Origin of the sequence: Clostridioides sp. ES-S-0001-03 (assembly GCF_020676075.1) — a bacterium.
Lineage (GTDB): Bacteria > Bacillota > Clostridia > Peptostreptococcales > Peptostreptococcaceae > Clostridioides.
Window position 1 is genome coordinate 1 of sequence record NZ_JACVWJ010000002.1, and the last position, 57,671, is coordinate 57,671.

General features: G+C 27.6%; 46 protein-coding genes, 1 rRNA gene and 1 other RNA gene. 41 read left to right on the plus strand and 7 right to left on the minus strand.

The window, feature by feature from the left end; genetic code table 11:
- Position 1: 1 nt before the first annotated feature.
- The 14 genes from rrf to IC174_RS03235 all read left to right on the plus strand — a co-directional run bounded on the left by rrf (position 2) and on the right by IC174_RS03235 (position 27,576).
- Positions 2 to 118, plus strand: a 5S ribosomal RNA gene (gene rrf, locus IC174_RS03170).
- Positions 119 to 393: 275 nt separating this feature from the next.
- A complete protein-coding gene (locus IC174_RS03175; protein WP_227482150.1) occupies positions 394 to 2,415 on the plus strand; it encodes an N-acetylmuramoyl-L-alanine amidase in 2,022 nt (673 codons plus the stop codon).
- Between the two features lie 581 nt (positions 2,416 to 2,996).
- A complete protein-coding gene (locus IC174_RS03180; protein ID WP_227482151.1) occupies positions 2,997 to 5,012 on the plus strand; it encodes an N-acetylmuramoyl-L-alanine amidase in 2,016 nt (671 codons plus the stop codon).
- 246 nt (positions 5,013 to 5,258) lie between these two features.
- Positions 5,259 to 7,175 (plus strand): hypothetical protein, encoded by a 1,917-nt coding sequence (locus IC174_RS03185; protein ID WP_227482152.1) that lies wholly within the window; start codon positions 5,259 to 5,261, stop codon positions 7,173 to 7,175.
- On the plus strand, positions 7,168 to 9,387 hold the full coding sequence (locus IC174_RS03190; protein WP_227482153.1) for an ATP-dependent helicase: 2,220 nt from the start codon (positions 7,168 to 7,170) through the stop codon (positions 9,385 to 9,387). Before IC174_RS03185 ends, IC174_RS03190 begins: the two co-directional genes overlap by 8 nt.
- Positions 9,388 to 9,520: 133 nt before the next feature.
- Positions 9,521 to 10,351 carry a PD-(D/E)XK nuclease family protein gene (locus IC174_RS03195; RefSeq protein WP_227482154.1) on the plus strand — a complete coding sequence of 277 codons (831 nt, stop codon included), beginning with the start codon at positions 9,521 to 9,523 and terminating at the stop codon, positions 10,349 to 10,351.
- Complete coding sequence (gene addB, locus IC174_RS03200) at positions 10,341 to 13,811, plus strand: helicase-exonuclease AddAB subunit AddB (protein ID WP_227482155.1); 3,471 nt, start codon at positions 10,341 to 10,343, stop codon at positions 13,809 to 13,811. The genes IC174_RS03195 and addB overlap by 11 nt, the downstream gene beginning before the upstream one ends.
- The gene (addA, locus tag IC174_RS03205) at positions 13,811 to 17,638 is read left to right on the plus strand and encodes a helicase-exonuclease AddAB subunit AddA (RefSeq protein ID WP_227482156.1); all 3,828 of its coding nucleotides are present in this window, start codon (positions 13,811 to 13,813) and stop codon (positions 17,636 to 17,638) included. The genes addB and addA overlap by 1 nt, the downstream gene beginning before the upstream one ends.
- Before the next feature lie 46 nt (positions 17,639 to 17,684).
- Positions 17,685 to 18,896 (plus strand): exonuclease SbcCD subunit D, encoded by a 1,212-nt coding sequence (locus tag IC174_RS03210; protein ID WP_227434005.1) that lies wholly within the window; start codon positions 17,685 to 17,687, stop codon positions 18,894 to 18,896.
- Positions 18,883 to 22,410 carry an AAA family ATPase gene (locus tag IC174_RS03215; RefSeq protein ID WP_227482157.1) on the plus strand — a complete coding sequence of 1,176 codons (3,528 nt, stop codon included), beginning with the start codon at positions 18,883 to 18,885 and terminating at the stop codon, positions 22,408 to 22,410. The genes IC174_RS03210 and IC174_RS03215 overlap by 14 nt, the downstream gene beginning before the upstream one ends.
- A gap of 132 nt (positions 22,411 to 22,542) precedes the next feature.
- Complete coding sequence (locus IC174_RS03220; protein ID WP_227482158.1) at positions 22,543 to 23,796, plus strand: HlyC/CorC family transporter; 1,254 nt, start codon at positions 22,543 to 22,545, stop codon at positions 23,794 to 23,796.
- 150 nt (positions 23,797 to 23,946) lie between these two features.
- On the plus strand, positions 23,947 to 24,999 hold the full coding sequence (gene ytvI, locus IC174_RS03225; RefSeq protein WP_227434008.1) for a sporulation integral membrane protein YtvI: 1,053 nt from the start codon (positions 23,947 to 23,949) through the stop codon (positions 24,997 to 24,999).
- A gap of 88 nt (positions 25,000 to 25,087) precedes the next feature.
- A complete protein-coding gene (gene pepT / locus IC174_RS03230; RefSeq protein WP_227434009.1) occupies positions 25,088 to 26,314 on the plus strand; it encodes a peptidase T in 1,227 nt (408 codons plus the stop codon).
- 209 nt (positions 26,315 to 26,523) lie between these two features.
- On the plus strand, positions 26,524 to 27,576 hold the full coding sequence (locus IC174_RS03235; RefSeq protein ID WP_227482159.1) for a cell wall-binding repeat-containing protein: 1,053 nt from the start codon (positions 26,524 to 26,526) through the stop codon (positions 27,574 to 27,576).
- 372 nt (positions 27,577 to 27,948) lie between these two features.
- On the opposite strand, the gene yfcE is transcribed toward IC174_RS03235, so the two are convergent.
- Together yfcE and IC174_RS03245 are read right to left on the minus strand one after the other, a co-directional pair.
- Complete coding sequence (gene yfcE, locus IC174_RS03240; RefSeq protein ID WP_227434011.1) at positions 27,949 to 28,515, minus strand: phosphodiesterase; 567 nt, start codon at positions 28,513 to 28,515, stop codon at positions 27,949 to 27,951.
- A 23-nt stretch (positions 28,516 to 28,538) separates the two neighbouring features.
- A complete protein-coding gene (locus IC174_RS03245; protein ID WP_227434012.1) occupies positions 28,539 to 29,339 on the minus strand; it encodes an NAD(+)/NADH kinase in 801 nt (266 codons plus the stop codon).
- 136 nt (positions 29,340 to 29,475) lie between these two features.
- Here IC174_RS03245 and IC174_RS03250 point away from each other — a divergent pair, with 136 nt between their 5' ends.
- The 12 genes from IC174_RS03250 (at position 29,476) to IC174_RS03305 (ending at position 40,990) form a co-directional block, all read left to right on the plus strand.
- On the plus strand, positions 29,476 to 30,336 hold the full coding sequence (locus tag IC174_RS03250; RefSeq protein WP_227434013.1) for an ABC transporter ATP-binding protein: 861 nt from the start codon (positions 29,476 to 29,478) through the stop codon (positions 30,334 to 30,336).
- Entirely contained in the window at positions 30,336 to 31,031 is a 696-nt protein-coding gene (locus tag IC174_RS03255) for an ABC-2 transporter permease (RefSeq protein ID WP_227482160.1), read from the plus strand. The genes IC174_RS03250 and IC174_RS03255 overlap by 1 nt, the downstream gene beginning before the upstream one ends.
- A gap of 35 nt (positions 31,032 to 31,066) precedes the next feature.
- Positions 31,067 to 31,609 carry a hypothetical protein gene (locus tag IC174_RS03260; RefSeq protein ID WP_227434015.1) on the plus strand — a complete coding sequence of 181 codons (543 nt, stop codon included), beginning with the start codon at positions 31,067 to 31,069 and terminating at the stop codon, positions 31,607 to 31,609.
- Between the two features lie 85 nt (positions 31,610 to 31,694).
- Positions 31,695 to 32,162 carry a YbaK/EbsC family protein gene (locus IC174_RS03265; protein ID WP_227434016.1) on the plus strand — a complete coding sequence of 156 codons (468 nt, stop codon included), beginning with the start codon at positions 31,695 to 31,697 and terminating at the stop codon, positions 32,160 to 32,162.
- A 695-nt stretch (positions 32,163 to 32,857) separates the two neighbouring features.
- A complete protein-coding gene (locus IC174_RS03270; protein ID WP_227434017.1) occupies positions 32,858 to 33,994 on the plus strand; it encodes an acyl-CoA dehydrogenase in 1,137 nt (378 codons plus the stop codon).
- 56 nt (positions 33,995 to 34,050) lie between these two features.
- The gene (locus tag IC174_RS03275) at positions 34,051 to 34,833 is read left to right on the plus strand and encodes an electron transfer flavoprotein subunit beta/FixA family protein (RefSeq protein WP_227482161.1); all 783 of its coding nucleotides are present in this window, start codon (positions 34,051 to 34,053) and stop codon (positions 34,831 to 34,833) included.
- 17 nt (positions 34,834 to 34,850) lie between these two features.
- On the plus strand, positions 34,851 to 35,861 hold the full coding sequence (locus IC174_RS03280) for an electron transfer flavoprotein subunit alpha/FixB family protein (protein ID WP_227434019.1): 1,011 nt from the start codon (positions 34,851 to 34,853) through the stop codon (positions 35,859 to 35,861).
- Between the two features lie 18 nt (positions 35,862 to 35,879).
- Entirely contained in the window at positions 35,880 to 36,677 is a 798-nt protein-coding gene (locus IC174_RS03285; protein WP_227482162.1) for an enoyl-CoA hydratase-related protein, read from the plus strand.
- Between the two features lie 100 nt (positions 36,678 to 36,777).
- Positions 36,778 to 37,623: a 3-hydroxybutyryl-CoA dehydrogenase gene (locus tag IC174_RS03290; protein ID WP_227482163.1), complete on the plus strand. Its 846-nt coding sequence runs from the start codon at positions 36,778 to 36,780 to the stop codon at positions 37,621 to 37,623.
- 91 nt (positions 37,624 to 37,714) lie between these two features.
- A complete protein-coding gene (locus IC174_RS03295) occupies positions 37,715 to 38,890 on the plus strand; it encodes an acetyl-CoA C-acetyltransferase (protein WP_227434022.1) in 1,176 nt (391 codons plus the stop codon).
- A gap of 178 nt (positions 38,891 to 39,068) precedes the next feature.
- Complete coding sequence (locus tag IC174_RS03300) at positions 39,069 to 39,971, plus strand: RluA family pseudouridine synthase (RefSeq protein ID WP_227482164.1); 903 nt, start codon at positions 39,069 to 39,071, stop codon at positions 39,969 to 39,971.
- Positions 39,972 to 39,985: 14 nt separating this feature from the next.
- Positions 39,986 to 40,990 (plus strand): nucleoid-associated protein, encoded by a 1,005-nt coding sequence (locus IC174_RS03305; protein ID WP_227482165.1) that lies wholly within the window; start codon positions 39,986 to 39,988, stop codon positions 40,988 to 40,990.
- Positions 40,991 to 41,151: 161 nt separating this feature from the next.
- Here the strand turns inward: IC174_RS03305 and acpP are convergent, their stop codons facing one another.
- Entirely contained in the window at positions 41,152 to 41,379 is a 228-nt protein-coding gene (acpP, locus tag IC174_RS03310; RefSeq protein WP_227434025.1) for an acyl carrier protein, read from the minus strand.
- A 171-nt stretch (positions 41,380 to 41,550) separates the two neighbouring features.
- Between acpP and IC174_RS03315 the strand changes: the two genes are divergently transcribed.
- The 5 genes from IC174_RS03315 to ccpA all read left to right on the plus strand — a co-directional run bounded on the left by IC174_RS03315 (position 41,551) and on the right by ccpA (position 44,102).
- Positions 41,551 to 41,976 (plus strand): hypothetical protein, encoded by a 426-nt coding sequence (locus IC174_RS03315; RefSeq protein WP_227434026.1) that lies wholly within the window; start codon positions 41,551 to 41,553, stop codon positions 41,974 to 41,976.
- A 47-nt stretch (positions 41,977 to 42,023) separates the two neighbouring features.
- Positions 42,024 to 42,230 (plus strand): hypothetical protein, encoded by a 207-nt coding sequence (locus IC174_RS03320; protein ID WP_227434027.1) that lies wholly within the window; start codon positions 42,024 to 42,026, stop codon positions 42,228 to 42,230.
- A gap of 182 nt (positions 42,231 to 42,412) precedes the next feature.
- Positions 42,413 to 42,592 (plus strand): hypothetical protein, encoded by a 180-nt coding sequence (locus IC174_RS03325; protein WP_227434028.1) that lies wholly within the window; start codon positions 42,413 to 42,415, stop codon positions 42,590 to 42,592.
- A 33-nt stretch (positions 42,593 to 42,625) separates the two neighbouring features.
- Complete coding sequence (locus tag IC174_RS03330; RefSeq protein WP_227434029.1) at positions 42,626 to 42,832, plus strand: hypothetical protein; 207 nt, start codon at positions 42,626 to 42,628, stop codon at positions 42,830 to 42,832.
- A gap of 247 nt (positions 42,833 to 43,079) precedes the next feature.
- Positions 43,080 to 44,102 (plus strand): LacI family transcriptional regulator CcpA, encoded by a 1,023-nt coding sequence (gene ccpA, locus IC174_RS03335; RefSeq protein WP_413927175.1) that lies wholly within the window; start codon positions 43,080 to 43,082, stop codon positions 44,100 to 44,102.
- A 122-nt stretch (positions 44,103 to 44,224) separates the two neighbouring features.
- On the opposite strand, the gene IC174_RS03340 is transcribed toward ccpA, so the two are convergent.
- Positions 44,225 to 44,626 (minus strand): hypothetical protein, encoded by a 402-nt coding sequence (locus IC174_RS03340; protein WP_227434031.1) that lies wholly within the window; start codon positions 44,624 to 44,626, stop codon positions 44,225 to 44,227.
- 211 nt (positions 44,627 to 44,837) lie between these two features.
- On the opposite strand from IC174_RS03340, the gene IC174_RS03345 reads away from it, so the two are divergent.
- The 3 genes from IC174_RS03345 (at position 44,838) to IC174_RS03355 (ending at position 47,389) form a co-directional block, all read left to right on the plus strand.
- Positions 44,838 to 45,701: a hypothetical protein gene (locus tag IC174_RS03345; RefSeq protein WP_227482167.1), complete on the plus strand. Its 864-nt coding sequence runs from the start codon at positions 44,838 to 44,840 to the stop codon at positions 45,699 to 45,701.
- A 117-nt stretch (positions 45,702 to 45,818) separates the two neighbouring features.
- Positions 45,819 to 45,999: non-coding RNA, 6S RNA (gene ssrS / locus IC174_RS03350), on the plus strand.
- A 184-nt stretch (positions 46,000 to 46,183) separates the two neighbouring features.
- Positions 46,184 to 47,389 carry a hypothetical protein gene (locus IC174_RS03355; RefSeq protein WP_227482168.1) on the plus strand — a complete coding sequence of 402 codons (1,206 nt, stop codon included), beginning with the start codon at positions 46,184 to 46,186 and terminating at the stop codon, positions 47,387 to 47,389.
- A 101-nt stretch (positions 47,390 to 47,490) separates the two neighbouring features.
- On the opposite strand, the gene IC174_RS03360 is transcribed toward IC174_RS03355, so the two are convergent.
- Positions 47,491 to 48,813: a polysaccharide biosynthesis protein gene (locus IC174_RS03360; protein ID WP_227482169.1), complete on the minus strand. Its 1,323-nt coding sequence runs from the start codon at positions 48,811 to 48,813 to the stop codon at positions 47,491 to 47,493.
- Between the two features lie 51 nt (positions 48,814 to 48,864).
- Entirely contained in the window at positions 48,865 to 49,659 is a 795-nt protein-coding gene (locus IC174_RS03365) for a histidinol-phosphatase HisJ family protein (protein ID WP_227434035.1), read from the minus strand.
- A gap of 109 nt (positions 49,660 to 49,768) precedes the next feature.
- Here IC174_RS03365 and IC174_RS03370 point away from each other — a divergent pair, with 109 nt between their 5' ends.
- The 3 genes from IC174_RS03370 to IC174_RS03380 are packed head-to-tail and all read left to right on the plus strand — an operon-like array spanning position 49,769 to position 52,865.
- Positions 49,769 to 51,214 (plus strand): PLP-dependent aminotransferase family protein, encoded by a 1,446-nt coding sequence (locus tag IC174_RS03370; protein WP_227434036.1) that lies wholly within the window; start codon positions 49,769 to 49,771, stop codon positions 51,212 to 51,214.
- 27 nt (positions 51,215 to 51,241) lie between these two features.
- Positions 51,242 to 51,451 (plus strand): DUF896 domain-containing protein, encoded by a 210-nt coding sequence (locus IC174_RS03375; protein WP_227482170.1) that lies wholly within the window; start codon positions 51,242 to 51,244, stop codon positions 51,449 to 51,451.
- Positions 51,452 to 51,470: 19 nt separating this feature from the next.
- Positions 51,471 to 52,865, plus strand: a complete 1,395-nt coding sequence (locus IC174_RS03380) for an aminopeptidase (protein ID WP_227434037.1) — start codon at positions 51,471 to 51,473, stop codon at positions 52,863 to 52,865.
- Between the two features lie 192 nt (positions 52,866 to 53,057).
- Here IC174_RS03380 and IC174_RS03385 read toward each other — a convergent pair whose 3' ends face one another.
- A complete protein-coding gene (locus tag IC174_RS03385) occupies positions 53,058 to 53,963 on the minus strand; it encodes a selenium metabolism-associated LysR family transcriptional regulator (RefSeq protein WP_227482171.1) in 906 nt (301 codons plus the stop codon).
- A gap of 363 nt (positions 53,964 to 54,326) precedes the next feature.
- Here IC174_RS03385 and IC174_RS03390 point away from each other — a divergent pair, with 363 nt between their 5' ends.
- The 4 genes from IC174_RS03390 to IC174_RS03405 all read left to right on the plus strand — a co-directional run bounded on the left by IC174_RS03390 (position 54,327) and on the right by IC174_RS03405 (position 57,457).
- Entirely contained in the window at positions 54,327 to 55,061 is a 735-nt protein-coding gene (locus IC174_RS03390; protein WP_227434039.1) for a hypothetical protein, read from the plus strand.
- Positions 55,062 to 55,314: 253 nt separating this feature from the next.
- Positions 55,315 to 56,496: a molybdopterin molybdotransferase MoeA gene (locus tag IC174_RS03395; RefSeq protein ID WP_227434040.1), complete on the plus strand. Its 1,182-nt coding sequence runs from the start codon at positions 55,315 to 55,317 to the stop codon at positions 56,494 to 56,496.
- Between the two features lie 23 nt (positions 56,497 to 56,519).
- On the plus strand, positions 56,520 to 57,053 hold the full coding sequence (gene mobB, locus IC174_RS03400; protein WP_227434041.1) for a molybdopterin-guanine dinucleotide biosynthesis protein B: 534 nt from the start codon (positions 56,520 to 56,522) through the stop codon (positions 57,051 to 57,053).
- 128 nt (positions 57,054 to 57,181) lie between these two features.
- A complete protein-coding gene (locus tag IC174_RS03405; RefSeq protein WP_227434042.1) occupies positions 57,182 to 57,457 on the plus strand; it encodes a PTS sugar transporter subunit IIB in 276 nt (91 codons plus the stop codon).
- Positions 57,458 to 57,671: the final 214 nt, after the last annotated feature.

The window sequence follows — 57,671 nt, forward strand, 5'->3', positions numbered from 1 at the left end:
ATGTGGTTACAATAGCAGAGAGGATACACCTGTTCCCATTCCGAACACAGAAGTTAAGCTCTCTAGCGCTGATGGTACTTGGTGGGAAACTGCCTGGGAGAGTAGGACGTAGCCACGTAATTTTTTTTGCATAAAATTTTATAAAAATCTAATTATTATATGTTTTTATTTGTCTTTTATAGATTTTTTTGGCAATAAATGATATAGTGAATATAATTAAATATTTAAATATTTAAATATTTAATTTTTTTTGTTTTTTTGTAAGTTTATTTTTATAACTTTCTTTAAAATTTTTGGGAGATACACTTTGACATTTGTTTTAAAAGTAATTTTAACAGTAAGTAGGATAAAAAATAAATAAAATAGAAATTTGTGTTAAATAAGGAGATTAATATGAAAAAAAATGCAAGATTGATAACAACAGGAATTCTTTCAATGGCAATTGTTGCACCTACAATGGCATTTGCTACTGAGTCTAATGCTATGGAAAATAATGCTAACTTAAATATAAATTTGGAGAAAAAAAGTATAGTTTTAGGAAGTACATCAAAAGTAAGTGTGAAGTTTAAAGAAAAGCCAGATGCTGATAGCATTACTTTAAAATATAAATGTTATGACATGCCACTAGATACAACTCTGAACTACAATCAATCAACTGGATTATATGAAGGAACAATCAACTACAATAAAGACCCAGAATATTTAAATGTATGGGAATTACAGGGTATAACAATAAATAGCACAACTAATCCTAAGACTTTAGATAAACAAGAATTAGAAGCTATGGGATTAAATTTAAAAGATTATGATGTAACACAGGAATGTATAATTGAAGACATAACTTCAAGAAAAGATGTAAGTAAATATATGAGAAAAACTTCTGCTCCTATAACAGAACTTACAGGAAGTGATAGATATGAAACAGCAGTTAAGATAAGTAAAGAAGGCTGGAAAAATGGTTCAGATAAAGTAATTATAATAAGTGGAGATGTAAGCATCGACGGTATTATATCAACTCCATTAGCTACTACATATAATGCACCAATACTTTTAGTTGAAAAAAACAGTGTACCAGCCAGTGTAAAAGCAGAATTAAAGCGTCTAAATCCTAAAGATATAATTATAATTGGAGATGATAATTCTATTTCTAAAACTACTGCTAATCAAATAAAATCAACTGTAAGTGCTAGTCAAACACGTTTGAATGGTTCTAATAGATATGAGACATCTTTATTGATAGCAAAAGAAATAGATAAAAATCATGATGTAGATAAAGTATATATAACAAATGCAAATGGTGGAGAAGTAGATGCACTTACTATTGCAGCAAAAGCAGGTCAAGATAAGCAACCAATTATATTAAGTGATAAAGACAGTCTTACAAATGATACATATAAGTGGCTACAAAGTGAGGATTTACAAAGTGCTTACTTTATAGGTGGTCCTCAAATGTTATCAACAAATGTTATCAATAAAATAAATGATATAACTAAAGATAGTGTTACTAAAAATAGAGTATATGGAGCAGATAGACATGAAACAAATGCAAATGTAATAAAAACATTCTATACAGAGGATGAATTAGAAGCTGTTCTAGTAGCTAAGTCAGATGTACTTGTTGATGCTTTAGCAGCAGGGCCATTGGCTGCTAGTTTAAAATCTCCAATACTTATAACACCAAAAACATATGTATCTGCATATCATAAGGATAATTTAGAAGCTAAATCTGCTAATAAAGTGTATAAGATAGGAGGCGGATTAACTTCTAAGGTAATGAATTCTATAGCATCATCATTATCTAAGCATAATACAACACCAACAGACCCAGGAACTAGTAATGGAGCAAAGACAGTTATGATTGACCCAGGTCATGGTGGCTCGGATACTGGAACAACAGGTAAACCATTAGGTGGAATTAGAGAAAAAGATTATACTTTAAATACTTCACTTGCAACAACTGAGTATTTACGTTCAAAAGGAATAAATGTAATTATGACAAGAGATACAGATAAGACTTTATCACTTGGAAATAGAACTGCCCTATCTAACTCTTTAAGACCAGATTTATTTACAAGTATACACTATAATGCATCTGATACAACTGGAAATGGAGTAGAAGTATTTTATAAACTTGCAGACAAAAATGGTGGAACTACTAAAACTGTAGCTACAAACATATTAAATAGAATTTTAGAGAAGTTTAATCTTAAAAATAGAGGTATAAAAACAAGAACACTATCAACTGACCCTACAAAGGATTACTTGTATGTTTTAAGAACTAATGATATGCCAGCTGTACTTGTAGAATGTGCATTTTTAGATAATGAGAAGGATATGAGTTTATTGAATTCATCATCAAAAGTAAAGGACATGGGTACACAAATAGGTAAAGGTATAGAAGAGTCATTAAAATAGTACATAATGAAAATACTTAAAAAACTCAGCATAAATTAATTTATGACTTTAGATTTAGTTTAAATCCATAAAATAAAAATATAATTCTGTTAGTAATAAAGACTATGTATAAGTTGTTGCAGATATAAGTGCAAATAGTGTATACATAGTCTTTTTGTGTTGAAGTTTTGGTTGCTAAGTCTCAGGTGTAATTATAGAGATGTATTTAACTTCTAGGTATTAATAGGTCGAGGACTTGAATAATATTTATATGATGTTTATTTATTAAAATATATATGTAACATTTAGAATGCAACTTTGAAAAATTAATTTTATTGACTTATAAAAATTTGATATAAAACTCTACAAAATATAATCATTATATGTTTTTATTTGTCATTTATAGATTTTTTTAGTAATAAATGATATAGTGGAAATGAGCAAATATATTTAATTATGTTTATTTTTTGTAATTGTTTATTTTTTGTAATTTAATTTTTAATAAATTTTTGCAAATTTAGATAAGCACACTTTGCTGTGTTTTAAAAAATTAAAAGATAAAAAAAGCAAGGTGAAAATCTATGTTAAGTAAGGAGATTAATATGAAAAAAAATACGAGATTAATAACAACAGGAGTTCTTTCAATGGCAATTGTTGCACCTACAATGGCATTTGCTACTGAGTCTAATGCTATGGAAAATAATGCTAACTTAAACATAAATTTGGAGAAAAAAAGTATAGTTTTAGGAAGTACATCAAAAGTAAGTATAAAATTTAAAGAAAAACCAGATGCTGATAGCATTACATTAAAATATAAATGTTATGATATGCCACTAGATACAACTCTGAACTACAATCAATCAACTGGGGTATATGAAGGAACTATAAATTATAATAAAGACCCAGAGTATCTAAATGTTTGGGAGTTACAAGGGATAACAATAAATAGCGCAACTAATCCTAAGACTTTAGACAGACAAGAATTAGAAGCTATGGGATTAAATCTAAAAGACTACAATGTAACACAGGAATGTATAATTGAAGATATAACTTCAAGAAAAGATGTAAATAAATATTTGAGAAAGACTTCTGCACCTATCACAGAACTTACAGGAAGTGATAGATATGAAACAGCTGTTAAAATAAGTAAAGAGGGATGGAAAAATGGTTCAGATAAAGTAGTTATAATAAATGGAGATGTAAGCATAGATGGTATTATATCAACTCCACTAGCAACTACATATAATGCACCAATACTTTTGGTTGAAAAAAATAATGTGTCTGATAGTGTAAAAGCAGAATTAAAGCGTCTAAATCCTAAAGATATAATTATAATTGGAGATGAGAATTCTATTTCTAAAACTACTGCTAATCAAATAAAATCAACTGTAAGTGCTAGTCAAACACGTTTGAATGGTTCTAATAGATATGAGACATCTTTATTGATAGCAAAAGAAATAGATAAAAATCATGATGTAGATAAAGTATATATAACAAATGCAAATGGTGGAGAAGTAGATGCACTTACTATTGCAGCAAAAGCAGGTCAAGATAAGCAACCAATTATATTAAGTGATAAAGACAGTCTTACAAACGATACGTATAAGTGGTTACAAAGTGAGGATTTACAAAATGCTTACTTTATAGGTGGTCCTCAAATGTTATCAACAAATGTTATCAATAAAATAAATGATATAACTAAAGATAGTGTTACTAAAAATAGAGTATATGGAGCAGATAGACATGAAACAAATGCAAATGTAATAAAAACATTCTATACAGAGGATGAATTAGAAGCTGTTCTAGTAGCTAAGTCAGATGTACTTGTTGATGCTTTAGCAGCAGGATCATTGGCTGCTAGTTTAAAATCTCCAATACTTATAACACCAAAAACATATGTATCTGCATATCATAAGGATAATTTAGAAGCTAAATCTGCTAATAAAGTGTATAAGATAGGAGGCGGATTAACTTCTAAGGTAATGAATTCTATAGCATCATCATTATCTAAGCATAATACAACACCGACAGACCCAGGAGCTAGTAATGGAGCAAAGACAGTTATGATTGACCCAGGACATGGTGGTTCAGCACCTGGAAATTCATTTGGAGGAATGATTGAAAAAGATTACAATTTAAATACTTCACTTGCAACTACTGAATATTTACGTTCAAAAGGAATAAATGTAATTATGACTAGAGATACAGATAAGACTTTATCACTTGGAAGTAGAACTGCTTTATCTAACTCACTTAAACCAGACTTATTTACAAGTATACATTACAATGGTGATAATAATAGAAAAGGTCATGGAGTAGAAGTGTTTTACAAGCTTAAAGATAAAAATGGAGGAACTTCTAAGACTGTGGCTACAAACATATTAAATCGAATTTTAGAGAAATTTAAACTTACAAATAGAGGTATAAAAACAAGAGTACTTACTAGTGACCCTACAAAAGATTATTTATACGTTTTAAGAACCAATGACATGCCAGCTGTACTTGTAGAATGTGCATTTTTGGATAATGAGAGTGATATGAAGTTAATAAATTCACCTGCAAAAGTAAAAGAAATGGGCACACAAATAGCTAAAGGAATAGAAGAATCATTAAAGTAATTAAAAATAGAGTGATTAAAGTTTAATATAAATTTATGATTGTGAGTTTATATTAAAGCTATAATTTGAAGTATGGGTGTGTAAATATATAAAGACTATATATACATTGTTGCATATACAAATGCATAACAGTGTATATATGGTCTTTTTTGTAGTTAAATGCAATAATTTGATTGTATTTTGAAAAATGCACAATATGATATAATTATATAATATACACTTAATTTAATTAAGGAAGGTGATTATGTGGAATATTTATTAAAAAAAAGCAGTCTAAAAAAAGATGAAAATGAATCCTTAGGTAAATATAAGGAATTATTGAATAGAACTGAAAATAACTCAAGAAGTATTATTTTATTAGTACCAAATAACAATACTAGAATAAGATATGAGAGGTCATTAGAATTAGATTATAGTGAAGAATTAAAAATAACAACATATATAGGATTTGTAAAAAAAGAATTATTAAAATATTGGGCACTTATAATAGAGAAATGTGAAGGAATAAATAAAAAATCTATATCTCCAACATTTATATCAAATAGTTTAAGTGAATATTTAATAATTAAAAAAGTTAAGGAAAAAAGAGTGAAAGAAGGATATTTCGAAGATATCACAGGAACGAATAAATCAATCGCAAAAAGTATAATTACAAATATAAGTAAGTCCGCATTTAATTTAATTGACTTTGATTTTATTGGAGAAAAAATATATTCATCAAAGAAAAATAGAAATAGTATATATAGATTTTCATATACTCAGATGGATGAAATTATATCATATTATATAAATACACTGCTTTCAAATTCAATGTTAGATAATGCACTGAGTGTATATCTATATAATAATTACCTTCTTAATGATGAGTTTTATTTAAAAAATTTACTTAAAGAATTGAGATATATAGTAGTTGATAGTCTTGAAAATTCAAGTAATGCAGAAGTAGATTTTATTGAAAAGGTGTCAAGCAATGCATTAGAAAGCCATATATTCTTTGATTTTAGTAAAGATTATTCTGTATTTAATAATATTGACATGGGTTATATAAATGAAAAGATAATATCTAAAATTAAATTTAAAGAAGAAATTAACTTTGAAAAAAGTAATATAAAAATAGAAGATTTATATTTATTACCCTCAAGTATAGAATTAAATCAATCAAGTCAACTATATAATGAAATGTTAGATTTAGTGAGCGAAAAGGTTGTAACACTTATAGAAAGAGGAGTATCTCCAAAAGATATAGCAATTATATCACCTATAAACAATACAATATTGGAGTATCAAATTAGAGATTCTTTGAAAGAAAAAAATATAGATGTTTTTAACACTAAAAAAGATAAAAAAGCTATAGATTACCCATATGGAAATGCTTTAGTGGTTGCAACTTGCATATTTTATGGATATTTAGACTTTATAAAAGATGAAGAATATATAAGTTTTTTAGAGACTCTTTTAGACATAAACAGAATAAAAGCATTTAAGATTTTTAAAGAAACAAGGTATTTAGAAGTTGATAAAATAGGAGGATATAATCAATATCGTGATATTTTACAGTATATTGAAGAAAAAAAGAAAAGTGATATAAAAATACATGAATTTTTAATTCAATTTTATATAGATAAAATGTTAAATTTAAAAGATGGTAAAAAGAATGTTGGTCTATGTAAACAGATAATAACTGAAAGTGAATCATTTAGTGAAAGTGCAAACCTACTTGGATTGAAAGAAGAAAAGATTTTTATAGAAGCTTTAAAGACGACAATAAATGATTATTATTCTGTTATTGATATAGAAGAGTTAAAAAGCAAAGATAAAATAGTAATAACAACTCCATATTCATATATATCATCAAATATAGATAGAAGTGTCCAGATATTGGTAGATATAGGAAGTAATTCTTGGAATATGAAAATAGAAAAAGATATAAGTAATTTAATTGTACTTAGAAAATCTTTTGAAGAGAAAAAAATTTATACAAATGAAATGGAAGAGTACTACAAGAAATATTATCTATATAATACAATATATAATTTATTGTTAAGTGCAAAGAAAGTTTATGCATATAAGAGTGAATACACAATTAATGGTTATATTCAAGAAAGTATGCTATATAGTATACTTTTGAAACTCTCACATAAAGGAGATAAAATTTATGATTAATATAAACTATAGAGAAGACCAAATACCAATAATAAATTATGAGGATGGAACTATGGCAGTTCCAGCAGTTCCTGGGGCTGGCAAGACATTTATAATAACCAATTTAGTAGCTAAACTACTCCTTGAACAGAAACATAAAGGTGGTAAAATATTAGTTCTTACATATATGAATAGTGCTGTAAATAATTTTAAAGGTAGAATAAAAAAAATACTTGAAGAAAACAAAATAGACGATATTAACTCATATGAAGTAATGACTATACATAGTCTAGCTGTAAAAATAATAAAGGAAAAACCCGAAATAGTAATGTTAAGTGAAGATTTTAATATAGCTGATGATTTACAAAAAAGTATTATATTAAATGAATGTATACATAAATTTAGATTTGATGGAGGAGAAAGAGCATTTAGATGGTTTCTAAAGGAGCAAAAAGATGAGAGATGGAAAGAGATAACTCTTGAAGCTTGGGAGAGAGGTTTTTTTGAATTTGTAGGAAATGCTATAAGTGAACTTAAATACAAGGGAATTTCTCCAGATAAGCTTGAAGAGATACTATCAAGAGGGCACAAAGGCATGCTTAAAGTGATTTTGCCAATATACAAATTGTATGATAGAAAATTAAAGCAAAATGGCTTACTAGATTATGATGATATATTAATTCTAGCAGAAAAAACCTTATGCTTAGATGAAGGACTTAGAAAAAAATTCCAAACTAGATATAAATATATTTTTGAAGATGAATGTCAAGATTCAAATGAAATACAAGGGAATATAATAAAAATTATATCAAGTGAAAATAATAATTTAGTTAGAGTGGGAGATATAAATCAGAGTATAACAGGTACATTTTCATCATCAGACCCTAGGTTTTTTAAAGAATTTATAAAAAATGCAAAGTGTTGTTATAGGATGGATATGTCAAATAGAAGTTCAAAAGATATACTAGATTTAGCAAATTCACTTGTAGAATATGTCACAAAAGAATTTAAACAAGAGGAATGCAGATATGCTCTTGAGGATATGCAAATAAAAACTGTTCCAACTGGAGTTGGATATAAAGAAAACCCTAAGCCAGAGCATTATAATATAAATGTAAAATGGTATAATAGTTGGAAAAATGAAATAGAACAAACTGCTAAATATGTTAAAGGTATAAAAAAGAAATATCCAGATAAGAGTATAGGAATACTAGTTCCATTTAATGAACAAGTTACACAAGTTGCTAAGGAACTTAGAGAGTATAGTCTAACCTTTGAAGAATTGGGTCCAAATTCTTTAAGTAAAAGAAAGGTTATAAATAGCATAGCTTCTATTATAGATTTTATGCTAAACTGCGATGATATAGAAAAGTTAATAATCGTACTTGATAAGGTTTTTATAAATACAGACAATGAGATAGAAGAAAAGAATTTTTTAGACAGATTAAAAAAATATACAACAGAAGAAATTATATATGATTTGAAATTTAATAAAGATAAATTTGAATCACTAGAAATTAATGAAGAAAGCGATATATATACAAGTTTTAAATATGGTATAGATATTATAAAACAGATATTAGAATACCCAATAATAAGGTTAGACCTGCTGATACTGTTCATTGGTAAAAAGCTCAACTTAGAAAAAGAGGATAAAGCAGTATTAGATTATATATCTTTTTATATAAAGTATTTAGTTTCGGAAAATATATATATGGACTTAGAAGATGTTTACAATGTTCTATTTGATGTTAAAAATAAGGTGTTTAATCACATAATAGATGTAGTTTATGAGATAAATGGATATGAGCCAGAACCTGGTAGCATAACACTATGTAATTATCATAAATCAAAGGGGATGGAATGGGATTGTGTGTTTTTATTAGGTCTTGTTGAATATAATTTCCCTGACAATATTACTCAGAAATTTCAGAGTGATAAATGGTACTTAAAAGAAAAATACAAAAATCCAATGGCTATTATTAAGTCAGAAATTGAAGCTATATTAAAAGGTAGTATTTCAACTGATTACGCTTATCAAACTAAAATTGATTCTATAAATGAGAAGATTAGACTTTTATATGTAGGAATCACTAGGGCAAAGGAGATGTTAGTACTTTCAGGGAGTGCTTATAGAGATGAAAATGATATAGGTAATAAAAGAAAAGAACAGAATCCTTGTGTTTATTTAAGAAGGTTGAATCAATATATTATTGAGAAAAGGTCAAATTAACATATAGATGAGTTAAGTTGATATATGAAATATAAGTATATGATGAGTTTAGCTTATATACTGTTAAAAGAATGCCAAATTAATATATAATAAATAGTTATTAAAAAATAAAGTTAAGAGAGAAGTGATATGATTGAATGATAAATTAAAATATTTTTCTTATAGTCAAAATTCAATTAACACATATAAATCGTGCCCACTAAAATTTAAATATAAGTATATTGATAAAATAAATTGGAAAAATGATGATATAGGTAGTAGAGAATATTATGATAGTTTAAAAACTGGAAGAGACTTTCATTTAATTTGTGAAAGATACTTTAGTAATATACCACTTGGAATCTATTTTAATGAAGATGATAAAAATAGTAAAAGATTTTCAAAATGGATTGAGAATATAAAAAAAATTGTTCCTATCGAAAAAGAAAAAATGTATTTACCAGAATATGAAGTAAGGATGAATTTAAATGGGGACATATTACAAGCAAAGTATGATTTAATTGTAGTTGGAAAAGGCAATATAGAGATATGGGACTGGAAAACTGAGTCTAAAAAGATTAACTATAAAAATGTGGAAAGTAGGATTCAAACAATAGTTTATATGTTTTTGGCAAAAGAAGTTATACCAAAAGTTTTAAAAATAGAAGTAAATGTTAAAGATATAAGTATGAAATATTACCAACCTGAATTTGATGATTTGCCAATTAATATCTCATATGATGAAGAAAAACATGAAGCAAATAGAAATAAGATTCAAAACTATATAGACATGATAAAAAGTACTAATTATGAAGAACATACATACGAACACAATCTATACAATGATATAGAAAAGGTATATAATAAAGAAGAACGTATGTGCTATAGAAATAAAAGTCATTGTAAGTATTGTGAGTTTAATAAATTATGCAATGACAAAGAAATAGATTATAGTATTTTGGAGGCGGAAATTTATGGGACTTAGGTTTATATTAGGTAGATGTGGAAGTGGAAAATCTACATATATATTAGATGAAATTAAAAAAGAATCTCAAAAAAATGAAATGACATCTGTTATACTTTTAGTTCCAGAACAGTATACATTTGAAGCTGAAAATAGAGTAAGCAAACTATTTTTAGGAAGAGAAAAGGACAAGTACTTAAGAGTTAGAGTGCTTAGTTTTAAAACACTGAGTAACATAGTTTTTTCTCAAACAGGAGGATTAACAGATGTAAATATAAATTCTAGTGGAAAAGCAATGATGGTGTATCGAGCGATAGAAGATGTAAGTGAAGAGTTAAATGTATTTTCAAAATCAAAGTCGCAATCTGGTTTTGTAAGTTCAATTACAGATATGATATCAGAAATGAAACAGTACAATATAAGTCCTGAAATGTTAGAAAATATATCTGGAGAATTAGAAAATGAGACATTAAGTTTAAAGTTAAAAGATATAAGTAAGATATATAATTCTTTTGAAGGAAAATTACATGAAAATTATATAGATGCTCAAGATATGTTGACTTCATTATCAGGTAAAATAGAATTGAGTAACTATTTAGAAGGAGCTTATGTTTATATAGATGAGTTTACAGGTTTTACACCAAATCAATACAATGTTATAAAAAGTATATTAAATAAAGCTAAAGATGTTAATATATCTTTGACTGTAGATAATGTTAATTATATTGGATATAGCAAAGCAGATGTATTTTCTAGAACTAAGTTTACTTATTCAAAATTAACTCAATTATGTAATGAAGAAGGAATAAAAATATTACCACAAGTAAATTTAAATACAGGCACTATAAAAAGATTTGAAGGAATTCAAGAGTTACAACATTTAGAAAAGTTTTATAATGCTTATCCATATAAAACATATATAAATCCAACTAAAAATATAAAAATAAAAGAATTTAATAATCTATATTCAGAGGTAGAAGAAATAGCTAAAGAAATTGTACATTTGGTTAGAGACAAAAATGTTAGATATAGAGATATAACTCTTGCTACAAGAGACTTAAATAGATATGATTTTTTGGTACATTCTATATTTAATGAGTATAACATACCTAACTTTATAGATAAAAAGAGAGAAGCAAAAAGTAATCCAATAGTTATATTAATTATTTCGGCTCTAGAAATGAAAAACAGACGATATGGATATGAAACTATGTTTAGGTATTTAAAGAGTGGTCTTATAGGAATTGATAATGATGATATAAATTTACTAGAAAATTATGTACTAGTCAATGGGATTAAAGGTAAGAAATGGTTTGATGAAAAGTGGGATTATAGAATAACACAAAGTCTTACTAATGAAGAAAGTGAATTTGAGGTAGAATTAAAAGATAAAATAAATAAAATAAAAAATAGAGTATTAGAGCCAATAATAAATTTACAAGAAAAATTAAAGGGAAAAAACAGAGTAAAAGAAATTTGTAAGTATATATATGAGTTTTTACTAGATATAAATATGCCAGAAACTATAGAGAGTTTAATAGTAAATTTTAAGGATAAAGGAGAACTCGATGTTGCTAATCAGTATTCACAAGTTTGGGATATAGTAGTAGATGTTTTAGACCAAATGGTGGAACTTATGGGTGAAGAAATAATATCCTTAGAAAAATTTATAAAATTAATAACTCTTGGTTTTGATGAGTATGAGTTAGGGCTAGTTCCTCCTAGTATAGACCAAGTACTTGTAAGTAGTGTGGACAGAATGAAAAATCCAAATACAAAATACTTATACTTAATAGGAACTACAGATGGTGTATTTCCTTTAATTACAAAAGATAGTGGAATATTAAGTGATAATGATAGGGAGAGTCTTGGAAATAAAGGTATTGAAGTTGACATAGATAGTAAAACTAGAAGTTTTGAAGAACAATTTTTAGTATATAAAGCCCTTACTTCAACATCTGAAAATCTAATTATAACATATCCTATATCTGACCATGAGGGTAAGACACTTAGACCTTCAATAATTGTATCAAGATTGAAGAAAATATTCCCAAATGTAGAAAATAAAAGTTATTTGATAGAAGAAGATAAAAGAACTAATGAAGATATACTTAAAAAAATAACTGTAAAATCACCTACATTTAACGAGCTTATAAGTGTAATAAAAAACTACGATAGTGATGAGTATAGCAAAGAAGAAATGAATAGTATCTGGTTAGATATATATAGATACTATCTAAAGGATGAACTATATAGTTCTATAACAAAAAAAGTTATAAAAGGTCTTAGTTATACCAATCAAGTTCATAGGATTGAAGAGAAAAAAATAAGGTCATTATATAAAAGTAATTCTCTTAGTGTGTCTAGGCTTGAAAAATATGCAGAGTGTCCATTTGCTTATTTTATACAATATGGCCTTAAAGCCAGAAAGCGTAAAGAGTATTCATTTACACCACCAGATTTAGGAACCTTTGTTCATAATATTTTAGATAGATTTTCAAAAGAACTATCACAAGATAATTTATTGTGGAAAGATATTGATGAAGAATATATAGAATTAAAGGTAGGTATTATAGTTGATGAAATAATCTCAAAGATACCAGGATATATATTAAATAGTTCTGAAAGATATAAATATCTTGCGTATAGATTGAAGAATATGCTTACAACAGCTATAAATATAATTAGCCAACAGATAAAACAAGGTTCATTTGAACCTGTAGATTATGAAGTTAAATTTGGTAAAGACGGTAAATACCCTCCTATAAAAATAGTTTTGAATAATGGAGAAGAAGTAAATTTAATCGGTCAAATAGATAGAGTAGATGAGTTTGAAGAAGGTGAAAACAAATATATAAGAATAGTAGATTATAAATCAGGTAATAAAGCTATAAGTTTAACAGAGATATACTATGGCCTACAATTACAATTACTTGTATATCTTGATGCAATCCTTGAAAGTGTAAAAGAAGAAGAAGATATAAATTTAAATCCAGCAGCAATATTATATTGTAGAATAAATAACCCAATAGCAAAGTTTAATGAAGATAAAGATGACGCTGAAATTCAAGAAGCAATATTAAAAGAGCTTAGAATGAAAGGGCTTGTGGTAAAAGATTCTCATATAATAAAAGAGATGGATAAGTCATTGATAGATGGAAAAAGAAAAAATTCATTAGTAATACCAGTAGGTCTTACAAAGGATGGAAATGTAGGTAAAAGCACATCTACAGTAAGTTATGAAGATTTTAGGTTACTTAGAAAATATGTAAAACATTCGATAAAGGATTTATGTGAAGAAATGTTGAGTGGTGAAATAAAGATATCTCCATATAAACATAAAGAGGGAACATCATGTGATTTTTGTGATTATTCAGCTATATGTCAATTTGATTCAACTATGAAAGATAATAAATATAAAATTTTAAATAATAAGAGCAATGAAGAGATAATAAAAATGATGGAAGGAGATGTTGATTGATGAGTTCTCCTAAATGGACAAAAGAGCAAACAGAAGTTATAGAAAGTAGAGACTGTAACTTACTTGTTGCAGCTGCTGCTGGGTCGGGAAAAACAGCAGTACTGGTTGAACGTATAATTCAAATGATAACAAGTAGAGAAAATCCAATTGATATAGATAAATTATTAGTAGTTACATTTACTAATGCGGCTGCATCAGAAATGAGAGAGAGAATAGGTGATGCTATAGGAAAAGCATTAGATGAAAATCCAGAAAATAAACATTTACAAAATCAACTTGTCTTATTAAATAAGTCAAGTATTACAACAATACACTCATTTTGTTTAGATGTTATAAAATCAAACTTCCATAGAATAAACCTAGACCCTAATTTTAGAATAGGAGACCAAACTGAATGCGCTATTTTGAAACAAGAGGCAATAGAAGAAGTATTTGAAAAATTATATGAAGAAAGAGAAGAGGGTTTTTTAAATTTAGTTGAAAGTTATGCAGAAAGAGGCGGAGATAAAGAGGTTCAGGATATTATTTTAGGAATATATTCATTTGCAATGGCTTCTCCTGAGCCTAAAAAATGGCTTGTTGATTCAGCAGAGAGATTTAACATTGATGAGGACTTTGATTTTTCAGAATCTATTTGGGCTAGAGCTATATTAGACACTGTAAAAATAGAAATTGATGGAATTTGCTCAAATATGGAAAAGGCCTTAAAAGAAGTTAAGTCAATAGAAGAGCTAGAAACTTTTACAGAGAAGCTTTCGATTGAGTATAAGAGAGTGGTCGATATTTCAGAAGCATGTAATAAATCATGGAATGAGGCATATAAGAAGATGTCAAGTATATCTTTTGAAAACTATGTAAAAGGTATAAAAAGGATACCAAAAGATGCTCCTTCATATATAAAAGAATCAAAAGAAAAAGCAAAAGCAATAAGAGATAAAATTAAAAAATCTTTAGAAAGTATAATAAATGCTACATTTAATAAAGATAGCGAATCTATTAAAGACGAAATTAAGTATCTTTATAATATAGTTAAACCAATATCCAATATTGTTCTAAGATTTGAAGAAGAATACAGCAATAAAAAAAGTGAAAAAGGAATAATAGATTTTAATGATATAGAGCATTTTGCCTTAAATATACTTACGAATATAGATGAGAATGGAAATATTGTACCTTCTGATATAGCTATGGGGTATAGAGATAATTTCTATGAAATATTTATAGATGAATATCAAGATAGCAATCTTGTACAAGAAGTACTGCTCAAAACTGTAGCAAACATAGATACTCCAAATAGATTTATGGTTGGTGACGTAAAGCAGAGTATCTATAGATTTAGACAAGCAAAACCAGAGTTGTTTTTACAAAAGTACAATAACTATAAAGATGAAAAAGGAAGTTCTCACAGAAAAATAATGCTTTATAAAAACTTTAGAAGTAGAGAAGAAGTTGTAGACTCTGTAAATTATATATTTGAAAATATAATGAATGAGAATATAGGAGAGATTGAATATACAGAAAAAGAAAGACTTAATTTGGGTGCAGATTTTAAATCAGATTTAGATGAGAACTCTATTGTTGGCGGAGCAACAGAAATACACCTTATACAAAAAAATACTAAACCTAGTAATGATATTATAAATAATAAAGATAATAATGTTAATAATGAAGAAAATGAAGTAGAAGAAGATGAAGAACTAGACAATATACAACTTGAAGCTAGAATGGTTGGAAAGATTATTAAGGATTTAATGAGAGCCAATGAAGACGGAAAGATTCAAAAAGTTTATGATAAAGGAATTGATGCCTATAGACCTGTGGAATTTAAGGATATAGTGATTCTTTTAAGAGCTACATCTGCATGGGCACCTGTGTTTGCAGATGAGTTGATGAATATGGATATACCTACTTATGCTGATGTTGGAGTTGGATATTTTGATACAATTGAAATAAAAACAATACTATCATTACTTCAGATAATAGATAATCCAATGCAAGATATACCACTTATAGCTGTGTTAAAGTCACCTATATTTGGATTTACACCAGAAGATTTAATTGATATTAGAATTCAAAATAAAGATAAAACTTTTTATGAAGTTTTAGAAAGTACATCAGAGTATGATGAATTTACAGAATCACAGAATGAAAATAAGTCGGATTTTGTACCAAGTGAAGAATGTATAAATAAAAGCAAAGACTTTCTGATTAAACTAAAAGAATTCAAAGAAAAATCAATGTACATGAGTACAGATGAATTTATATGGTATTTATATACAAAAACTGGATACTATGCTTATGTTGGAGCATTACCAGGTGGAAGTCAAAGACAAGCCAACTTGAAAGTACTTTTTGAGAGAGCAAAACAATTTGAAGAGACTAGCTTTAAGGGAATATTCAACTTTGTAAATTTTATAGAGAAATTAAAAAAATCTAGCTCTGATATGGGGAGTGCAAAAACACTTGGAGAAAATGCAAATGTTGTTAGAATAATGAGTATCCATAAGAGTAAAGGTCTAGAATTTCCAATAGTTATATGTTCTGCTATGGGAAAAAATTTCAATACTCAAGATTTTAAAAAGAGTATTTTATATCATCATAACTTAGGATATGGACCTCAGTTTGTGGATTATGAGAGACGAATTTCTTTTCCAAGTATAGCTAAAGAAGCACTAAAAAGCAAAATAAATATAGAAAATTTATCAGAAGAGATGAGAGTCTTATATGTTGCATTTACGAGAGCAAAAGAGAAACTGATTATAACAGGCTCTACTAGAAATGTACAAGATAGCATGAAAAAATGGTCCAATGGAATTGAAAATTTAGATACAATATCACAATATGAAATACTAAAAAGTAAGAATTTCTTAGATTGGATAATGCCTTGTGTATTAAAACATAAAGATTTATCTAATTTATTGGAAGATATGGGATTAGATGTGCCATTTAATGTTGAACATAATTCAAAATGGTATGGAAAGTTATGGAATAAGGATGATATTTTAATACAAAAGAAAAATGATGAAGAAAAAGAAAGTATTGAAAAAATTCTTGAAAAAATAGATGTAGATGAGCCTGATAGCGATTATTATGCTGAAATAGAAGAAAAGTTAAACTATATATATCCATATGAATTTAGTACAAAAAAACCTGCTAGTATATCAGTTACAGAAATAAAAAAGATACAAAATAATTATGAAGAAGAGTTGATAAATACTATATTCGAACAAAAAATAACCTTAAAAAAACCTCTATTTATTCAAAATGATGAAGAAAAAGAAAAAATAAATGGAGCAGAAAGAGGTACAATAATTCACTTAGTTATGGAAGTTTTAGATTTAAAGAAGGTAAACAACATAAGTGATATAAAGATGCAAATAAAAAGTTTTATTTCAAAGGGTATAATAACAGAAAAGCAAGCTAGTATAGTAAATCCTTATAAAATATATAAATTTTTTACATCTAATATAGGAAAAAGGATGTTAAATGCTGAACTTATAAATAGAGAAAAGTCAATTTATGCACAAGTAAATATGAAAGATATATATCTTTATGAAGAATTGATAAAAAATGATGATAAGAAAATTTATGACAAAGAAAGTGTCATGTTAAGAGGTATAGTTGATGCTTATTTTGAAGAAGATAATCAGATAGTTTTAGTAGATTATAAAACAGATTTTGTAAATGAAGAAAATATAAATCAGATAATAGAGAAATATAAGAGACAATTAGATTTATATGCAGATGTTATTGAAACTTTAACTGGAAAATCAGTAAAAGAAAAATGTATATATTTATTTGGAATTGATGAGGCTGTTTGTTATTAATTATTTTGATATAAATTAGACATAAATATAAATGGGGAGGGAAAAAATGAGATTCATTCATACATCAGATTGGCATTTAGGGAAATACCTAGAAGGCCACTCTAGAATTGAAGAGCAGGCAAAATTTTGTGAGGACTTCATACAAATAGTAGAATCAAATGAAGTTGATATGGTAATAATTGCTGGTGATATATATGATAATTCTAATCCACCAGCTCAAGCAGAAAAACTGTTTTATAGAACTGTTTCAAGACTTGCTAATAATGGACAAAGATGTGTAATAATAATTTCTGGGAATCATGATAATCCAGAGAGACTTTCTGCAATAACACCTTTAGCACATGAACAGGGTATACTTATATTTGGTTATCCATCAAGTTCTACAGAAAGAGCTAAGTATGAAAAGTTTGAAATAATAGAGGCTGTACAAGGATGCACAACACTAAATATAAATGGAGAAAGTATTGTAATTGCTACATTACCTTATCCAAGTGAAAAAAGATTAAATGAGGTTTTTTCAAGTGAAGATGATTTGGAAAAGCAAAAGACTTACTCTGAAAAAGTAGGTGATATATTTAGAAGTTTAGGAGAAAATTTTAGAAGCGATACTATAAATATAGCAGTATCACATATATTTGTAATAGGTGGAGAGAGTACAGAATCAGAGAGACCAATACAACTAGGGGGAAGCTTTCTGGTTGAAAAAAAAGACTTACCAGAAAAAGCTCAATATACTGCATTAGGACATTTGCACAAACAACAAAAAGCTTCTGAACGTTTAAATGCATATTATTCTGGTTCTCCGCTTCAATACAGCAAAGATGAAAGAGCATATACTAAAGGTGCGTATATAGTGGATATAAAAGCAGGAGAAAAACCAAATATTGAGGAAATTTATTTTAATAATTACAAGCCAATAGAAGTATTTAAATGTAATGGTATAGATGAAGCTTTAGATATATGTGAGAAAAATCAAGGTAGAGATATTTGGTCATACTTTGAAATAAATACTGATGAGATAATATCTCAAAGTGAAATTAAAAAAATGAAAGAATTATTAAAAGACATAATAGAGATAAAACCGATAATAACATCTTGTTATGAACAAGAAAGTGTAGATATAAAAGAAAAGTCTATGGCAGAATTATTCAAAGAATTTTATTCCTTTAGTAGAGGAGTAGAACCAAAAGGAGAACTTATGGATTTATTTCTAGATATAATAAGTGAAGAAGGTGAATCAACAGATGAGACCAATTAGATTAGAACTGACTGGACTTAATAGTTATATTGATAAACAAGTTATAGACTTTGAAAAGCTAATTGAAAGAGGTTTGTTTGGAATATTTGGGACTACTGGAAGTGGGAAATCTACAATTTTAGATGCCATAACCATTGCTATGTATGGAAATATATCTAGAAATACAAAAGAATATATAAACAGTGTATGTGACAAAGCAATTATATCATATGAATTTGAGATAGGAAGCAAAAATACAAGAAGAAGATACATTGTAGATAGAACTATTGTAAGAAGTAAAACAGGAACAAAAACTTCTGGCGCTAGATTAGTAGAGGTGTTAAATGATAATACAAAAAATGTTTTGGCTGATAAAGTTGTTGAAGTAAATGAAAAAGTGGCTCAAGTTGTAGGACTAACATCAAACGATTTTACGAGGTCAGTAGTTTTACCACAAGACAAATTCAATGAGTTTTTGAGATTATCACGTGCAGATAGAAGAGACATGTTAGAGAGAATTTTCAATCTTGAAAAGTATGGAAGAAGTCTTGGAGATAAGGTAAAAAAGAGAAAAAATTTACATTTGCAAAAGTTAAAAGACTTGAAATCAAAATTAAGTCAATACGATGGAATTACAGAAGAAGTGTATAATAATATCAATCAAGAACTAATAGAGTTAAAAAAACTAGAAAAAGATAAAAATAAAACTTTAGATTTAGCTCAAAAATCTTATGAAGAGAGTAAAGTAATATATGAGGAACAATTGAAACTAGAGAAAAATGAACTTAGAAAAAATGAACTTAATCTAAAAAGCAATGAGATAAAAGAAAAAACTAATCTTGTAGAAAATGATAATAATGCAAGAAGAGTGGACCCATATATAGGCACAGTTCAAAATTTAGAAAAAAGAATAAAAGAGGACAGTTTCACAGTAGATAATTTAGATAAAAAATTAGTAATTTTAAATCAAGAACTTGAAGTTACAAAGCATAGATATGAAAAAATAAGTCGAATTAAAAATGAAGAAGTTCCTAAGTTAAGTGAGGAAAAAATAAAGTTACAACAAGCAATAAAACTAGAAGAAGAATTAGTTTTACTAGATAAGGAATTAAAAGAATTAAAAGAAAATGGCCTTGATTTAAGTAAAAACAAAATGGAATTAGAAAAACTAAAAAAAGATTCTGAATCTAGAAAAGAAGCAGTTATTAAGTCTGTAAAAGAAGTTGAAGGAAAAATAGATAAAGTAAATATAAGTGCAGAATTAAAACAAAAAATATTTTTAGCATATGAATATGAGAAAGATTATAATAAAGTACTAGAAGAGAAAACTCAAAAAATAAATAAGCTAGGAGAAATATCTAAGGATACAGAAGATATAAATTTAAAAGTTAGATATATTGATAGAGATAAAAATGATATCAACCATAACCTAGAAAGTTTGTCTCTTCATTTAGATGTTCTTCTTAAGAAATGTCCTGGTAAAAGTGAAGATTTGCTTTTAAAATCTGAATATGTAACTGAATTAAGAAATAAGGCAAATAATACCAAAGAAAATGAAAGTAAGAAAAATAATATACAAGATGAATTAAAGGTAGTTTTAGAAAAGAAATTTAATATTGAGAGAGAGCTAAGTCTAGTAAATGAAAAGCTTGAGAATAATAGAAAAAATAGAGAAGACCTTGAGAAAGAGTTGGAAGAACTGAAATACTTGAATTTGGCTTCTGAACTTAGACGTGAATTAAAAGAAAATGTGCCATGCCCAGTTTGTGGTTCAAAGCACCATGAAAATCATAATATAACTAATTATGATGAAAATATAGTTTTTGTCAAAGACAAATTGGATAAATTGGAAAAAGAAAAAGTAAGCATAAGACACAATATTGAAGAATTAAATTCTAAAGTAAGTGGTTATGTGTCTGTAGAAAAAATGAAAACTAAAGAATTGGAAGATGTAAAAGGAAAGCTTGGGGAAATTCCATCAAGTCAATTATTTAAAAGACTTGATGATGAACAAAGAAAATTAGCTGTACTTAAGTCTAATATTCAAGAGTGGGAAAAAGAGAAGGAAAGCACCGAAAATAAAATAACATTGGCAAAAGAAGAAAAAAATAGAATTGAAAAAGAAGAATTAAAGATAAATGAAAGTCTGAATAACTATAAGAAATTAATAAAAGACTTAAATATCGAAATTGAAAACCTGGAACATAAATGTAAGAAATTAAAACAAGAGTATTTAGGATTAAAAACAATTACTAAAGTCTCAAATCTATCATCAAAAGTAGAAGAAATAAGAGAAAATGAAAAAAAATTAGAATTATTAAATACTGGATACTCAAACTTATTAAAAAACAGAGATTTATTAGATATTAAAATAAGAGAACAAGAAAGTAAGTTACATGAAATAGAATTAGAGTTAATAAAAGCTAGAGAGTTATATGTAGAAAAAAAAGTGCATAGAGACAGTAAGTATAAAGAAGTAATTAACATAACAAAAGGTGATTTAGCTGAAAATCTTTTACATAGTGTTGAAGAACGTATATGCAAGATACTAGAACAAGAAGAGTCTAGTAAAGTAAAGCTAGAAGAACAAAGGTCAGAATATGAAAAAAATCTTGCTGAAAAGCACAATATAGATGGAAGACTTAAAACTGCTAAAGAACAATATAAAGAACAAAAAATAATATTAAATAAACTGCTAGCAGAAAATAAGTTTGAAAGTATATACGCAGTAAAAAGAGCGTTATTAGAAAGTGAAGAAGTAAAAAAATTGATTGAAGAAATATTAGAATATGAAGAAGAACAAAAGTTATTATCATTTAAAATAAAATCATCAAAAGAAAAATTAAATGGAAGAATTATTAAAAAAGAATACTTTGAACAATTAAAAGATAATATTTATAATATGAAAGTAGAAATAGGAAATATATCCAAAGACATTGGAGCTAATCAAAATAGGTTGCTAACATTAAAAGATTCTTTAGATAAGATAAATGATTTTAATAAGGAACTTAGATTGGTTGAACATAAAGTAGATTTGTTAGAAGAATTAGATAAATGTATACAAGGAAATAAATTTGTAGAATATGTCTCTACAAATCAACTAAAGTATATAGCTTTAGAAGCATCAAAAAGACTAGAAGGAATAACTAAAGGAAGATATGCACTTGAAATTGACTCAACACTCAATTTTGTAATGAGAGATAATTTTAATGGAGGAGAAAGAAGAAGTATTGATACTCTATCTGGAGGAGAGACATTTTTAACTTCACTATCATTAGCACTTGCTCTTTCATCTCAAATACAATTAAAAGGAAGTGCACCGCTTGAATTCTTCTTCTTAGATGAAGGATTTGGTTCATTGGACAGTGAACTTTTGGAGATTGTTATAGAATCATTGGAAAGATTGCATAGTAATAATCTAAGTGTGGGTATAATAAGTCATGTCGAAGAACTTAAAAATAGGGTTCCTGTTAAGTTATTGGTTTCATCAAGTGAAGCTGGTGTAGGTTCAAAAGTAAAAATTGAATACAGTTAGAAACAATATGTTAATTGAATATATTATCTAACATTTCCAAAAAATATATAATTGTGATATAATTAAAACTAATATTAAATTTATTTATAATTAATGTCAATATAAAAAAACAAGTAAGTAGGAGTGTGGTAAGTGTTGGAATCGCCCAATAGTTTGGTCCAGATTATAATTTTAGTAGTATTACTTATGGGGTCTGCATTTTTCTCAGCATCAGAGACAGCTTTAATGTCTTTAAGTAAAATCAGAATAAGATATATGCAAGATGAAGGAGTCAAAGGAGCTAAGTTAGTAAGTTCATTAATAGAAAGCCCAAATAAACTTTTAAGTTCTATATTAGTTGGAAATAATGTTGTAAATATAGCAGCAACATCCATATCAACGTCACTGTTTATAGGGTTGATGGGAGAAAAAGGAGTAGCAATTGCTACAGCTGTTATGACAGTACTAGTGTTAATATTTGGTGAAATTACTCCAAAGACTATAGCAGCAAGTAACTCAGAAAAGGTTTCTCTTTTGGTATCTAAGCCTATAAGAGTAATTATATTTGTATTAAGACCAGTAGTATGGGTATTTAATATAATTACGAATGTTATATTTAAATTGTTTGGTATAACACATAAAGGAGCCAAGTCATTTATAACTGAAGAGGAATTAAAAACTATGGTAAATGTAAGCCATGAAGAAGGCGTCCTTGAAATGGAAGAAAGAGAAATCATAAATAATGTATTTGAATTTGGAGATATGCAAGCTAAAAATGCAATGATACAGAGAATAGATATGGTAGCTATAGATATGGAAGATAGTTACGATGAAATCATACAAGTATTTAAAGAAGAAAAACTAAGTAGAATGCCTGTATATGAAGAAACTGTAGATGATATTATAGGAATACTTAATATAAAAGATATTATATTTTTATCAGATGAGGAAATAGAGTCATTTGATATTAAAAATTATATGAGAGAACCATTTTTCACATATGAGTTTAAAAAGATAACACAGCTTCTTGAAGAGATGAAACTTGAAAAAAGTCAAATGGCTATAGTCGTAGATGAATATGGTGGGACATCTGGGCTTTTGACTATAGAAGATTTAGTAGAAGTAATTGTTGGTGATATAGAAGATGAATATGATGAAGAAGAAGATGAAATACAAGTTATAAAAGAAGATGAGTATATTGTAGATGGAAGTACTAAAATTGGTGATGTCAATGAACTTATAGGTGTAAACTTAGAATCTGAAGAATTTGATTCTATAGGTGGGTTTATAATTGGACATTTAAGCAGACTGCCAGAAGAAAATGAAGTAATTGAAGTTGATAATATAAGATTTTGTATAGAAAGTATAGAAAAAAACAGAATAAAAAAAATAAGAATATATACATGATGTAATAATGTTCTTAAATTTATTATAAGTGCATTGAATGTAGAATTTAAATTCTATATTTAATGCACTTATTTTTATTTTATATTCAAATAAAACTAGTATTAAATGGACAAAATAGAAATATAAATTAGAAGGAAGGAGATTTTTAAGATGAATATATTAGAAAATGATTTTTTATACAAATTAAAAAATAACACTATCTTTTTTTGTATATACACATTGTTGTTTATTTTTATTTATAAAGCGTTTCCATACATAGCTCCATTTTTTTTAGGTGGAATAATAGCTCTTATGATTAATCCTATATCCCAAAAATTAGAAAATAAGTTTAGCATCAATAAGGGTGTATCTACATTAGTTTTGAGTTTTCTTGCAGTAGCAGTAGTAAGTACAGTTACTACAATAATAGCAATAAATTCAGTGAAAGAATTAATGAGATTCCTAAATAATATATCTGCTAACCCTGAAGATATAAGCAATACAATTATGTATTTTTTAAATAAAGTAAATAACTATATGAAATCATTTCAAGAAATAGCTAACTTTGATATAGAACAATTAGTAAGTAAGTTTAGTAATGAAGTAATGCATATTACAAAAAATCTCCTTACAAGTATAATTGGACTGGCTACTTCTATTCCATATATTATAATATTTATAATTACTTTGTTTATTGCTACATATTTTATAGCAAAAGATTTAGATAAAATTGAAAATAATTTTTATAATATGTTTACTAGTGATGTAAGAAAAAAGGTAAAGAATGTAAAGAAGGAAGCAGGTCTTTCTCTTGTAGGGTATATAAGAGCTTATACAATACTTATGGCTATAACTTTTTTTACTATATGGGGAAGTTTTGCTATATTTGGATTGAAATATGGTCTTATAGTAGCTTTTGTAGGAGCTTTAATGGACTTAATTCCATTTTTAGGAATAATAACAATATACCTTCCAATAATCGTGTACTATTTTCTTATAAAAAATTATTTTATAGCTGTAAGTATGACTATAATATTTTTTGTTTTGTCTCTGATAAGAGAAATACTTGAACCTAAATTAGTATCAGTAAATGTTGGGTTAAATCCATTAGCAACACTGGCTGCAATTTTTATTGGAATTCAGGTAAAGGGAATAATAGGAGTAATTTTTTGTTTGGGTTTGGTATGTATGCATGATATACTTAAGAAGGTGGATATCTTTTAACTATAAATAATTAATATATTTTTGTAGTAAAATTTTATTCACTAATAAATAAAAATTCCATTAATATTGTAAGAAAGAAGGTATATGCATGAAGCAAAAAGTAGTAGAAAGATTTTTAAAATATGTATCATTTGATACAACATCGAATTCTCAATGTGAAAATTGTCCATCTTCAGAAGGTCAAAGAGTTTTAGCTGAATATATAGTTGAAGAGTTAAAATCAATTGGTATTGATGAAGTAAGTTTAGATGAAAACAGTTATGTAATGGCTACTTTAAAAGGAAATGTTGAAGGTGTAGATACTATAGGGTTTATATCACACTTGGATACAATTGAAGATATAAGTGGAAAAGATATTAAACCAAGAATAATAAAAAATTATGATGGAAAAGATATAGTTTTAAATGAAGAATTAAATGTTGTTACCTATATAAAAGATTCTCCAGAATTAGTAGAATTTAAAGGAGATGATTTAATAGTTACTGATGGAACAACTTTGCTTGGTTCTGATGATAAAGCTGGAATAGCCGAAATAGTAACTGCAATAGAATACTTAATCAATCATCCTGAAATTAAGCATGGAGATATAAAAATAGGATTTACACCTGATGAGGAAATTGGAAGAGGTGCAAATCTATTTGATGTTAAAAAATTTGGAGCAAAATATGCATATACTTTAGACGGAGGAGTAGTTGGAGAACTTGAATGTGAAAACTTCAATGCAGCAAATGCAACTATTACCATACATGGTAGAAACGTTCATCCAGGTTCAGCTAAGAATAAAATGGTCAATGCTATACATATAGCAGCTGAAATATCAGAAATGTTCCCAGCGGATGAAAGACCAGAAACAACAGAAGGTTATGAAGGCTTTTGGCATCTAAATACTATAAATGGAAATGTTGAAACTGTAAGCATGGCTTATATTATTAGAGACCATTGTAGAGAAAAATTTGAACAAAGAAAATCTATATTGATAGAAAATATAGAAAAAATAAATAAGAAATATGATAATAGAGTGGAACTAGACTTAAAAGATTCTTATTATAATATGAAAGAAAAGATTGAGCCAGTTATGTTCATCGTTGATATAGCCAAAGAGGCAATGGAAGAAGTAGGCATAAAGCCACGTTTAGTTCCTGTAAGAGGTGGTACTGATGGTGCAAGACTATCATTTGAAGGACTACCTTGTCCAAATATATTTACGGGAGGATTAAACTTCCATGGTAAAAATGAATGTATTCCAGTTAGTTCTATGGAGAAAGCTACTAAATTAATTATAAGAATAGCTGAAAAATATGCTGAAAGAGTTTAGTTAAAAAGTATTCAAAAATTAAGAGTTTAAAGTTATAATAGCTATATCATTCTTTATGAAACAAATGGATTATAAGTTTGTTTTGTATTTAAGATGATGTAGCTATTTTATAATTATCTTGATAAAAGGTAATTATATTTACTTTGGGGTATAAATAAGTATTGCAGAGTGTCTATAAGTATTAATATTTTAAATAAGGGGGAATTATATTGAAAATTAAATCTAAAAAAATAATGGTATTTGCACTTGTATTAGGGCTTGTAATGCCTAGCTGTGTATATGCAGATACAACTAGCAAGAATCAAAATTCTCAGGAAAATATGAATAGCTATATTCAAAACAGAAAATCTCCAAAGGGAGAAAAGTTAATTGGGGAAGATAGATTTGATACAGCTATAAAAATATCTCAAAGTGGATGGAATAATGGCTCAGAGAGGGTTTTTCTAGTAAATTCAAATTCATTACCAGATGCACTAGCTTCAACTCCTTTGGCAAGCAAATTGGATGCTCCAATACTACTTACTAATAAAAATAATGTACCAGAAAATGTAGCAGATGAGATAACAAGACTTAATCCTGAAGAAATTATTTTAATTGGAAGTGAAGGAGCAATTTCATCAAATGTAAAAAAATATCTTGAAGATACAGGTGTTTTAGTAAGCAGAATTGGAGGAGCAGATAGAGAAGAAACTTCTTTGCTTCTTACTAAACAATTGGATGATACAGGAGATTTAGGCGTTTCAAAAATAGCAGTAGTTAATGGCTATAATGGTCTAGCAGATGCAACTTCTATATCAAGTCCAGCTGCAAGTGATAATATGGCTATAATATATGCAAGTAAAGATAGTATACGAAGTGAGGCTAAAAGTTTTATAACACAAAATTCAAATGAGACATACATAATAGGCGGAGAATATAATATAAGCAAAAAACTTGAGGGACAACTAGTAAATTCAGAAAGACTAGCTGGAACAGATAGAAAAGACACAAATGCTAAAGTTTTAGAAAAATTTTATGGAAAATTAAGTAAGGTTAGTAATATGTATTTTGCAAAGGATGGAAGTGGTAGAGAAGCTGATTTAGTTGATGGGCTTGCTGCTGGAGTATTGGCAGCAAAAACAAAATCGCCTGTCATTCTTGCAAGTGGAAGTTTAAGTAATGGGCAACAAAGTTTTATAAAGAAAGTAAAAGCAAATAAGTTTGTACAAGTTGGTGGAGGAAAAAATAGTAATCCTTATACAGAAGCATTAGGATTACAGTAGTTTTATCAATTAGCAATATTATATAATAGAGACAAGTAAACTAAGTTATGTTTAATTAGAAGTTTGAATTAATGTATTTGAAATTCTAATTAAGTTGCAAATAGCCTAGTTTACTTGTTTTTGTGCAAATATACACTTTATAATATTGTAGGTTATACAGATGAAGTTATTTAAAACATAATTAGTAGAAATTTTGTGATACTTTACAATATCGTATGTTGTTATACAGTTTTCTGATGATATAGAATAGAAAAGACACTTTAGTGTAAAGTGTCTTTTTATAATATATTTTACTTTTGTAATTAAATTTACTCTATATGTTTTAAGTATTAGCCTTTAACGTTTTTAATACATTCTTATGGAATACTACATTTAGTTAATATTGATTATATTTCCAGTATTAATATCGATTAAATTGATATCAAGTTCAAGTTCATCTTCATCATCAGTTTTTATAATATCTATAATTGCTACAGAATGGCTTCCATCTTTGGGGATAGAAGTACTTCCAGGGTTTATAACTATTAAATTGTCATCCATATATAGTTTCTTTACATGAGTATGTCCTAAAACTAATATGTCAGCACCCATTTTCTTTGATTTATCAATAATTTCTTCTTCTGTTTCTGTATAACCATGATTTAATATAATCCTAATTTCTCCAAATTGGCTCATGACATAAGGACTTTGAATAGGATGTTCTATTACCATCTGGTCGACATCTGCATCACAGTTACCTTTAACAATTATAATATTTTCTAATTTGTTTAATACTTCAATAAATTTTTTAGGGTTATATCCTTCTGGAATATCATTTCTAGGACCATGATATAATACATCTCCTCCATGTAAAAGAATATCACAATCAGATAATACATTTAATGCTTTTTCAAAGTAAAGTAAACTACCATGAGTATCACTCATTATTCCTATTTTCATATTAAAATCCTCCTAAGTGCAGTCTATAAAAATTTTTCAGATACTCTATGCCAAAATTCGTAATTTGACATCCTAAGTAATTTTATTTTTGCATCAGACATGCTAACTTTTATATTTTCAATTTGTCTAAATCTGTGTTCAACCCCATCAACAACAATCAATAATGAATCTTCAAATCTGTATTCTGGTGCAATTTTTATAACAGATTCATTTGAACATATTATACTTGATGTAAAACATCTATATGCATTAGTGTTTATTGGATGTAAAGGTGTAATCTGCATAAGTTCAAGTTTTATATCAACAATACTACCACCAGCAGAATAGTTGTAGGCGGTTGAACCTGTGGAAGTAGAAATAATCATACCATCTCCACTAAAATTTTGTATATGTTTATCATCAAGGCTTAGATTAAGATGTATAGTTCTAGACTTGTCTCCTCTTATAACAACTTCATTTACAGCAAGCATGTTAGAGCCGCTAGTAGTTGTATATACTTCAGCATTAAGAAGTGACATTTCTTGAATAATATAATCCTTTTTTATATAAGCTTCAATAAAGCTATCAATCTTATCTGGTAAAATATCAGGAAAAAATCCCAGATGTCCTGTATTTATACCCATTATGGGAATTTCAGGAAAATCGAAATCTCTAACTGTTCTTAAAAAAGAGCCATCACCGCCAATTGATATAATAAGTTCTGTATCTGGATAAATATCTGAATACACCTCAAAGCCAGCGTTGACAAGTTTTCTAGTTAAGAGTTCTTTAGTCTCAAGGGACTTATTTAATTGGTTTGCATTTATAGTTATAATTCTTTTCATATATTCACCTCTTCATACTTTGTATTATAACATAGTTTTATAACTCTTAATTTATAAATTTATAAATGACCTAGCTTGTTGTGAATGTGTTAAAATATGTATAGGGGGTATAAAAAATTACATAAGAGGTGAAGACGTGTTTAAGGTAAAAAATATCACAAAAAAATTAGGTAAATTTAAATTAAATAATATAAACTTGGAATTAAAAGAAGGAGAGATTATTGGAGTTATAGGACCAAATGGTTCTGGAAAGACAACTTTAATAAAAATTATAATGGGGATTATTGATGCTGATGAAGGTGAAATTGAACTTTGTAATGAAACAATTGACAACTCTCCAGTAAGTTTTAAAAACAATATTGGTTTTGTATATGATTCTTTACAATTTTATCCGCATTTGAAGGTGAAAGAGTTTAGAAGAATAGTATCTTTATTTTATAGTAATTTTGATAGAGAAAGATTTGATGAATATCTTGAAAAATTTGAAATAGAAGAAAATATACATATTAAGAATTTATCCAAAGGACAATCTGAGAAGCTTATGCTAGCAAATGCACTTAGCCATAATGCAAAACTACTTATTTTGGATGAACCAACCGCTGGAATAGACCCAATTGTAAGAAAAGAAATAATGCAGTATCTAAAAGATTTTGTGAAAAATGGGAGTAGTAGTGTAATAATTTCAACTCACAATACTGATAATTTAATTAGGATTGCGGATTATCTTATTTTTGTAAATAAAGGAAATCAAATTTTTACAATAAAGAAAGATATGATAGAGCAGGAATATAAAATAATTAGGGCAAATAAAGCAGAATTAGACGAAATTAAAGAAAATATAGTGGGTGTAAAAGAGTATAAATATTATAGTGAAGCACTACTAAAAGTTGGAGATAGCTTAAAAGTAAAAAGCTTATTGATAGAAATTGATAAACATAAAGTTAAAAATCCTACTATAGAAGAACTAATGTATTATTATGTAAATGAGGTGAAATAATGTTCAATTTGATAAGAAAAGATTTAATAGTAGGAGTTAGTTCAGATGGGATTCGTAATTTGAAGTACATATTGCTATTTTTTATTTTTTATTTTTTCCTTAATTCAATTTCGTATTATACCGTAAGTGTTGTCATAAGTTATTTGATTTTTGTAAATACATTTGAATGTGATTATGAAAGTGATTCAAGAATATTTATAAGAAGTATGCCAGTTAGTATTGAAGATATAGTGTATTCAAAGTATTTATTAGGTGTGGGATTAATAATTTTTATAACAACAATTGCATCTTTAATAAGTAAATTGACATCATTAGTGTTTTTTAGAAGCATGGTTTTAAATGATGTGTTCTTTTCTATAAATATATTTTTAGCAATTTTATCAATAGTACTTCCTTTATTTTTTAAATTTGGATATGGCAAAATGAAAATTTGTGGATTAATAATAAGTATTTTAGTTTACTTTGTATATGGGAGTATTTTAAGAATGGTTAGTATGATAGTATATCAAGTAAAGCATGTTAATTATAGTAAGGTAGGAGGCGTATACCTTTCAAATTATATTACTGATATGACTAATACTAGATATATAAATCTATATAGTATTACATTTTTGACTATAATAATTTTTATAATATCTATGTATTTTTCTATTAAGATTTCAAAAAAAAATAAGTTTAATTATAAAAGTTTTTAATTAATATTATAGCGTAAAATATAAGGAGATTAGAAATGAATAAGTTTATAAAAGTTTCAATTTTTATTTTGGGAGTTTTTACACTATTCATAGCTATAAATAAATTAGCATATAGAGATATGGTAAGTGTCAAAGATTATGAAATAAATCATTTAGAGGAAATTGTTTTTGATTTTGATAGCAGAAGAAGCGAAGAAATTGGTACTGTTATAAGATTCAAAATAAGTAATAATAGTAAATACAGATATAGGTTAAACAGTGCAAAAATGAGATTTGAGAATTGTATTGAGAGTAAAAAAGGAGAGAATAAATGCTCTTATTATGTAAATATAGATTTGTTTAATGAAAAAAATTCTATAACTGAAAAAACCTTAAACTATGGGATAAAGTCGAATAATCAAGGTTATGTCGATTTTGTGATTCCAAAGGGGTTAAACTTTGACTACAGGTATTTTAATGACTCTGGTATGAGTGTAGAATATAAGGGCGAATTTACTGTGGAAATGCCTATCGCAAAAGGTTTATATCTAGTAGTTAGAAAAAATAATGATGTATGGAATTCTAATGTTATGGAGTAATTTGAAAAAATTGAAAAATAAAGTTATTGCATATATAATTAAAATAGTATGAAATTTATAAATATTCAGGCTAGGAGGGTGTTCAATGTCAATAAGCAATGTAAGAGAGTATTTTAAAGAATTTGGAAGGGAAGATAGCATACTAGAGTTTGAACAATCTAGTGCTACTGTAGAACTTGCGGCAGAAGCAGCAGGAGTTATTCCAGCTAGAATCGCTAAGACTCTTTCATTTAAAATAGGAGAGGATGCAATTTTAATTGTTACAGCTGGAGATGCTAAGATTGATAATAAAAAATACAAGGATGAGTTTAGTTGTAAAGCTAAAATGTTAGCACCAGAAGAAGTTCTAGATTTTACTGGACATGCTATTGGTGGTGTTTGTCCATTTGGTTTAAAAAATCCTTTAAAAGTATATCTAGATGATTCAATGAAGAGATTTGATACAGTATTTCCTGCATGTGGTAGCAGTAATTCAGCAATAGAACTTACATGTGATGAAATGGAGAAATTTTCTAAGTGTGAGAAATGGGTAGATGTTTGTAAAAATTGGTAAAAAATATAATGAAAATTAGTAAAAAAATATCCCTGTATACAGTCTGTGTGGGGATATTTTTATGTGGAAAATATTTATAAATCTAAGAGAAAAATCTAATTTAAACTAATAATCCAAAAAAAAGTTAAAAAATTCTGATTTTTCTTCAAAATAATAAAAAAATGACAAAAAAATGGAAAAAATGTAGTAAATATTGTTAAAAAAATAATTAGAAATTATTGAAAAATTATCCTTTGAGTGATACTATTATAAATGTAAGATATTTAAAAAACAAAAATAATCACGAAAAAATATGATTATTTAGCTCTATTAAAATAATTTTGATATGATAGAAAAAATTTATATATGGGTTGAAATACTAATATACATAACATTTACTATTGATATACCCTAGAATGAACATCATAAACAAATTATTTTATCTATAACCATTGTGAGAGAAGTCTTATTCTAGCTTGAAATTTCACAAAATTCCAAAAAGCGAGATTTTTTTTAAGAACAGTTGACTTTAAATTAACAATTTATAATTAAATTAATGTCATAATCGGTTAATATAATTGCATATAAATATAGGGCGGACTTTAATTAAGGTTATAAATTTCTCGACGTATACTCAAATACTTTATTATAGATGTTGCCGAGATTTTAATTAATAAATGAAAATAAAATATTTATAAAATACTGAGGAGGCTATTATGGATTTAAATTCTAAAAAATATCAGATGCTTAAAGAGTTATATGTAAGCTTCGCTGAAAATGAAGTTAAACCTTTAGCAACAGAGCTTGATGAAGAAGAAAGATTTCCTTATGAAACAGTGGAAAAAATGGCAAAGGCAGGAATGATGGGTATACCGTATCCAAAAGAGTATGGTGGAGAAGGTGGAGACACTGTAGGTTATATAATGGCTGTTGAAGAATTGTCTAGAGTTTGTGGAACTACAGGAGTTATATTATCGGCTCATACATCTCTTGGTTCATGGCCTATATATCAATATGGTAATGAAGAACAAAAACAAAAATTCTTAAGACCATTAGCAAGTGGTGAAAAATTAGGAGCATTTGGTCTTACTGAACCTAATGCTGGTACAGATGCGTCTGGACAACAAACTACTGCTGTTTTAGATGGAGATGAATACATACTTAATGGCTCAAAAATATTTATAACAAATGCAATAGCTGGTGACATATATGTAGTAATGGCAATGACTGATAAATCTAAAGGTAATAGAGGAATTTCAGCATTTATAGTTGAAAAAGGAACTCCTGGATTTAGCTTTGGTGTTAAAGAAAAGAAAATGGGTATAAGAGGTTCAGCTACTAGTGAATTAATATTTGAAGATTGTAGAATACCTAAAGAAAATTTACTTGGAAAAGAAGGCCAAGGATTTAAGATAGCAATGTCTACTCTTGATGGTGGTAGAATTGGTATTGCAGCACAAGCTTTAGGTTTAGCACAAGGTGCTCTTGATGAAACAGTTAAATATGTAAAAGAAAGAGTACAGTTTGGTAGACCACTATCAAAATTCCAAAATACACAATTCCAATTAGCTGATATGGAAGTTAGAATACAAGCGGCTAGACATCTTGTATATCAAGCAGCTATAAATAAAGACTTAGGAAAACCTTATGGAGTAGAAGCAGCAATGGCAAAATTATTTGCAGCAGAAACAGCTATGGAAGTTACTACAAAAGCTGTACAACTTCATGGTGGATATGGATACACTCGTGATTATCCAGTAGAAAGAATGATGAGAGATGCTAAGATAACTGAAATATATGAAGGAACTAGTGAAGTTCAAAGAATGGTTATTTCAGGAAAATTATTAAAATAGAGATATTAAAATATACACAATAGGTCGATATTAAAATAGATATGGAGGAAGGATTTATGAAGATAGTCGTTTGTATAAAACAAGTTCCAGATACAACAGAAGTTAAACTAGATCCTAATACAGGTACTTTAATTAGAGATGGAGTACCAAGTATAATAAACCCTGATGATAAAGCAGGTTTAGAAGAAGCGATAAGATTAAAAGAAGAAATGGGAGCTCATGTAACTGTAATAACAATGGGACCTCCTCAAGCAGATATGGCTTTAAAAGAAGCTTTAGCAATGGGTGCAGATAGAGGAATATTATTAACAGATAGAGCCTTTGCAGGTGCTGATACTTGGGCAACTTCATCAGCATTAGCAGGAGCATTAAAAAATATAGATTTTGATATTATGATAGCTGGAAGACAGGCTATAGATGGTGATACTGCACAAGTTGGACCTCAAATAGCTGAACATTTAAAACTTCCATCAATAACATATGCTGAAGAAATAAAAACTGAAGGCGAATATGTTTTAGTAAAAAGACAATTTGAAGATTGTTGTCATGACTTAAAAGTTAAAATGCCATGCCTTATAACAACTCTTAAAGATATGAACACACCAAGATACATGAAGGTTGGAAGAATATATGATTCTTTTGAAAATGATGTAGTAGAAACTTGGACTGTAAAAGATATAGAAGTTGACCCTTCTAACTTAGGTCTAAAAGGTTCTCCAACTAGCGTATTTAAATCATTTACGAAATCAGTTAAACCAGCTGGTACAATATACAACGAAGATGCAAAAGCATCTGCTGGAATTATTATAGATAAATTAAAAGAAAAATATATCATATAATTAAGGGGGGATAAAGAATGGGTAATGTTTTAGTAGTAATAGAACAAAGAGAAAATGTAATTCAAACTGTTTCTTTAGAATTATTAGGAAAGGCAACAGAAATAGCCAAAGATTATGATACAAAAGTTTCTGCATTACTTTTAGGTAGTAAGGTAGAAGATTTAATAGATACATTAGCACATTATGGAGCTGATGAAGTAATAGTAGTAGATGATGAAGCTTTAGCAGTGTATACAACTGAACCATATACAAAGGCTGCATATGAAGCAATAAAAGCAGCGGACCCAATAGTTGTATTATTTGGAGCAACTTCAATAGGTAGAGATTTAGCACCTAGAGTATCTGCTAGAGTACATACAGGACTTACTGCTGACTGTACAGGACTTGCAGTAGCTGAAGATACAAAATTATTATTAATGACAAGACCTGCTTTTGGTGGAAATATAATGGCAACAATAGTTTGTAAAGATTTCAGACCTCAAATGTCTACAGTTAGACCAGGCGTTATGAAGAAAAATGAAGTTGATGAAACTAGAGAAGCTGTAATTAATCGTTTTAAAGTAGAATTTACTGAGGCTGACAAATTAGTTCAAGTTGTAGAAATAATAAAAGAGGCTAAAAAACAAGTTAAAATAGAAGATGCTAAAATATTAGTTTCTGCTGGACGTGGAATGGGCGGAAAAGAAAATTTAGATATACTTTATGAATTAGCTGAAGTTATAGGTGGAGAAGTTTCTGGTTCTCGTGCAACTATAGATGCAGGATGGTTAGATAAAGCAAGACAAGTTGGTCAAACTGGTAAAACTGTAAGACCAGACCTTTATATAGCATGTGGTATATCTGGAGCAATACAACATATAGCTGGTATGGAAGATGCTGAGTTTATAGTTGCTATAAACAAAAATCCAGAAGCTCCAATATTTAAATATGCTGATGTTGGTATAGTTGGAGATGTTCACAAAGTACTTCCAGAACTTATAAGTCAATTAAGTGTTGCAAAAGAAAAAGGTGAAGTTTTAGCTAACTAATTTCTTGGGGAGGGTATTATGAGTACAAGCGATGTTAAAGTTTATGAGAATATAGCTGTTGAAGTAAATGAAAATATATGTACAGTGAAAATGAATAGACCTAAAGCCCTTAATGCAATAAATTCAAAAACTTTAGAAGAACTTTATGAAGTATTTGCCGATATTAATAATGATGAAACTATTGATGTAGTAATACTGACAGGGGAAGGAAAAGCATTTGTAGCTGGAGCAGATATTGCATATATGAAAGATTTAGATGCCATAGCTGCTAAAGATTTTAGTCTTCTAGGAGCTAAAGCTTTTAGAGAAATAGAAGATAGTAAAAAAGTAATAATAGCAGCTGTAAATGGATTTGCTTTAGGTGGAGGATGCGAACTAGCAATGGCTTGTGATATAAGAATTGCATCTGCTAAAGCTAAATTTGGGCAACCAGAAGTAACTCTTGGGATAACTCCAGGGTATGGAGGAACTCAAAGACTTACAAGACTGGTTGGACTGGCAAAAGCAAAAGAATTAATCTTTACAGGTCAAGTTATAAAAGCTGATGAAGCTGAAAAAATAGGGCTAGTAAATAAAGTTGTCGAGCCAGAAGCTTTAATGGAAGAAGTTGAAAAACTAGCTAAAACAATAGCTAAAAATGCTCAACTTGCAGTTAGATACTCTAAAGAAGCTATACAACTTGGTGCTCAAACTGATATAGATACTGGAATAGATATAGAATCTAATTTCTTTGGACTTTGTTTTTCAACTAAAGACCAAAAAGAAGGAATGTCAGCTTTTATTGAAAAAAGAGAAGCTAACTTTATAAAAGGATAAACAAATCTAATTAAAAATATATTTGCTGTTAACTAGATTGAATAAATACTTTAATCTAGTTAACAGAATATAAATACTAAAATAACAGGAGGTTATAACTATGAAATTAGCTGTAATAGGTAGTGGAACTATGGGAAGTGGTATTGTACAAACTTTTGCAAGTTGTGGTCATGATGTATGTTTAAAGAGTAGAACTCAAGGTGCTATAGATAAATGTTTAGGCTTATTAGATAAAAATTTAACTAAATTGGTTACTAAAGGAAAAATGGACGAAGCTACAAAAGCAGAAATATTAAGTCATGTTAGTTCAACTACTAACTATGAAGATTTGAAAGACATGGACTTAATAATAGAAGCATCTGTAGAAGATATGAACATAAAGAAAGATGTTTTTAAATTATTAGATGAGTTATGTAAAGACGATACTATTTTAGCAACAAATACTTCATCATTATCTATAACAGAAATAGCTTCTTCTACTAATAGAGCAGATAAAGTTATAGGAATGCATTTCTTCAATCCAGTTCCTATGATGAAATTAGTTGAAGTTATAAGCGGTCAATTAACATCAAAAGTTACTTTTGATACAGTATTTGAATTATCTAAGAGTATCAATAAAGTACCAGTAGATGTATCTGAATCTCCTGGATTTGTAGTAAACAGAATACTTATACCTATGATAAATGAAGCTGTTGGTATATATGCAGATGGCGTTGCAAGTAAAGAAGAAATAGATGAAGCTATGAAACTAGGTGCAAACCATCCAATGGGACCTTTAGCATTAGGTGATTTAATAGGATTAGATGTTGTTTTAGCTATAATGAACGTTTTATACACTGAATTTGGAGACACTAAATATAGACCTCATCCACTTTTAGCTAAAATGGTTAGAGCTAATCAATTAGGAAGAAAAACTAAAATAGGATTCTATGATTATAATAAATAAGAACTGAAATCTAAAAAATTTAACTGATATTGTCTAAAAAAAAACAATCTCAAAAATCTGATAAAAATCTAATTTAATGGGGGTAATGAATATGAGAGAAGTAGTAATTGCCAGTGCAGCTAGAACAGCAGTAGGAAGTTTTGGAGGAGCATTTAAATCAGTTTCAGCAGTAGACTTAGGTATAACAGCAGCTAAAGAAGCTATAAAAAGAGCTAATATAACTCCAGATATGATAGATGAATCACTTTTAGGAGGAGTACTTACAGCAGGTCTTGGTCAAAATATAGCAAGACAAATAGCATTAGGTGCAGGAATACCAGTAGAAAAACCAGCTATGACTATAAATATAGTTTGTGGTTCTGGATTAAGATCTGTTTCAATGGCATCTCAACTTATAGCATTAGGGGACGCTGATATAATGCTAGTTGGTGGAGCTGAAAACATGAGTATGTCTCCTTATTTAGTACCAAGTGCTAGATATGGTGCAAGAATGGGTGATACTGCTTTTGTTGATTCAATGATAAAAGATGGATTATCAGACATATTCAATAACTATCACATGGGTATAACTGCTGAAAATATAGCAGAGCAATGGAATATAACTAGAGAAGAACAAGATGAATTAGCCCTTGCAAGTCAAAATAAAGCTGAAAAAGCTCAAGCTGAAGGAAAATTTGACGAAGAAATAGTTCCAGTGGTTATAAAAGGAAGAAAAGGTGACACTGTAGTAGACAAAGATGAGTATATTAAACCTGGTACTACAATAGAAAAACTTGCTAAATTAAGACCTGCATTTAAAAAAGATGGAACAGTTACTGCTGGTAATGCATCAGGAATCAATGATGGTGCTGCTATGTTAGTAGTAATGGCTAAAGAAAAAGCTGAAGAATTAGGAATAGAACCTCTTGCAACTATAGTTTCTTATGGAACAGCTGGTGTTGACCCTACAATAATGGGTTATGGACCAGTTCCAGCAACTAAAAAAGCTTTAGAAGCTGCTAATATGACTATTGAAGATATAGATTTAGTTGAAGCTAATGAAGCATTTGCTGCTCAATCTATAGCCGTAGTAAAAGATTTAAACATAGATATGGCTAAAGTTAATGTTAACGGTGGAGCAATAGCTATAGGACATCCAATAGGATGCTCAGGAGCAAGAATACTTACTACACTTTTATATGAAATGAAGAGAAGAGATGCTAAAACTGGTTTAGCTACACTTTGTATAGGTGGTGGAATGGGAACTACTTTAATAGTTAAAAGATAGTTTTAGATTATAATTTTTAAAAATTAAACATTTAACCATGAACTTAACCTGTAAGAGTAACTATTTGTTATTCTTACAGGTTTTTATGGTTAAAAAATAATTATTATCTATTAAACAAAAATAGTGTAAAATATATAATATCATGGTTTTGAAGATATAAAAGAAAGTAGGTAAAAGTTTGTTTAAAAAAGAAAATCAAAAATATAATCTTATATCCTATACAAATGAAGAAGAAATGACTCTAAAAGAAGTTTTGCTGGACAAGCTAAATTTTTCGGTTAGGTCACTATCAAAAATGAAAAGAGAAAAAAGTGTATTAGTAAATGGTGTATATAAAAAGCCAAGTTTAAAAGTGTCTCGTGGGGATTTAATAGAGGTAAAAATAGAAGAAGAAAAAGCAAATTTTGAGCCACAAGATTTAAATTTACAAATAATATATGATGATTTTGATATAATTATGGTAAATAAGCCACCATTTATGGTAGTTCATCCAACTAAAAGTCACTATGATAATACAATAGCAAATGGTATTAGTTATTATATAGAGAAGCATAAAGAAAATGTAAAAATACGATTTGTAAATAGACTTGATATGAACACTTCAGGACTTGTTATAGTAGCAAAAAATGCTTATGCACACCATACTTTGTCTACATCAATGAGTGAAAACAAAGTTGAAAAAACATATATAACAGTAGTGAATGGGATTATAGATGAAGATGAGGGAACTATAAATGAACCAATTTATAGACCTGAAGAGGATTCAATAAAGAGAGTAATAGATGAAAGAGGGCAAGCATCTGTTACTCATTATAAAGTAGTAGAAAGATTAAAAAATGCAACTGTACTAGAAGTAAAGCTAGAAACTGGTAGAACACATCAAATAAGGGTTCATATGGCTCATATAGGTCATGGAATAATAGGTGATGAGTTATATGGTTATATAGATGGAAATCTTATAAATAGGCAAGCTCTTCATGCATATAGCTTAGAGTTTGAACAACCAAGAACAAAAGAAATTTTAAAATTTAAAACAGATATACCAAAGGATATGCAAGAGTTAATATCGAAATTAAGATAGATGGGGTGATATATATGATAATACATAAATTTATAATACATGTTTTGGATAAGAATAGTGATGTTCCAATATTAAATGATTTTGAAGGTAAAGTTAATCAAGAAGTAGATGGATTTTTTCAAAAAGCAATAAAGAGAATTTCAAAGGATGAAGATTTAAGAAAAGGGATTTTTAAAGATTATAATGACAATTTAATTAAAAATTGTTGTGAACAAATAATATATGATGAAAGTTCATTTTTAAAAAACTCTAAAGAAATAGCATCTTATCTGTTTGATGTTATGAAGATTAATGCAGCATTAGAATCTTGTGATTTGGCAATTTGCTTGTATACTGTAAAAGATGAAAAGAGTGTTGCTATATTGAAATTAGATTATAAAAAATTGTATACTCATTCAATTGAGTTTGTAGATGATAAATTTAATATTCAAATGGTATCAAATGAAATTGGTATTCCAGAAACTTTAAGACAAAAAAAAGGAGCTTTAATTGGATTAAGTGGAATGAATGATGAGTTTCATCTAAGACTCTTAGACAAAGATGCAGAAAAAGAGGGTTCAGAATCAAAGTTTGTAACAGAATTTTTGCATGCTAAAAAAATAGATGATGATAAGTATAAGACAAAAGTATTTAAAAATACAGCCGAAAATTGGATAACTAATGCTCTTAGTAATGATATAAAACAAGCAGAAGATGTAAGAAGTATATTAAATTATACATTAAAAGAAAAACATGAAATTGATATAAATGATTTTGTTGATAATTCAATTAAGGATGAAGAATTAAAAGGTAGTTTTAAAGAGCATATGGAAGAAAAAGGTCTTGATGAAGGTTTTAGCATAGATAAAAAATGGGTTGAGAAAAAGCTCAAAAAGAGAAGTATAAAAACTGATAATGGCTTTGATATAAAAGGGAACCTAACTGATTTTGAAGACCCAATGAAATATACTGTAAAGCAAAATCAAGATGGAACTATAGATATAGTAATAAAGAATGTAACATTTTATGAAGAAAAGTAATCTTAATTTGAGTAATTTATAGGATTGGATATAAATTAAGTTAGAAGAAATGTATAGTTAATATAGTTATAAATAAAATGTAGATTAGTCTGTGTAAACTTCTAATAGAAATATTAAGTAGAAGTAGACACAGACTATTTATATTTGTAGACAAAATGATGTTATTTATTTTCTTCGATATATTTACATATATCACCAATACATTTAAAGTTTTCAGCTTCCTCATCTGGTATTTCTATACCAAATTCATCTTCAAGAGCCATTATAATCTCAACAGCATCTAATGAATCAGCTTCTAAATCTTCCATTAAAGATGCTTCCATAGTTATTTCATCTAAATTGTCTAACCCTAATTGTTCTGCTATTATTTCTTTTATTTTTTCAAACATTTTAAGCCTCCTACAGCAGTTTTAATTAATTTTAATGTTAGTTTAATATAATATCAAAAATTTTTCAATATGCAATTAGTAAAAAAAAATAAAATTTTATAAAGGTAGTAATAAAGTCTTATTTGATGAATAAACTTTATTGATAACAAATATAACTTAGGAGGAAATGCTATGAAATATGTAGGCTTATTACTAACATCTGTAGGAATATTTTTACTTATAGCAGTAAATTTTTATTATAATTCAATAACTTTAGATATGCAACGAATAGAGGACTATGTAATGGAAACCAATTTAATTCTTGAAGATGTAGCAGAGAAGGAAAGCTATGTATCTAATGAAAAGGACGATTATATATCAAGATTAATGCATGTAAAGAAAGGCATAGAAAATTCAAAAACATCCTTCTTGATAGAAAGATATAAAGAATACAAAGTAAAATCAATAGAAAGTTTAATTTATACTATATCAGAAGAAAAAAAGGATTATTTAGATGAAGTTGATAGATATAATAAACTGGGAGAAAAAGAAATAAATAAATTAATCAATAAAAACTTTTTAGAAGTAACTTATCTGTCTATTACTACATATATTTAATTAAAGAGACAAAAGTTAGTCTCTTAATGATTCAAGGAGGATTAGTTATGACAAAATTAGAAGACAATATGGAACGTTTCTTTGGAGGATGCGAAGGATTTTTTAGTAATAAAATGTTGATAATAATAGTTATAGTATTCTTATTATTATGTACAGACATTTTAGAAGACTTATTATGCGATGACAATATATGGATATGGGTTATATTAATAGTATTGTTGTTATTTAACTTCGATGATGGTTGTTGTTGCTAAAAAATATTGATTATTAAATAGGCAGAGCCAGTAACTTATACAAGTTATGGTTTTGCCTTTTTTAGTTAAGATAAAAAAATTTTAAAAAAATAATAAAAATACATTAGCAAAATGGAAACCAAATGCATAGTATATGTTAGGAGCGAAAAGCTCAACAAAATATCAACAGGAGGTAACGTGGAATGTTAGATAGATTCTTTGGAGAAGATGGATGTTTTGGTGGAGGAGGATGGTGGATAATCGTACTATTCTTCCTATTTTTAGCTTTTGGAGAGAGCTGGGCAGAATTTGACATAATGGCATGGATTCCATTCCTAATAGTTTTATTAATACTTTGCTGCTGTAGTGGATGCTTAGAATAAGAGTAGTAATTATTAAAAAAGGAGGAGTTTATTATGTTAGATAGATTTTTTGGAAACGATGGATGTTTTGGTGGGGGAGGATGGTGGATAATCGTATTATTCTTCCTATTCTTAGCTTTTGAAGATTGTTGGAGAGATATCGATATAATGTCATGGATACCATTCTTAATACTATTATTAATAACTTGTTCATGTGGTGGATTCTTTGATGGTGATGATGGTTGTGGCTGCGGCTGCTAAAACTAAACTGTTAAAGTGAAAAAATGCTGGTATGTTTTATACCAGCATTTTTTTATTTTATTTTTTAATGTAATTTAAATTAAGAATGAATATTATTAAAATTGTTGAATATAGGGTATAATATAAAATATAATGTATTTAAATGTACTTGCTTTTATGGTAAAATAAGAACTTATATAAATATAGTTAAAATAAGAACCTGTATAAATTTGGTTCAGATTTAGATAAATTTAGCAAAATTAGGAGGATGAAAATGAAAAGTAATATAACGATAAAAGATGTTGCTAAACAAGCAGGCGTGTCAATATCTACAGTATCTAGAGTTATAAATGATTCAAAACCTGTGACTGATGAAGTCAAACAAAAAGTTTTAGAGGTTATAAAAGAAACTGGATATATCCCAAATCCACTTGCAAGAAGCTTAGTAACTAAAAAGAGTCAATTAATAGGGGTAATAGTTCCAGAAGTTTCAGATTCTTTTGTTAATGAGATATTAAATGGAATAGAAGAAGTTGCTAAAATGTATGATTATGATATTCTTTTAGCTAATACATACTCTGATAAAGAACAAGAGTTAAAGAGTATAAATCTATTAAGAGCAAAACAAGTAGAAGGTATAGTTATGATTTCATGGGTAGTTGAACAAGAGCATATCAACTATATACAAAATTGTGGTATACCAGCAACATATATAAGTAAAACTGCTAGAAATTATGATATATACACAGTGAGCACTAGTAATAAAGAAGCTACTTTTGATATGACAGAACATCTTATAAAGAAAGGTCATGAAAAGATAGCTTTTATAATGACAAGTAAAGATGATACTGTTTTAGAAATGGAAAGACTTTCAGGCTACGAAGAAGCACTTTCAAGTAATAATATAGAGTTGGACAAGAGTTTAATCAAATATGGTGGAACTGATTATGAAAGTGGATACCATAGTATGAAAGAATTATTAGATGAAGAAATAATACCTCATGCAGCCTTTGTTACGGGTGATGAGGCTGCTATAGGAGCTATAAATGCTATCTGTGATGCTGGATATAAGGTTCCAGAAGACATATCAGTTGCAGGATTTAATGATGTTAAGATAGCTAAGATGTATAGGCCTAAGCTTACTACAGTTTATCAGCCTTTATATGATATGGGAGCAGTAGCAATAAGAATGGTTATTAAATTAATCAATAAAGAATTAATTGAAAACAAGAAAATAGAATTACCTTATCAAATTGTTGATAGAGAAAGTGTTATAGAGAGAAAGAAATAAAGTTATTAAAGTCAATCAGGTAGTGTTTAAAACACTACCTGATTTTTAGTTTAAATAATATGCAATTAAAATATTTTAGTTAAAAATAATAACTTTAAACCTTAAAAGTAGTTTATTTTTGTTTATTCATGAGGGTTGGATTTTTTAGTTTTCTTAAATATACTCTTAGATTTTTTTTGTTGATTATTTGGTGTATTTTTTGGTGCAGGTGTATTTGATTTACCTTTAGTTGGTTGCTTAGTCTTTTTAGTTTTAGCAGGTTTAGTATCTCTTTGAGTCTCTGCATCTGATATTTTATCCATTATAGTATCTAATTTTTTACGTTGATTGTCATCTAAAAATGCTTTGAATTTTGATACTACTTCCTCTCTTCCATCTAGGTTCTTACCTATCTTTATAAGTTCCTCCATAAGTTCACTTTCTGATTTCCCTTTGTAATTATCAGCAATCTTTTCTATCTTATCCTTGTCAATATTTTTTTGCTTAGCCATCTTTTCTAATGAATCTGTATCTATTTTTTTCATAAAAAAACCCCTTTCTATAAATATATATTGAATTATATTCATACTATTTATATATAGAAATAATATTGAAGTGGTGAATTGTGAGTGATATATAATATAAATAAAAATTCTTATAGATAATATATATGCACTGAGCTTTAAAAATGGAACATTAAAATATGAAAAACATACTTTAATATAGGGCAATTATATAATATAAGGGGGAATTGTCTTGAATAACTTACTATTTTTGATTGGAGTGATTGCATTGAGTAATGGTAATATCTCTATATTTGATGATAAAGATAAATCAAAGAAAAATAATAGAGCCAGAAAAAACAAAAAAAATTCAAATGAGAAATTATCAAAAGCTATACATGAAACTTTAAGGTTTGATGCAAATGATATAAAAAGAGGTCTAAGACTTATGGATTTGAGTGAAGAAGACCTAGAAATGGGAATGGAAATAATAACAAGAACTAAAAAATACATGTCAAGAGATGAAAGGAAAATACTAGTAAAAATAGAAAGTATTTTAGACTTAGTTAGAGGCATAAAGAAACTTAACAATATAGATGTGGTAGATGTTGAAGAGGAAACAGATTTTTTTAGAAAAATGGATAGTGAAGACAAAAAAAATATGATGATAAAAGAAATTATAGATGTATTTCCAGAAAAGAGAAAAAATTCTGTTGAAAAGGCTATAGGAATGAAAAAAAAGATAGATTTATTTGCAGAATTGTTTTTACCTGATGATTTTGGTGAAGGTGGATTTAGTTTAAGTTCTTTGGCAAATATAAATAATCTAGGTAGTATGAATAATCTTAAACTGCTAGGAAATCTTTTAAGAGGTGATGATAGTAATAATGATGATGATGAATATGAAGATAATAATGAAGAAGATGAAGAATTAGATTATGAAGATGAGATAGATGATAATGAAGAAGAATTAACAGAAGATGAAGAAACAGACCATGAGTATGCAGAAAATGATGAAAATATAGTATATGATGAAGAATTATATGATGTTAATGAACAAAAGCATGAACATAATCGTAATGAAAAAAATACTAGAAGTAAAGCTAAGAGAAAGTAATAATTAACTAAATACATAAAGAGAAAAGGAAGAAAAAGTAATACTAGAATAAGATTATCTTAATTACTATATAAAACCACTTTAAAAAATTCAAAATTTATTATATAATAATAATATGAAATCCTGAAACATACGATAAGGCTTTTTTAAATTCAACCTACAAATGAAATACGGGAGACCGTGTCTAGTAAATTATAACATGCCTGTTTAGTTTGGACGTTAAAGGTTACTGGCAAGTCACCCACCTGGGAGTGCCTAGGGTGTGAATTTACTTAGCCACCGGTGTTTCGGGACAAAAAAAGTGCTACTATTTTAAATAGTAGTACTTTTTTTTATTAAAATGCATTTTTCTACCAAATATACCTAATTATTGAGAAATTTAAAAAGCTAAGTAACAATTAGGATTATAAGTGCATAGTATTAATTAGGCTATAAAAAGCCGAAGACTTAATAAGAATCGCTTACAGGGAGGGCAATGAAAAATGCAAGATTACAAAAAAAATAAAAGAAGAATGCTAAATCAGCCAATGTCTACAATGAATGAAGAAGAAGTGTATACAGATGAAATAAGTTCAGATGAGATGAGAGGATTCAAAAAATCACATCATCATAATGGATGTAACAATGATAATAATTGTGATTGTCATGATGATTGTAAACCTAATCCATGCAATCCATGTAAACCTAATCCATGCAAACCTAATCCATGTGATGACAATTGTGGATGCCATGATAATTGTAAATGTGATTGTGAACCATGCCAAATGGATTCAGATGAATGTTTTGAAAACAAATGTGGACCAAACTGCTGTAATCCTATATCTCCAAGAAACTTTTCTGTAGCAAATGCAGTTCCATTTGCAATAGAAGCTAATAGAATTTTTGATACTATGCAATTCCAAACATTTACAGATGCAACTGGACCAAATGGAGAACCATTAACTTTTGAAACAGAAGTAGTAGAAGTATTTGGTTCAGTTCCAAGTGCAGGTAGAGCAAGTGTAACTATAGATAAAATATGCTTAAGTAATGATGGAATAGTTATAGACACAGGAATGACAACTTTAGAAGATTTCGATTTAGATCCATTAGGAGATATAATAGGAAGAAACTGTGAAACAACTTTTGAATATGCAGTATGTGGAGAAAGAAACGCTGAATGTTGTAGACAAGGAAAAGGCAAATCAGTAGCTTATAAACAAAGAGGCTTAACTGTAGCAGTTCGTAATCTAGTATTAGAACTAAGAGGTAGATGTGGATGTACAGAATTCGTTGCATTAGCTTTCCCAGCAGTTAGAGCAGGAGGTGGATGTAAGAGAAGAGTTGATTTTGTAGAATTTACTTTTAACACACTTTCAGCACCAATATGCTTGCCAGCTGACGGAAGAGCTGTCACTTTAAGACAAGAATACCAAACTAACTTAACTGTAGATTGTATAGGAAAATCTATATTAAAATTAGAATGTAATGAATGTTGTGAACCTATGTATGAATTAATTATACCAAATGATATAGATTTAGTACTTTGCTTACAAGAAACAGTTAGCACATTAATAAGTGAACAAATAGTAGTTTTAGCATCACCAAACCCAATCCAACCAAGACTTGTTGATACTTTCTCTAAAGTATGTGATTTTTCGCAATGTGGACCTAATCATGGAAGTGGAAATTCAGGTTGCCACAGATAGATAGGTAGATATATAGACAGTTTAAATTATAAATAAAAATCATTTAAGGAAGGCTACCAATAGTAGATGATTTACATTGGTAGCCTTCACGTTATTTATAACTAATGTATAGATTTTATAGATTTAAAAAGTACTATAGTATGTAATAAACAAGTAAATATTGATACTATTGTCATTGTGTATATGTATGCATAAATATTAAGTCCTGGAATAGGAAGAAATACATATAGAGCTACTAGCTGAATTAACATACCAATGATAGTGTTTATACTTGAAGCTAATTCTTTTCTTATTGAATGTAAAATACCAGATAGCGTTTGATTTAGTGACATAAATAGTGGTACTAAAAACATAGCTTTTAAATATTCTCCAGCAAGTTTATTTTTAAATACTAGTATACATAAATCTTTTCCAAAGAAATAAAAAAACACTGATGATAGTATACCTACAAATAAAGTTAGGATTACAGAATACTTTATTTTTTTTAGGACACTTTTACGTTTTCTTAAGGCCATTTCTTGTGATATAGTAGGTATCAAATTTACAATAAGTGCTGAGCCAACAGTAAATGGTAAAAATATAAATGGCATTACCATCCCGCTGACGACACCATACATACTTAATGATTGTTGATAAGTCATGCCTGATAATGCTAATCTTGATGGTATCATCATAGAGCTAATAGATTGTAAAAGTATATTTGACATTCTATTGCAAGTTATAGGTATGGACATTTTCAATGTTTCCATAGAGGAATTATAAAAATCTTTTATACTTATAATATATTTATTGTCAAATGAAGAATCTCGACATAAACATATGAGCATAAATATGATATTACTCAATTCACCAATAGATATACCTAAAAGAGCAATATAACAATTCATAGACTTATCATTTACATACATAACGAGTAAAAAAACAAATAGAATTTTACCCATCTGTTCAATAATTTGTCCAATAGCAGGAACTTTTACGTTCTTTATGCCGTAGTAATACCCCCTAAGTACATTTGAAAGTGTTATTATAACTATGGCAGGACAAACTGCTAGTATAAATAAGTTCAATTTAGGGTCTTTTAGAAACTTAAGTGATAAAAAAGAACTATTGAAAGATGCAACTATAGATATAATTAATGCTACAAAAAATGATATGTATAAAGTTGATATAAACAAAGCATTAGTGTTGTGCTTATCATTTAAAGCTTTTCTTTTTGCAACTAGACAACTAAGTGCAGTAGGTATTCCAGTTGTTGTAACAGCTAAACAAATCATTAAAAAGTTAAAAATCATATGATATATACCTAGACCTGTTTCGCCTAAAGCTCTTGATAAGAATATTTTATATAAAAATCCAAATATTCTTACGACAAAGTTAGACATAAATAAAATAACTGTTGATAGTACTAAATAAGGTACTTTCAAAAAAAATCACCTCCTTATCTTTTAAATATATTCATAAGGAGGTGTAAAAATTTATAATTTTATAAATTCTGGTTTCATTTTATTAAATTTAGATACATACTTAAATCCCATGTTTTTTAGTAATGAATATATGTAATCAAATTCATATGCAACTTGACTTACATGATGTGAATCTGAGCCTGTAGTTATGATTTCTCCTCCTAAATCTTTATACATCTGAAGGATATATCTAGATGGAGTTAAATCTGGCAGGTTGTATCTGTAGCAAGATGTGTTTATTTCGATACCTTTACCATCATAGATAGCTTGCTTGAGAGTTTCTTCAATTATATCTGAAAATAGTCTGTCATCTAGGATGGTATCATAAGGTGCATATCTTTTAATTAAATCTAAATGACCTAAAACAGAGTAATCCTTGTAGTTTTTAACAATATTATACAAATAAAGGTAGTAGTTCTCATAGACCTCATGTTGAGTCTTACCTTCAAAATAGCTACCAAGGTATAAATCCATTTTATCTATAGCATGAATAGAGCATATTATAAAATCTAATGGATATTGATGAGCTTCTTTTCTATATGTATCTATTAATTGAGTTTGAACTCCAAATTCAATCCCTTTTTTTATTGATATTTTATCTTTATATCTATTTTTAAGAGTTTCTAGACTTTTAAAATAATCTTCGTAAACAATCGAAAAAGAATCATCCGCATAAACATCATAATCGACATGGTCTGTGAAACAAATTTCATTTATACCAAGGTCTATAGATTTTTTTATCATTTCTTCCATTGTAGATTTTCCATCAGTAGAGAAACTTGAGTGCATGTGATAGTCGTAAAACATAAATATTTCCCCTTTTTATAAAAATTTTGGTATTATATATACATACTAAATAATATCAAATATATGCTAAGGCATCAATAAAATATAAAAACAATAAGCGGTGATAAATATGGAAAAATACAAAATAGATTTAAGTGAAAGGAAGTCAACTAAATATATACAAATATTTAATCATATAAAACAGTTAATAATAAACAAAGAACTAGTTGAGCATGAAAAACTTCCACCAATAAGAAAGTTATCAGATTATTTACATGTAAATAATACTACTATAGTTAAAGTATATGAGCTTTTGGAAAATGAAGGATATGTATATAAAATTATAGGAAGTGGAACTTTTGTATCAAATTCAAATTCTTATAAAAATGGTATAGATAAAGGGAAAAACAAGAATATTAGACAAAGAGATGATTTAATTCATTTCGATAATGGAAATCCATCTAATGATATGTTTCCTATAGATTCATTTAAAAATGCTGTAAACATGGCATTATCTAAAGATGGAAGTTCAATATTTGATTACGATGAAGGGCTAGGCTCTGAGGAGTTAAGAGAAAAGATGGTAGAGTATTTAAGTGATGAAAATATAAATACTACTAAAGAAAACATTCAAATAATCTCAGGAGCACAGCAAGGTATAGATATAGTTTGTAAAGGGCTTATAAGTTATTCTGATGTTGTTTTTATGGAAGAACCCTCTTACAATGGAGCAATTGAAGTATTTAAAAGTAGAGGTGCAAAAATAATATCTATACCTATGTTAGATGATGGAATTGATATAGGTATTTTAAAATTAAAATTGGAAAAAATAAAACCAAGACTTATATATATTATGCCTAATTTTCAAAATCCAACAGGTATATCTTATTCTACATATAAAAAAAAGAAGCTAATAGAATTGGCAGAAGAGCATGATTTTTATATAATTGAAGATGATTTTATCAGTGATTTTATATTTGATTCAGAGGATAATAGGACAGTCAGGAGCTATGATGATAAAAATAGGGTAGTATATATAAAGAGTTTTTCAAAAATACTTATGCCAGGCTTAAGAATAGGAATTGTAGAAATGCCAAATGAATTATTAAAAAAAGTTTTGTGGGCTAAATATTCATCAGACATATCAACACCAGGTCTTATTCAAAAATCAATGTATTACTATATGGAGAATTTCAATTGGAAGAATTATCTAAGTCATATAGAGAAGATATATACTGATAAGTACAAGTTAGCAAAAAACTTGATTAATGATAAATTGAGTGGTAAATTAAAAGTTAGAAAATCTTGTGGAGGTATAAACTTTTTTTTAGAATTGCCAAGAGGGTATACATCACAAAGCTTTACAAGTTTTATGTTAAATAAAGGAGTATCCATGCTTCCAGGGACTTATTTTTTTGATAATCTAGTGGATGATAGATTTTTTAGAATAAATATAGCTCGTCCAAGTATGGAAGAGTTAGAAAAGGGAATATCTATAATAAGTGATAATATAGAAGAGTTTTTCTGTGAATATAAAAATAAGTTAGATATAAAAAGTAATAAATTATTTTATTAATAAATAGAAGTTTTTTAGGAGGAAAAAATGTTTGACAAGAAGAAATTAGATAGGATTAATGAATTAGCAAAGAAAAATAAAGAGGGAGCTCTTTCTGATGATGAAATCAAAGAAAGGGAGATTTTAAGAAAGGAATATTTAGAAAATTTTAGAGCTCATTTTAAATCAAGACTTGATAGTGTTAAAGTAGTCTCACCAGAAGAATATGAACAATATATGAAAAATAATAAAAATTAAAACTTAATAGGAGGAAAACATGGACTTAAAGCATAAATTTAAGAATGCATGGGAAATTGAAAAAAAAGAGAATGCTATTGAACAGGTTATGGAATATGCTCGCAATTATATGGATTTTTTAAGTAAATCAAAAACTGAAAGACTTTCAGTAAAAGAAATTATAAAATTGGCTAAAGAAAATGGTTATATTTCAATAGATGAAGCTATGGAAAATGGAAGTGTAAGTCATGGGGACAAGATTTATGCTATAAATAAAGAAAAAGCAGTGGCACTTTTTGTAATAGGTAAAAACTATATAGAAAAAGGTATGAAGATTATAGGTAGTCATATAGATTCTCCAAGATTAGATTTAAAACCAAACCCATTGTATCAAGAAGCTAATCTAGGTTTTTTTAAGACTCACTACTATGGAGGAATTAAAAAATATCAATGGACAGCTATTCCTCTTGCTTTACATGGAGTAGTTATATTAAATGATGGTACAAAGGTGGATGTATCTATTGGTGAAGAAGACAGTGACCCAGTGTTTTGTGTAACTGACCTATTAGTTCATTTAGCTGGAAACCAAATGCAAAAGAAATTGTCAGAAGGAATCAGTGGTGAAGCTTTAAATGTATTAATTGGAAATATGCCTTTGGATGGCGAAGAAAAAGAACCTATAACAGCAAATATATTAAAAATTTTAAATGAAAAATATAGTATAGTTGAAGAAGATTTATTAAGCGCTGAGATTGAAGTAGTTCCAGCTGGGAAGGCAAGAGATTTGGGGTTTGATAGGTCAATGGTATTAGGATATGGTCATGATGATAGAGTATGTTCATATGCTGCTGTAAAAGCTATACTAGAGACTAGACAACCAGAATTTACTTCAGTTACATTATGTGTAGACAAAGAAGAAGTTGGCTCCCAAGGAAATACAGGTATGCATTCAAAGTTTTTTGAAAATACTGTGGCTGAGTTAATAGCTTTAGAAGGCGATTACTGTGATATTAAGGTAAGAAGAGCTTTAGCAAATAGTAAAGTATTATCAGCTGATGTTGCAGCTGGATATGACCCAAATTTTGATGAGGCATATGAAAAAAGAAACTCTGCATATATGGGAAATGGAATAGTTTTAAATAAGTATACTGGTTCGAGAGGTAAGAGTGGATGTAATGATGCTAATGCTGAGTTTATATCAGAAGTAAAAAGAATTTTTAACGAGGGTAATGTAGTATGGCAAACTGCTGAACTTGGTAAAGTGGACCAAGGTGGAGGTGGAACAATAGCCTATATCTTAGCAAATCAAGGTGCAGAGGTTATAGATTGTGGTGTTGGTGTTTTAAATATGCATGCACCGCATGAGATTGTTTCTAAAGTAGATATATATGAAATGTACAAAGGATATAAATCGTTTTTTAATATAAATTTATAAGTTTAATATACAATAGTATAAGTAATAAGTAATAAGTAATAAGTAATAAGTAATAAGTAATAAGTAATAAGTAAATAGAGTAGTATTATACTATGCTCATTAATTAAATGAACATAGTATAATACTACTCTATTTATTATTTTATTATTTAACAGCTTATAATTTAAATTTGAGTGTCGTGTATTAAAATTATTATATTATGATTTCAAAGTACTCACATAGTCTGTTTAGAAATTTATCTTCCAATGGAGAAAAAGTTTTCTTTTTAGAATAAATAAAGAAAAATTTTCTTGTAAAATCAACATCTTTTACTTTGTAGCATTTTATTTTGCCTGCATTTAGATAATCAATAGCTGAAATATATGATATAAAAGATACACCAAGGCCTAATCTAACCATTTCTTTAATGGCTTCATTTGATTCTACATGAGCTATTACATTTAATTTGTTTACCGGAAAGTTATTTTTGCTAAGGGTGTTTAGTATTAAGTTTCTAGTACCAGAGCCTTCTTTTCTCATAATAAAATTGACAGAAGCCAATTCTTCTATATCAATGTAATTGTTATTGTTATCAATTTTAAAATCTGAAGGAGTAATAAGTACAAGTTCATCATCTAATAAGTCTAGATATTCGATTTGAGGATTGTTAATTTTAGAACCAACTAATCCAAAGCTTATCCGTTCATTTAAAATTTCTGATATAGCATATTGAGAATCATAATGGCTTATGGAAAATTTTACATCTGGATAACTCATAGAAAAATTCTTCATAAAATCAGGTAGAATATAAGTTTCAGGTATAGAACTACATGCTATATCTATAATACCTTCTATTTTACCTGAATATTCTTTTATATCATAAATTGCACGTTTGCAGTTATTTAATATATATATGGCATGCTCATAAAGAATTTCACCAGATTTTGTGAGTGTAATAACTTTGTTGCTTCTGTTTATAAGTACAGTTTCTAACTCTCTTTCTAAATTTTGTATGTGTGCACTTACAGTAGGTTGAGTTAAAAAAAGTTCTCTTGCAGCTTTTGAAAAACTTTGATGTTTTGCAACAGCAACAAATACTTCAAGTTGTTTAAAATCCATTATTTAATCCTCCTTAAATTATCTAAAACTATTATAACATATTTGATAAATTAATAGTTAAAGGTGATTTTTTGAAATAGAAAACCTTAAAATGTTTATGGAGTTTTTGATTGTTTAGGAATAATTTGGTATAATGTTATAAGGATATTTACCACAAGTATCTTGTAAATTGAATTTTCAAAATTCAACTTTAAAATGTGTTTTGTTACAAAAAAATTACAGATAGCTTCTTAATCTTATTAAATTTAAATAAATATTATATAATTATTTTATAAAATAATAAACGTAATTATTGAAAAAAAAGATAATCACACAATGAGATATAGATAAATATTATAAAATTTAAGAAAGGAGGATTGATTTATGAAGTTAAAAAGGTCATTAGTTTGTGTAACTATTTTAGGGATTGTACTTGTTGGATGTCATAAAGAAACTACTAAAGAGAAAAATCAAGTAGCAAGTAAAGCAACACAGCAAAAAACTATGACAAAAGTTCAAAATGATGTTAATGAAATGATGGATAAAGATTATAAATATGTTATAAAAAATATGGGAATACCTTATAACACAATTTATTATATAAAAAATAAGAATTTAAAAAAATCAAATACAATGCAAGATATAAATACATCAAGTTATATGACATTAGTTTACCCTAAATATACTGGAAACAATGAATTAGATGGAAGTGCTTTATACATTAACATTAATAAAAATAAAGTTGTTAATGTTGAAACAAATTCCTTTTCATCACAAAGTATAACAGCTATAGATGAAAGTTATGGTATTATGATTGAAACAAATGATAATGAAAAATCAGCTGTATCCTTGGAGGAATATAAAAACATTGACTTGGGAGAGTATATTGGAGTTGAAGAATCTAGGATAAATGAAATCGTGGGTAATGCCAATTATAATTTAACAGCATATAACCATGAAGGAAATAGGGTAGTGAAGAGTTATAGATTAAAAGAAGATAATAAATTATTAGACAAAGAAATACTTACAATAAGTATAGTAGATAATAAAATAAAGTCTATAAAAACTATTGAGAGTGATAAAGTTGTAAAAATAATAAAAGGAGCTTTATTAGAATAATGAATTTTAAAGCATACAAGTCTGTTTTAAGGTAGAAGTAAATTTCTAACTTGAAGCAGTTTTTTTTTATAAAATGTATAAAATTGAAATTAATACAATTAATGATAATTTTATAAGATTTATTAAATTTAAACTGCAATTATAGATAACAATTAGTTATAATTAAATATAAGCTAAAATGATTTATTGCAATTTACAATTATACTACATTAAGGATGTTTTTAAATAAAAAATATATTGGGGTGTATTTAAAATGATAGGATTAGCAGATGCCATAAAAATTATTGAAGAAAATGTTATACCAATAAGTAGGATTAAGAGAGTTAATCTTATAGAAGCAGTAAATAAAGTAGTTGCAGAAGATATATATTCAACAATTGATAGTCCTCCATTTGACAGGTCACCATATGATGGTTATGCATATGATGCAAATTCTGAAAATAAAAATTTAAAGGTTATAGGAACATTATATGCAGGAGAAGTGTTTGATGGTATATTAAATAAAAATGAAGCAGTGAAGATAATGACTGGTGGAAAAATTCCAAAGGGAGCAAACTGTGTAGTAAAGAAAGAAGATGTGACAACTAGAGAAGACATGATAACTTTAAATATAAAACTAAAGGAATATGACAATTATATATTTAAAGGTGAGGATATAAAAAAAGGTCAATTAATTATTAGTAAAAATCAAAATATAGGGTATGATGGTATAGGAGTATTAGCGAGTCTTGGAATATCTAAATTAACTGTATATGATGATTTAAAAGTTGGTATTTTAAATACAGGAACAGAATTACAAGATATAAATGAAACTTTGGAGGATGGCAAAATATATGATAGCAATAGATATACATTATATTCAAAGCTTTTAAAGCTTGGAATACAAGCAGATACAATATGTAATTGTACTGATGATATACAGGAGTTAGAAAAAAAAGTAAAGGATATGCTAGAAACTGTAGATTTTTTAATTACTACAGGTGGTGTATCTGTTGGAGATAAAGATTTAATACCAGATGTATTTAGAAACATAGGAGCAAAAGAATTGTTTTGGAAGATAAATATTAAACCTGGAGGAGCTTGTTATGTAGCTACATTGGGAGAAAAAATATTGTTTGGGCTTTCTGGCAATCCACATGCGGCAATTGTGGTATTTGATAATGTAGTTGTTCCTGTGATTGAGTATTTAACATATAAGGACAGCAATCATTATATAAAAGCTATATTTAAAGGAGAATTTAACAAAGTCTCAAATAACGATAGATTTGTAAGTGGAAAATTATATACAGATGAAGGTAAATTATATGTTACATTAAATGATAAAAAAGATGCCAAGGCTAGATTATCTGCAACATTGAGAAGCAATTGCATGATTAAGATAAAAAAGAGAGAAATAATAAAAGAAAATCAATTAGTAGATGTTGTTGTTATATAGTTTTATGAAGGGGATATGGTTTTATGTATAATGTATTATCAATTGTCTCTTATTCAGGAGTAGGTAAAACTACGTTGATTGAAGGTATAGTAAGAGAATTAAGTAAAGAAGGGTATAATGTTGGAGTTATCAAACACACATGCCATGATTTTGAGATAGATGAGGAAGGGAAAGATACTTATAAACATAGAAAATCAGGTGCGAGGAAAGTTTGTATAATATCAAATAAGAGGTTAGCATATATTGAAGAGTTAAAAGATAAAAATCCACTATATAAAATGATTAAGTTTTATGAAGATATGGACTTGATTATTATAGAAGGATATAAAAATTATAGATTTAAAAGATTAGAGGTAACTAGAAAGGATAAGTATAAGGATATTTTATCAAATAAATCTGATTTGATAGGTATTATAAGTGACATAGAATATGATTTAAATATTAAGCAGTTTAGTTTGAATGACTATAAAAATGTATCAAAGTACATAGAATATTGTATAAAAAATAATACTTTAAAATTAAATGATAGTGAAATAAAAAACATATTAAAAGAATAATTTTAAGATATTATTTTGATATAAAATGGTATAATTATTTATATATAAACAAAGATATGAGAAATTTATTTAATTATAAAAATCGTATTTTGAATTATAAAATATTATAGAAATCGTAGGAGGATAATATGAAAAAAATATTAGTAGCATGTGGAGCAGGAATTGCAACATCAACAGTAGTTTGCGACAAAGTAGAAAGATTGGTTAAAGAAAATAACATACAAGCAGAAGTTATACAATGTAAAATTGCTGAATGTGCAACAAAACAAGAAGGTGCTGATTTGATAGTATCTACTACTATATTGCCAACAACTTATGATATACCTGCAATAAAAGCAACAGCATACATAACAGGTATAAATACTGCTGCATTAGATAAGAAAATATTGGATGCTTTAAAATAAGTTTTTGAGTTTACAGTTATAAAAAATATTTAGTACTAAATATAGAGTTGTATCTTGTAAAATTTTATTTACATAGATATGGCTCTTTTTAGGTGTATTTTAAATATATGATTATATAAAATAAGTATTCAATTTTATGAAACATATTCTTTTGAATTGCAATTTTATAAAAGATTTAAAATTAGTGTTATGTTATACTAATTTAAGGGTATTT

What these genes read in the sequence shown, in the direction of transcription:
- IC174_RS03175 (WP_227482150.1), top strand. Translation starts at nt 394, where the DNA reads ATGAAAAAAAATGCAAGATTGATAACAACAGGAATTCTTTCAATGGCA.
- IC174_RS03180 (WP_227482151.1), top strand. Translation starts at nt 2,997, where the DNA reads ATGAAAAAAAATACGAGATTAATAACAACAGGAGTTCTTTCAATGGCA.
- IC174_RS03190 (WP_227482153.1), top strand. Translation starts at nt 7,168, where the DNA reads ATGATTAATATAAACTATAGAGAAGACCAAATACCAATAATAAATTAT.
- addB (WP_227482155.1), top strand. Translation starts at nt 10,341, where the DNA reads ATGGGACTTAGGTTTATATTAGGTAGATGTGGAAGTGGAAAATCTACA.
- addA (WP_227482156.1), top strand. Translation starts at nt 13,811, where the DNA reads ATGAGTTCTCCTAAATGGACAAAAGAGCAAACAGAAGTTATAGAAAGT.
- IC174_RS03210 (WP_227434005.1), top strand. Translation starts at nt 17,685, where the DNA reads ATGAGATTCATTCATACATCAGATTGGCATTTAGGGAAATACCTAGAA.
- IC174_RS03215 (WP_227482157.1), top strand. Translation starts at nt 18,883, where the DNA reads ATGAGACCAATTAGATTAGAACTGACTGGACTTAATAGTTATATTGAT.
- ytvI (WP_227434008.1), top strand. Translation starts at nt 23,947, where the DNA reads ATGAATATATTAGAAAATGATTTTTTATACAAATTAAAAAATAACACT.
- pepT (WP_227434009.1), top strand. Translation starts at nt 25,088, where the DNA reads ATGAAGCAAAAAGTAGTAGAAAGATTTTTAAAATATGTATCATTTGAT.
- yfcE (WP_227434011.1), bottom strand. Translation starts at nt 28,515, where the DNA reads ATGAAAATAGGAATAATGAGTGATACTCATGGTAGTTTACTTTACTTT.
- IC174_RS03245 (WP_227434012.1), bottom strand. Translation starts at nt 29,339, where the DNA reads ATGAAAAGAATTATAACTATAAATGCAAACCAATTAAATAAGTCCCTT.
- IC174_RS03255 (WP_227482160.1), top strand. Translation starts at nt 30,336, where the DNA reads ATGTTCAATTTGATAAGAAAAGATTTAATAGTAGGAGTTAGTTCAGAT.
- IC174_RS03260 (WP_227434015.1), top strand. Translation starts at nt 31,067, where the DNA reads ATGAATAAGTTTATAAAAGTTTCAATTTTTATTTTGGGAGTTTTTACA.
- IC174_RS03265 (WP_227434016.1), top strand. Translation starts at nt 31,695, where the DNA reads ATGTCAATAAGCAATGTAAGAGAGTATTTTAAAGAATTTGGAAGGGAA.
- IC174_RS03270 (WP_227434017.1), top strand. Translation starts at nt 32,858, where the DNA reads ATGGATTTAAATTCTAAAAAATATCAGATGCTTAAAGAGTTATATGTA.
- IC174_RS03275 (WP_227482161.1), top strand. Translation starts at nt 34,051, where the DNA reads ATGAAGATAGTCGTTTGTATAAAACAAGTTCCAGATACAACAGAAGTT.
- IC174_RS03280 (WP_227434019.1), top strand. Translation starts at nt 34,851, where the DNA reads ATGGGTAATGTTTTAGTAGTAATAGAACAAAGAGAAAATGTAATTCAA.
- IC174_RS03285 (WP_227482162.1), top strand. Translation starts at nt 35,880, where the DNA reads ATGAGTACAAGCGATGTTAAAGTTTATGAGAATATAGCTGTTGAAGTA.
- IC174_RS03290 (WP_227482163.1), top strand. Translation starts at nt 36,778, where the DNA reads ATGAAATTAGCTGTAATAGGTAGTGGAACTATGGGAAGTGGTATTGTA.
- IC174_RS03295 (WP_227434022.1), top strand. Translation starts at nt 37,715, where the DNA reads ATGAGAGAAGTAGTAATTGCCAGTGCAGCTAGAACAGCAGTAGGAAGT.
- IC174_RS03305 (WP_227482165.1), top strand. Translation starts at nt 39,986, where the DNA reads ATGATAATACATAAATTTATAATACATGTTTTGGATAAGAATAGTGAT.
- acpP (WP_227434025.1), bottom strand. Translation starts at nt 41,379, where the DNA reads ATGTTTGAAAAAATAAAAGAAATAATAGCAGAACAATTAGGGTTAGAC.
- IC174_RS03315 (WP_227434026.1), top strand. Translation starts at nt 41,551, where the DNA reads ATGAAATATGTAGGCTTATTACTAACATCTGTAGGAATATTTTTACTT.
- IC174_RS03320 (WP_227434027.1), top strand. Translation starts at nt 42,024, where the DNA reads ATGACAAAATTAGAAGACAATATGGAACGTTTCTTTGGAGGATGCGAA.
- IC174_RS03325 (WP_227434028.1), top strand. Translation starts at nt 42,413, where the DNA reads ATGTTAGATAGATTCTTTGGAGAAGATGGATGTTTTGGTGGAGGAGGA.
- IC174_RS03330 (WP_227434029.1), top strand. Translation starts at nt 42,626, where the DNA reads ATGTTAGATAGATTTTTTGGAAACGATGGATGTTTTGGTGGGGGAGGA.
- ccpA (WP_413927175.1), top strand. Translation starts at nt 43,080, where the DNA reads ATGAAAATGAAAAGTAATATAACGATAAAAGATGTTGCTAAACAAGCA.
- IC174_RS03340 (WP_227434031.1), bottom strand. Translation starts at nt 44,626, where the DNA reads ATGAAAAAAATAGATACAGATTCATTAGAAAAGATGGCTAAGCAAAAA.
- IC174_RS03355 (WP_227482168.1), top strand. Translation starts at nt 46,184, where the DNA reads ATGCAAGATTACAAAAAAAATAAAAGAAGAATGCTAAATCAGCCAATG.
- IC174_RS03365 (WP_227434035.1), bottom strand. Translation starts at nt 49,659, where the DNA reads ATGTTTTACGACTATCACATGCACTCAAGTTTCTCTACTGATGGAAAA.
- IC174_RS03370 (WP_227434036.1), top strand. Translation starts at nt 49,769, where the DNA reads ATGGAAAAATACAAAATAGATTTAAGTGAAAGGAAGTCAACTAAATAT.
- IC174_RS03375 (WP_227482170.1), top strand. Translation starts at nt 51,242, where the DNA reads ATGTTTGACAAGAAGAAATTAGATAGGATTAATGAATTAGCAAAGAAA.
- IC174_RS03380 (WP_227434037.1), top strand. Translation starts at nt 51,471, where the DNA reads ATGGACTTAAAGCATAAATTTAAGAATGCATGGGAAATTGAAAAAAAA.
- IC174_RS03385 (WP_227482171.1), bottom strand. Translation starts at nt 53,963, where the DNA reads ATGGATTTTAAACAACTTGAAGTATTTGTTGCTGTTGCAAAACATCAA.
- IC174_RS03390 (WP_227434039.1), top strand. Translation starts at nt 54,327, where the DNA reads ATGAAGTTAAAAAGGTCATTAGTTTGTGTAACTATTTTAGGGATTGTA.
- IC174_RS03395 (WP_227434040.1), top strand. Translation starts at nt 55,315, where the DNA reads ATGATAGGATTAGCAGATGCCATAAAAATTATTGAAGAAAATGTTATA.
- mobB (WP_227434041.1), top strand. Translation starts at nt 56,520, where the DNA reads ATGTATAATGTATTATCAATTGTCTCTTATTCAGGAGTAGGTAAAACT.
- IC174_RS03405 (WP_227434042.1), top strand. Translation starts at nt 57,182, where the DNA reads ATGAAAAAAATATTAGTAGCATGTGGAGCAGGAATTGCAACATCAACA.